This is a genomic window from Pseudomonas sp. UMAB-40 (assembly GCF_900095275.1).
Classification (GTDB): Bacteria; Pseudomonadota; Gammaproteobacteria; order Pseudomonadales; family Pseudomonadaceae; genus Aquipseudomonas; species Aquipseudomonas mandelii_B.
The window spans coordinates 248,017-303,215 of sequence record NZ_LT607555.1 but is presented as its reverse complement, the minus strand read 5'-3'; the positions used below and the strand labels follow the sequence as shown (position 1 = coordinate 303,215).

General features: G+C 61.0%; 56 protein-coding genes and 2 pseudogenes (1 of these 58 running past the window's edge). 26 read left to right on the top strand and 32 right to left on the bottom strand.

Annotated features, from left to right (window positions below; genetic code table 11):
• The 3 genes in view from K0F88_RS09710 to K0F88_RS09700 are tightly spaced (at most 2 nt apart) and all read right to left on the bottom strand, a layout consistent with a single transcriptional unit that may run on beyond the window.
• Positions 1-1,144, bottom strand: the 5' portion of a protein-coding gene (locus K0F88_RS09710) for a glutamine synthetase family protein (protein ID WP_094471774.1). The gene continues 188 nt to the left of window position 1, outside the view; only the first 1,144 of its 1,332 coding nucleotides appear in the window; the start codon lies at positions 1,142-1,144; its stop codon lies beyond the left edge, outside the window.
• Complete coding sequence (locus K0F88_RS09705) at positions 1,141-1,785, bottom strand: isochorismatase family cysteine hydrolase (RefSeq protein WP_094471775.1); 645 nt, start codon at positions 1,783-1,785, stop codon at positions 1,141-1,143. Before K0F88_RS09705 ends, K0F88_RS09710 begins: the two co-directional genes overlap by 4 nt.
• Before the next feature lie 2 nt (positions 1,786-1,787).
• Positions 1,788-2,642 (bottom strand): MurR/RpiR family transcriptional regulator, encoded by an 855-nt coding sequence (locus tag K0F88_RS09700; RefSeq protein WP_094471776.1) that lies wholly within the window; start codon positions 2,640-2,642, stop codon positions 1,788-1,790.
• A gap of 340 nt (positions 2,643-2,982) precedes the next feature.
• Between K0F88_RS09700 and K0F88_RS09695 the strand changes: the two genes are divergently transcribed.
• A complete protein-coding gene (locus tag K0F88_RS09695) occupies positions 2,983-3,543 on the top strand; it encodes a histidine phosphatase family protein (protein ID WP_094471777.1) in 561 nt (186 codons plus the stop codon).
• Complete coding sequence (gene cobF, locus K0F88_RS09690) at positions 3,543-4,298, top strand: precorrin-6A synthase (deacetylating) (RefSeq protein ID WP_219094914.1); 756 nt, start codon at positions 3,543-3,545, stop codon at positions 4,296-4,298. The genes K0F88_RS09695 and cobF overlap by 1 nt, the downstream gene beginning before the upstream one ends.
• Before the next feature lie 38 nt (positions 4,299-4,336).
• Here cobF and ftrA read toward each other — a convergent pair whose 3' ends face one another.
• Positions 4,337-5,311, bottom strand: coding sequence for a transcriptional regulator FtrA (ftrA, locus tag K0F88_RS09685; RefSeq protein ID WP_094471779.1), 975 nt, complete (start codon positions 5,309-5,311; stop codon positions 4,337-4,339).
• Between the two features lie 101 nt (positions 5,312-5,412).
• Between ftrA and K0F88_RS09680 the strand changes: the two genes are divergently transcribed.
• A complete protein-coding gene (locus K0F88_RS09680; protein WP_094471780.1) occupies positions 5,413-5,847 on the top strand; it encodes a rhodanese-like domain-containing protein in 435 nt (144 codons plus the stop codon).
• Between the two features lie 172 nt (positions 5,848-6,019).
• Here K0F88_RS09680 and K0F88_RS09675 read toward each other — a convergent pair whose 3' ends face one another.
• Complete coding sequence (locus K0F88_RS09675) at positions 6,020-6,664, bottom strand: type 1 glutamine amidotransferase (protein WP_094471782.1); 645 nt, start codon at positions 6,662-6,664, stop codon at positions 6,020-6,022.
• Between the two features lie 245 nt (positions 6,665-6,909).
• Between K0F88_RS09675 and K0F88_RS09670 the strand changes: the two genes are divergently transcribed.
• From K0F88_RS09670 to K0F88_RS09660, 3 genes are all read left to right on the top strand, one after another.
• Entirely contained in the window at positions 6,910-7,689 is a 780-nt protein-coding gene (locus K0F88_RS09670) for an ABC transporter substrate-binding protein (RefSeq protein ID WP_077749081.1), read from the top strand.
• Between the two features lie 200 nt (positions 7,690-7,889).
• On the top strand, positions 7,890-9,002 hold the full coding sequence (locus K0F88_RS09665) for a succinylglutamate desuccinylase/aspartoacylase family protein (RefSeq protein ID WP_219094913.1): 1,113 nt from the start codon (positions 7,890-7,892) through the stop codon (positions 9,000-9,002).
• Positions 9,003-9,185: 183 nt separating this feature from the next.
• On the top strand, positions 9,186-9,902 hold the full coding sequence (locus K0F88_RS09660) for an alpha/beta hydrolase (RefSeq protein WP_094471784.1): 717 nt from the start codon (positions 9,186-9,188) through the stop codon (positions 9,900-9,902).
• 3 nt (positions 9,903-9,905) lie between these two features.
• On the opposite strand, the gene K0F88_RS09655 is transcribed toward K0F88_RS09660, so the two are convergent.
• The 4 genes from K0F88_RS09655 to K0F88_RS09640 all read right to left on the bottom strand — a co-directional run bounded on the left by K0F88_RS09655 (position 9,906) and on the right by K0F88_RS09640 (position 13,254).
• Positions 9,906-10,493, bottom strand: a complete 588-nt coding sequence (locus tag K0F88_RS09655; RefSeq protein ID WP_094471785.1) for a hypothetical protein — start codon at positions 10,491-10,493, stop codon at positions 9,906-9,908.
• 234 nt (positions 10,494-10,727) lie between these two features.
• Complete coding sequence (locus K0F88_RS09650; protein WP_219094912.1) at positions 10,728-11,399, bottom strand: glutathione S-transferase family protein; 672 nt, start codon at positions 11,397-11,399, stop codon at positions 10,728-10,730.
• Between the two features lie 80 nt (positions 11,400-11,479).
• Positions 11,480-12,403, bottom strand: coding sequence for a DMT family transporter (locus K0F88_RS09645; protein ID WP_094471786.1), 924 nt, complete (start codon positions 12,401-12,403; stop codon positions 11,480-11,482).
• A 56-nt stretch (positions 12,404-12,459) separates the two neighbouring features.
• Positions 12,460-13,254: a hypothetical protein gene (locus tag K0F88_RS09640; protein ID WP_094471787.1), complete on the bottom strand. Its 795-nt coding sequence runs from the start codon at positions 13,252-13,254 to the stop codon at positions 12,460-12,462.
• 164 nt (positions 13,255-13,418) lie between these two features.
• Between K0F88_RS09640 and K0F88_RS09635 the strand changes: the two genes are divergently transcribed.
• From K0F88_RS09635 to K0F88_RS09625, 3 genes and pseudogenes are all read left to right on the top strand, one after another.
• A complete protein-coding gene (locus tag K0F88_RS09635) occupies positions 13,419-13,952 on the top strand; it encodes a chalcone isomerase family protein (RefSeq protein ID WP_094471788.1) in 534 nt (177 codons plus the stop codon).
• A gap of 11 nt (positions 13,953-13,963) precedes the next feature.
• A complete protein-coding gene (locus K0F88_RS09630; RefSeq protein WP_094471789.1) occupies positions 13,964-14,488 on the top strand; it encodes a DUF3833 domain-containing protein in 525 nt (174 codons plus the stop codon).
• A gap of 176 nt (positions 14,489-14,664) precedes the next feature.
• Positions 14,665-15,886: pseudogene (locus K0F88_RS09625) on the top strand (Nramp family divalent metal transporter).
• A 93-nt stretch (positions 15,887-15,979) separates the two neighbouring features.
• On the opposite strand, the gene K0F88_RS09620 reads toward K0F88_RS09625, so the two are convergent.
• Positions 15,980-16,882 carry a LysR family transcriptional regulator gene (locus K0F88_RS09620; RefSeq protein WP_219094911.1) on the bottom strand — a complete coding sequence of 301 codons (903 nt, stop codon included), beginning with the start codon at positions 16,880-16,882 and terminating at the stop codon, positions 15,980-15,982.
• A gap of 113 nt (positions 16,883-16,995) precedes the next feature.
• Between K0F88_RS09620 and K0F88_RS09615 the strand changes: the two genes are divergently transcribed.
• Positions 16,996-17,598 (top strand): NADPH-dependent F420 reductase, encoded by a 603-nt coding sequence (locus K0F88_RS09615; RefSeq protein ID WP_219094910.1) that lies wholly within the window; start codon positions 16,996-16,998, stop codon positions 17,596-17,598.
• A gap of 143 nt (positions 17,599-17,741) precedes the next feature.
• Here K0F88_RS09615 and K0F88_RS09610 read toward each other — a convergent pair whose 3' ends face one another.
• Genes K0F88_RS09610 through K0F88_RS09600 form a run of 3 tightly spaced genes read right to left on the bottom strand, consistent with a single transcriptional unit; the run spans position 17,742 to position 20,332 of the window.
• The gene (locus tag K0F88_RS09610) at positions 17,742-18,923 is read right to left on the bottom strand and encodes an acetyl-CoA C-acetyltransferase (protein ID WP_219094909.1); all 1,182 of its coding nucleotides are present in this window, start codon (positions 18,921-18,923) and stop codon (positions 17,742-17,744) included.
• Positions 18,924-18,934: 11 nt separating this feature from the next.
• Positions 18,935-19,600, bottom strand: a complete 666-nt coding sequence (locus tag K0F88_RS09605; RefSeq protein ID WP_219094908.1) for a CoA transferase subunit B — start codon at positions 19,598-19,600, stop codon at positions 18,935-18,937.
• A gap of 33 nt (positions 19,601-19,633) precedes the next feature.
• On the bottom strand, positions 19,634-20,332 hold the full coding sequence (locus K0F88_RS09600) for a CoA transferase subunit A (protein ID WP_219094907.1): 699 nt from the start codon (positions 20,330-20,332) through the stop codon (positions 19,634-19,636).
• 151 nt (positions 20,333-20,483) lie between these two features.
• On the opposite strand from K0F88_RS09600, the gene K0F88_RS09595 reads away from it, so the two are divergent.
• A complete protein-coding gene (locus K0F88_RS09595) occupies positions 20,484-21,386 on the top strand; it encodes a LysR family transcriptional regulator (protein WP_219094906.1) in 903 nt (300 codons plus the stop codon).
• Between the two features lie 28 nt (positions 21,387-21,414).
• On the opposite strand, the gene K0F88_RS09590 is transcribed toward K0F88_RS09595, so the two are convergent.
• Both K0F88_RS09590 and K0F88_RS09585 read right to left on the bottom strand, forming a co-directional pair.
• Entirely contained in the window at positions 21,415-22,257 is an 843-nt protein-coding gene (locus tag K0F88_RS09590) for an NAD-dependent protein deacetylase (RefSeq protein WP_094471795.1), read from the bottom strand.
• Positions 22,258-22,346: 89 nt separating this feature from the next.
• Positions 22,347-23,393, bottom strand: coding sequence for a class I SAM-dependent methyltransferase (locus tag K0F88_RS09585; RefSeq protein ID WP_094471796.1), 1,047 nt, complete (start codon positions 23,391-23,393; stop codon positions 22,347-22,349).
• A gap of 390 nt (positions 23,394-23,783) precedes the next feature.
• Between K0F88_RS09585 and K0F88_RS09580 the strand changes: the two genes are divergently transcribed.
• The 3 genes from K0F88_RS09580 (at position 23,784) to K0F88_RS09570 (ending at position 26,853) form a co-directional block, all read left to right on the top strand.
• Positions 23,784-25,118, top strand: a complete 1,335-nt coding sequence (locus tag K0F88_RS09580; RefSeq protein ID WP_094471797.1) for an acetamidase/formamidase family protein — start codon at positions 23,784-23,786, stop codon at positions 25,116-25,118.
• A 144-nt stretch (positions 25,119-25,262) separates the two neighbouring features.
• Positions 25,263-26,102 carry a DUF692 domain-containing protein gene (locus K0F88_RS09575; protein ID WP_094471798.1) on the top strand — a complete coding sequence of 280 codons (840 nt, stop codon included), beginning with the start codon at positions 25,263-25,265 and terminating at the stop codon, positions 26,100-26,102.
• Positions 26,095-26,853: a DUF2063 domain-containing protein gene (locus K0F88_RS09570; RefSeq protein WP_219094905.1), complete on the top strand. Its 759-nt coding sequence runs from the start codon at positions 26,095-26,097 to the stop codon at positions 26,851-26,853. Before K0F88_RS09575 ends, K0F88_RS09570 begins: the two co-directional genes overlap by 8 nt.
• Positions 26,854-26,989: 136 nt before the next feature.
• Here the strand turns inward: K0F88_RS09570 and K0F88_RS09565 are convergent, their stop codons facing one another.
• The 5 genes from K0F88_RS09565 to K0F88_RS09545 all read right to left on the bottom strand — a co-directional run bounded on the left by K0F88_RS09565 (position 26,990) and on the right by K0F88_RS09545 (position 31,304).
• The gene (locus K0F88_RS09565) at positions 26,990-27,937 is read right to left on the bottom strand and encodes a phosphatidate cytidylyltransferase (protein WP_094471799.1); all 948 of its coding nucleotides are present in this window, start codon (positions 27,935-27,937) and stop codon (positions 26,990-26,992) included.
• Positions 27,934-28,533 (bottom strand): 1-acyl-sn-glycerol-3-phosphate acyltransferase, encoded by a 600-nt coding sequence (locus tag K0F88_RS09560; RefSeq protein WP_094471800.1) that lies wholly within the window; start codon positions 28,531-28,533, stop codon positions 27,934-27,936. Before K0F88_RS09560 ends, K0F88_RS09565 begins: the two co-directional genes overlap by 4 nt.
• A complete protein-coding gene (locus K0F88_RS09555) occupies positions 28,520-29,152 on the bottom strand; it encodes a CDP-alcohol phosphatidyltransferase family protein (RefSeq protein ID WP_094471801.1) in 633 nt (210 codons plus the stop codon). Before K0F88_RS09555 ends, K0F88_RS09560 begins: the two co-directional genes overlap by 14 nt.
• A 104-nt stretch (positions 29,153-29,256) precedes the next feature.
• Positions 29,257-30,567, bottom strand: a complete 1,311-nt coding sequence (locus tag K0F88_RS09550; RefSeq protein ID WP_219094904.1) for a HAMP domain-containing sensor histidine kinase — start codon at positions 30,565-30,567, stop codon at positions 29,257-29,259.
• Entirely contained in the window at positions 30,564-31,304 is a 741-nt protein-coding gene (locus K0F88_RS09545; RefSeq protein ID WP_094471803.1) for a response regulator, read from the bottom strand. Before K0F88_RS09545 ends, K0F88_RS09550 begins: the two co-directional genes overlap by 4 nt.
• Before the next feature lie 306 nt (positions 31,305-31,610).
• Here K0F88_RS09545 and K0F88_RS09540 point away from each other — a divergent pair, with 306 nt between their 5' ends.
• The 3 genes from K0F88_RS09540 (at position 31,611) to K0F88_RS09530 (ending at position 33,520) form a co-directional block, all read left to right on the top strand.
• Positions 31,611-31,877: a DUF2790 domain-containing protein gene (locus tag K0F88_RS09540; RefSeq protein WP_094471805.1), complete on the top strand. Its 267-nt coding sequence runs from the start codon at positions 31,611-31,613 to the stop codon at positions 31,875-31,877.
• A 49-nt stretch (positions 31,878-31,926) separates the two neighbouring features.
• Entirely contained in the window at positions 31,927-32,139 is a 213-nt protein-coding gene (locus K0F88_RS09535; RefSeq protein ID WP_094471806.1) for a hypothetical protein, read from the top strand.
• Positions 32,140-32,311: 172 nt separating this feature from the next.
• A complete protein-coding gene (locus K0F88_RS09530; protein WP_094471807.1) occupies positions 32,312-33,520 on the top strand; it encodes a cytochrome c biogenesis protein DipZ in 1,209 nt (402 codons plus the stop codon).
• Between the two features lie 9 nt (positions 33,521-33,529).
• Here K0F88_RS09530 and K0F88_RS09525 read toward each other — a convergent pair.
• Positions 33,530-34,522: pseudogene (locus tag K0F88_RS09525) on the bottom strand (AraC family transcriptional regulator).
• 183 nt (positions 34,523-34,705) lie between these two features.
• Here K0F88_RS09525 and K0F88_RS09520 point away from each other — a divergent pair.
• Together K0F88_RS09520 and K0F88_RS09515 are read left to right on the top strand one after the other, a co-directional pair.
• Positions 34,706-34,975 carry a DUF4242 domain-containing protein gene (locus tag K0F88_RS09520; RefSeq protein ID WP_094471809.1) on the top strand — a complete coding sequence of 90 codons (270 nt, stop codon included), beginning with the start codon at positions 34,706-34,708 and terminating at the stop codon, positions 34,973-34,975.
• Positions 34,976-35,012: 37 nt separating this feature from the next.
• A complete protein-coding gene (locus K0F88_RS09515; protein ID WP_094471810.1) occupies positions 35,013-35,825 on the top strand; it encodes a class I SAM-dependent methyltransferase in 813 nt (270 codons plus the stop codon).
• A 132-nt stretch (positions 35,826-35,957) separates the two neighbouring features.
• On the opposite strand, the gene K0F88_RS09510 is transcribed toward K0F88_RS09515, so the two are convergent.
• The 4 genes from K0F88_RS09510 to pcsA all read right to left on the bottom strand — a co-directional run bounded on the left by K0F88_RS09510 (position 35,958) and on the right by pcsA (position 38,680).
• Positions 35,958-36,884, bottom strand: coding sequence for a universal stress protein (locus tag K0F88_RS09510; protein ID WP_094471811.1), 927 nt, complete (start codon positions 36,882-36,884; stop codon positions 35,958-35,960).
• A gap of 91 nt (positions 36,885-36,975) precedes the next feature.
• Positions 36,976-37,434 carry a GNAT family N-acetyltransferase gene (locus K0F88_RS09505; protein ID WP_094471812.1) on the bottom strand — a complete coding sequence of 153 codons (459 nt, stop codon included), beginning with the start codon at positions 37,432-37,434 and terminating at the stop codon, positions 36,976-36,978.
• A 130-nt stretch (positions 37,435-37,564) separates the two neighbouring features.
• Entirely contained in the window at positions 37,565-37,951 is a 387-nt protein-coding gene (locus K0F88_RS09500; protein ID WP_094471813.1) for a DUF488 domain-containing protein, read from the bottom strand.
• A gap of 6 nt (positions 37,952-37,957) precedes the next feature.
• Positions 37,958-38,680 (bottom strand): phosphatidylcholine synthase, encoded by a 723-nt coding sequence (gene pcsA / locus K0F88_RS09495; protein ID WP_094471814.1) that lies wholly within the window; start codon positions 38,678-38,680, stop codon positions 37,958-37,960.
• 397 nt (positions 38,681-39,077) lie between these two features.
• On the opposite strand from pcsA, the gene K0F88_RS09490 reads away from it, so the two are divergent.
• Complete coding sequence (locus tag K0F88_RS09490; protein WP_094471815.1) at positions 39,078-39,800, top strand: tellurite resistance TerB family protein; 723 nt, start codon at positions 39,078-39,080, stop codon at positions 39,798-39,800.
• 127 nt (positions 39,801-39,927) lie between these two features.
• Here the strand turns inward: K0F88_RS09490 and K0F88_RS09485 are convergent, their stop codons facing one another.
• On the bottom strand, positions 39,928-40,368 hold the full coding sequence (locus tag K0F88_RS09485) for a cupin domain-containing protein (RefSeq protein ID WP_094471816.1): 441 nt from the start codon (positions 40,366-40,368) through the stop codon (positions 39,928-39,930).
• A 192-nt stretch (positions 40,369-40,560) separates the two neighbouring features.
• On the opposite strand from K0F88_RS09485, the gene K0F88_RS09480 reads away from it, so the two are divergent.
• The 3 genes from K0F88_RS09480 to ligD are packed head-to-tail and all read left to right on the top strand — an operon-like array spanning position 40,561 to position 45,545.
• Positions 40,561-41,946, top strand: a complete 1,386-nt coding sequence (locus K0F88_RS09480) for an iron-containing redox enzyme family protein (protein WP_094471817.1) — start codon at positions 40,561-40,563, stop codon at positions 41,944-41,946.
• Between the two features lie 9 nt (positions 41,947-41,955).
• Entirely contained in the window at positions 41,956-42,948 is a 993-nt protein-coding gene (locus tag K0F88_RS09475) for a class I SAM-dependent methyltransferase (protein ID WP_094471818.1), read from the top strand.
• Positions 42,945-45,545 carry a DNA ligase D gene (ligD, locus tag K0F88_RS09470; RefSeq protein WP_094471819.1) on the top strand — a complete coding sequence of 867 codons (2,601 nt, stop codon included), beginning with the start codon at positions 42,945-42,947 and terminating at the stop codon, positions 45,543-45,545. The genes K0F88_RS09475 and ligD overlap by 4 nt, the downstream gene beginning before the upstream one ends.
• A 60-nt stretch (positions 45,546-45,605) precedes the next feature.
• Here ligD and K0F88_RS09465 read toward each other — a convergent pair whose 3' ends face one another.
• From K0F88_RS09465 to K0F88_RS09455, 3 genes are all read right to left on the bottom strand, one after another.
• Entirely contained in the window at positions 45,606-46,280 is a 675-nt protein-coding gene (locus K0F88_RS09465) for a DUF3313 domain-containing protein (RefSeq protein ID WP_094471820.1), read from the bottom strand.
• 49 nt (positions 46,281-46,329) lie between these two features.
• The gene (locus K0F88_RS09460; RefSeq protein ID WP_094471821.1) at positions 46,330-47,598 is read right to left on the bottom strand and encodes an OmpP1/FadL family transporter; all 1,269 of its coding nucleotides are present in this window, start codon (positions 47,596-47,598) and stop codon (positions 46,330-46,332) included.
• Positions 47,599-47,666: 68 nt separating this feature from the next.
• Positions 47,667-49,283, bottom strand: coding sequence for an arylsulfatase (locus tag K0F88_RS09455; protein ID WP_094471822.1), 1,617 nt, complete (start codon positions 49,281-49,283; stop codon positions 47,667-47,669).
• A 315-nt stretch (positions 49,284-49,598) separates the two neighbouring features.
• Between K0F88_RS09455 and K0F88_RS09450 the strand changes: the two genes are divergently transcribed.
• The 3 genes from K0F88_RS09450 to K0F88_RS09440 all read left to right on the top strand — a co-directional run bounded on the left by K0F88_RS09450 (position 49,599) and on the right by K0F88_RS09440 (position 52,034).
• A complete protein-coding gene (locus K0F88_RS09450) occupies positions 49,599-50,417 on the top strand; it encodes a DUF2092 domain-containing protein (protein WP_219094903.1) in 819 nt (272 codons plus the stop codon).
• Positions 50,418-50,433: 16 nt separating this feature from the next.
• Entirely contained in the window at positions 50,434-51,201 is a 768-nt protein-coding gene (locus tag K0F88_RS09445) for a hypothetical protein (protein WP_219094902.1), read from the top strand.
• Positions 51,202-51,263: 62 nt separating this feature from the next.
• On the top strand, positions 51,264-52,034 hold the full coding sequence (locus tag K0F88_RS09440) for a transporter (protein ID WP_219094926.1): 771 nt from the start codon (positions 51,264-51,266) through the stop codon (positions 52,032-52,034).
• A 52-nt stretch (positions 52,035-52,086) separates the two neighbouring features.
• On the opposite strand, the gene K0F88_RS09435 is transcribed toward K0F88_RS09440, so the two are convergent.
• From K0F88_RS09435 to K0F88_RS32310, 3 genes are all read right to left on the bottom strand, one after another.
• Complete coding sequence (locus K0F88_RS09435; protein ID WP_219094901.1) at positions 52,087-53,673, bottom strand: class I adenylate-forming enzyme family protein; 1,587 nt, start codon at positions 53,671-53,673, stop codon at positions 52,087-52,089.
• Positions 53,674-53,715: 42 nt separating this feature from the next.
• Positions 53,716-54,492: an SDR family NAD(P)-dependent oxidoreductase gene (locus K0F88_RS09430; RefSeq protein WP_219094900.1), complete on the bottom strand. Its 777-nt coding sequence runs from the start codon at positions 54,490-54,492 to the stop codon at positions 53,716-53,718.
• 73 nt (positions 54,493-54,565) lie between these two features.
• Positions 54,566-55,199: acyl-CoA dehydrogenase family protein (locus K0F88_RS32310; protein ID WP_257605214.1), on the bottom strand; the 634-nt coding region annotated here is incomplete at its 5' end.

Sequence of the window (55,199 nt, the reverse complement as noted above, 5' to 3'; positions counted from 1 at the left end):
GGGCCTGGCGTTGTTCTTCGTTCAGGGAATCGGGGATTTCATCGGTGATCGCGTTCAAGGCCAGGCGTTGCTCGATGCCCAGGCGACCGGCGATCAGCAGCGCGGCCATGGCCAGGTGCGGCGACGCCGTGGCGTCCATGGCGCGAAATTCCAGGTTGTATTGCGCCGCCACTGATTTACCGCCCAGGCTCACGGTCGGGCAGATCCGCAGCGCTGCTTCGCGGTTGCGCTGGCCGAGGCAGGCGTAGGAGGCGCTCCAGTGATGCGGCTGCAAGCGCTCGTAGGACACCGGTGTCGGTGCGGTAAATGCGCACAGCGCCGGCAAGTAATGCAGGATGCCGGCGGCCCAATGCTGGCCGAGGGTCGACAGGCCATTGATCGTGCCGGCGTCGTACATCAGCGGTTGGCCGTCCAGATCCAGCAGACTGACATGCAGATGGACGCCGTTGCACACGGCATGCTCGGACGTCTTTGGCGCAAAGCTCACGTCCAGGCCCATCTGCCGGGCGATCTCGCGGGTGATCTCACGCACGTTCACCGCACGGTCCGCTGCGGCCGCACCGAGGGCGGGGCGGCAGGTGATTTCGTATTGATGCTTGCCGTATTCGGGCAGGAACATTTCCGGTTCGACGCCACCGGCGCGCAGGGCGCTCAGCAGCCAGCCACCGAACTCGGCGCCCTGACGCTGGGCTTCGAGGGAGAACGCCAGCTGATCGGCCTTGCCGCTGCTCAAGTTGAATTCATGTTCGAACGCGGCGTTGACCTGCAAGCCCAACTCGGCGCGATACCGCTCCACTTCATTGCGCAATAACGTGCGTGGGCAGGCGCCCCACGGGCGGCCATCGGTTTCACGAATGTCGCCGTGGATGAAGTCCAGCGCCGGGGCCGCGGCATCCGGGCCATTGTTGACCGTCACCCGGCTGCTCAGGTCGGGAATCAGCCGCAGATCGCCATACGCGCCCCACGGGTTGGTGGAGGCGATGATGTCTTGCGGGGTCAGGGCGCTGTTGGCCGGCACCCAGCCGCAGCCTGTCGTCAGGTAGTGTTCAAGTTCGTCCGTCGGGAACGAGCGACCACGGGTCACGCCGATCAGGTCGGTGGTGACGATGGTCGTCATGGGCAGCGGCGACAGGCGTTCGCTCATGCTTGCATCTCCTGCAACCGGCCGAGCACGGTCTGGGTGTCGGTGATCCAGCAGTAACCCTTGATTGCGTTCAGGCAGGCTTGATGACGCTGGGGCGTGTAGGTCGCACAGGCATCCTCCACCAGCGTCACCAGGTAGCCACGGTCGGCGGCATCACGCACGGCCATGTCCACGCACTGGTCGGTGACGATGCCGGCGATGATCAGGTGCCGCGTTTCAAGGTTGCGCAGCACGTAATCAATGTTGGTGGAGTTGAAGACCCCGGAAGAGGTCTTGGGCAGGACGATTTCGTTTTCTGTCGGCGTCAGGTCGTCGATGATCCGCGCCGGGGGGCTGCCCTTGGGCAAGTGCATGTCCGAGAGCTTGTGGTCCAGCGAGCGGTCGCGGCCATCGGCGGTCAGGCTTTCGATGATCGTGTGCAGCACGTTTTGCCGCGCGCTGCGAAAGGCACTGAGCAATCGGCGTTGATTGGGCACCACCTGCATGTGGGTGCGGGTCAGGAAGTACTCGCCGTCCGGTCCGTTGAGGTGCGGGTCGAACTGTGGTTCGAGCCAGGCACGCTGCATGTCCACCAGCAACAACGCGGTGTGATCGGCAGTGAACGGCAAGTCCCGGGGCGAGTGGTGGGGGAGCGTGAACATCCTTATTTATCCTCCAGCAGGTGGGTGTCGAAGTCGGTCCGCAGGGCATCGATGCCTTCCAGGCGATCGGCCAGTTCCGGGCTGCGCAGGGTCAGGCAGGCAATCAGCGCCTCGACCTGGGCCAGCGCCGGGACCATGGTGTCGAAGGCCGACACCGATTCCACCGGCGCACTGATAATCAGATCGGCCATTTCCCGCAGCGGTGAAGCATAGATGTCCGTGAACAACACCACGCGGGCGTATCGGCTTTTTGCTGCATTGGCCACGCGCAGGGCCTGTGACTGGTAGCGGCGATAGTCGAACACCAGCACCACGTCCTGGCGCTGCACGTCGAACAGCCGGTCCGGCAGTTGCGCGTTGTCTTCCAGGGCGAAACAGCCCGGGCGCAGCAGGCGCAAATGGTTGAGCAAATAGTTGGCGAGGAAACTGCTGAAGCGCCCGCCAAAGCAGTGAACCTGATGGCGGGTGTCGAGCAGCCACTCCACCAGAATCCGCACATCTTCGGGTTGGGTCAGCGCATGGGTATCCACCAGCGCCCGATGGGTGTTCGCCAGGTAATGACTCCAGGCGTCGCCTTTCTGAACATGAGAACGAAGCTGCAACAGGGCGCTGGGGGATCGGAGGCGGTGGTCCATGTCGCTGAGCAAGGCATCCTGGAAATCAGCGTAACCGCTGAAACCCAGTTTTTTCACCAGCCGCACAATGGTGGGGTCGCTGACACCGGCATGTTCGGCCAAACGTGACATCGGCCCCAGCCCGTTACGCGGGTACTGGTCCAGTAAGGCACGGATGACTTTGCGTTCCGCCGGCGTAAGGTCCAGGCCGGGATCGGTGATCAGGTCTCTGAGAGAGGGCATCCGGGCTCCTGCTGGATGGGTATGTCGGTTTTGTTTCATAAATCGCTAAAACAGTATTTATGTAGCGCATGCTACATGTCTAGTGAATTTTTCGTGGTTTTTTCAGGACCCAAAATGGGGCGAAAAGCCCGTGCGCTGAGGGCTACACGGAAGTCGACTGGCGTTGTAGTCCATCGCCCACAAGGGTGTCAGCAATTGCCGAAATTCAAGGCTCGAATGAGCCCGCATCCTGTCGGTGCTGATGCAAACGAAACGCCCTGGATCAAGCGTCTTGCGGCACAATTGCGTCATTATCGGCGGCATCGAGCCTTTTTCCATTTCATCGACAGGGTGATAAACCGTGCAGGCAACCCGTTTGACCCTGATGTGCCACGCTCGAACCGTCGCACAAAAAATGTCGCGTTTTCCTACAAACGAGCCGTTGGAATTTTATGGCCAATTGGCGAAGGGTTCGCGCAGCGGCCAGTTCGATGGGGCACCACGGGTGCTCTGTGGGCCGGAGCTGCGCACGCAGCAGACGGCCGAGTTGTTTGGCAATGACGTTGAAATCGTCTCGGCTCTGAGGGATTACGACTTCGGACGGTGGAGCGGGGTGCGGATCAATGACTTGCAAAAGTCCGACCCCGAGGCACTGCAAACCTGGCTCGATGACCCGAACTCGGCGCCCCATGGTGGTGAGTCGGTCGCGCAACTCGCTGAGCGCGTGGCGCAGTGGCTCCAGTCCCTTGAGGCAACACCGGGGCATTTCCTTGCCATCACCCATCCCTTTGTCATTCGTGCGGCACTGACGCAGGTGTTGCAGGCCAAGGCATTCAACCTGATCGACGTCGAACCGTTGTCGGCCGTCGAGTTGCGGTTCACCGGCCGCTGGCGCCTGCGTTTGCTTGAAGGAGAAATCTGATGAAAAAGCTGCTGGTCATCGGCATCGGCGCCGGCAACCCCGACTACATCACGATGCAGGCCGTGAAGGCGCTGAACCTCGTCGACGTGTTTTTCCTGATGGACAAGGGCCAGAGCAAAGACAAACTGATCGACCTGCGCCGTGAGATCTGCGAGCGCTACATCACCGATCACGACTACCGCTTCGTCGAAGCCCACAGCCCGGAGCGCGAGTGCGGGGAGGTGGACTACAAGACCAGTGTCGAAGCGCTGAACCTCGCCAAGCAGCAGACCTTCGAGCGTCTGATCAATGAGGAACTGTCCGACGGCGAGTGCGGCGGTTTTCTGGTGTGGGGCGATCCGGCGTTGTACGACAGCACCCTGCGGATCTTGCAGGCGATCCTGGCCTCGGGCCGCTTTGCGTTCGAGTATGAGGTGATCCCCGGTATCACCAGCGTTCAAGCGCTGGCAGCGCAGCACAAGGTGGCGCTGAATCGCATTGGCCGCTCGATTGAAATCACCACCGGCCGACGGCTGGCGGCGGGGCAGGTGAGCGATGCCGACAGCCTCGTGGTGATGCTCGATGCCGAGGATTCCTACCATCAAGTGGCGGATCAGGAGACGGAGATTTACTGGGGGGCCTATCTGGGGACGCCGGATGAAATCCTGATCAGCGGCAAGCTCAAGGACGTGGCGCCGAAGATTGAGCGGGTGCGCAAGGCGGCGCGGGTGGCGAATGGGTGGATTATGGATACTTACCTGTTGCGCAAGCCTTGAGGTAAACCGGTGCCCGGGAGGAGGCCCTCAAGCGCACCTCAAATAATGGCTTTGACCTCCCGCCCAAACCGCTCCCGATACACCGACGGCGGCACGCCCACCACCCCACGAAACGCCACCCGAAAGCTCTCCACCGTGCGATACCCACACTGCGCGGCAATCTGGTCGGTGTTTTGCCCGGTGCTTTCCAGCAACTCCCTCGCCCGCGCCAGCCGCTCATGCTGTAACCACGCCTTGGGCGGCATGCCGGTGGCTTCAGTAAACCGACGCAGGAACGTGCGTTCACTCATGGCCGCCTCACTGGCCAGTTCGCGAACCTCCAGCGGTTCGTGCAAGCGTTCCCGCGCCCACTGCATGACACGGGACAAATCGCTGCGCGGCGTCGGGCTGACGGGCGTAGGAATAAACTGCGCCTGCCCGCCCGTGCGTTGCGGCGACATCACCAGGCGCCGCGCCACCGAATTGGCCACCTGCGTGCCGAAATCCCGCGCCACCAGGTGCAGGCAGGCATCGATCCCCGCCGCACTGCCGGCCGAGGTGATCAGTTGACCGGAATCGACATAAAGCACATCCGGGTCCACCAGAATGTTCGGGAAACGTTCGGCCAGCTCAGCGGCGTAGCGCCAATGCGTGGTGGCACCGTGACCGTCCAGCAGACCGGTCGCCGCCAGCACAAACACGCCGGAGCAGATCGACAGCAACCGTGCACCCCGCGCATGGGCCTGGCGCAGGGCGGCGAGTAAGTGTTCCGGCACCGGCGCGTTGCGGTCGCGCCAACCGGGAATGATGATCGTGCGGGCCTCTTCGAGCAATTCCATGCCGCCATCGGCCAGTACCTGAATGCCACCCATGGCGCGCATCGGGCCCTGATCCACGGCGACGATACGATGCTCATACCAGGGGAAATCGAACTCCGGCCGCGCCAGGCCGAAGATCTCCACGGCGATGCCGAATTCGAAAGTACAGAGGCCGTCGTAGGCCAGAATCGCGACCAATCCAGGGTTCGGTTGCATTTGGCGGAAAGTTCCCGGTGAGTGTCTTGTGCGCCACTGTAGCCGCAAGTGGCGGGCGGATAAAGTCTTCTCACACCCACTCAAGACTTGGAGTACAGCCCATGACCAGCCTGGTCCGCGCCATTCCCGCAGCCCCTTCGGCCATTGCCCTGATGCACTTCAGCAACCGACTGACCTATGAAACCGACTGTTCCGACGTGTACGGCAGCCAACAGGCCGGTGATGTGGATTTTGTCTTGGTGGACGTGCGCGGACCGTTGGCGTTCGAGCGCGGGCATGTGCCGGGCGCGATCAACATTCCGGGACGCCTGCTCACCGCCGAGGGCCTGGCGGGTTACCCGACTTCCACGCTGTTTGTGGTCTATTGCGCCGGGCCGCACTGTAACGGTGTACACAAGGCGGCGGTGAAACTGGCGGCGCTGGGTTACCCGGTCAAGGAGATGATCGGCGGCGTGACCGGGTGGCTGGATGAGGGGTTGGAACTGAGTGTTGCGGTGCAGCGGCCTGCCACCACCGCCATCGGCTGCGAATGCTGATATTCAGACACCGCTGAACCATCGTGGCGAGGGAGCTTGCTCCCGCTGGGTTGCGCAGCAGCCCCCCAATCTTGGCAATTGTCGAAGATTTTGGGAGCGCTTCGCACTCCAGCGGGAGCAAGCCCTCTCGCCACAGAGCCCCATCGCCACAGAAGCCCATCAATCCTTAAGTTCAGCGACTGCTTGAGCATGCTGCCCACCACTCATCCAGCGTCGCCTGCAACCACTCGAACACGGCTGCATGGGCGGCGCTGTCCTGTTCCCCCCGGGGCAATGGCGACGCCTTTCCAAAGTGCGCATTGAGCAACGCCACCGACTCCGCATTCCACTCCGGATGAAACTGCAAGCCCACCCGCGTCGGCCCCACGCGGTACATCTGCTGTTCACATTGATCACTGCTGGCCAGCACCTGCGCATCAGGCGGCAAGTCGATTGCGTCTTCGTGCCACTCCAGCACTTTCAGCGTCCGGCCATCGACGAACGTCACGGTGGTCCAGCCGGTTTCGGTTCGATCCATCCGCCGCACGTTCCCACCCAGACTCAGCGCCAGCAACTGCGCCCCCAGACAAATCGCAAACACCGCCGCGCCCTGAGCCAGACTTGCCGCCAGCCACTGCCGTTCTGCTTCCAGCCACGCCGGCCCGGCGTTGGATTCATAAGGCCCGCCCAACACCATCACGGGCGCCGCGCTCACCGGCGGCAAGTGGCCGAGGTCGGCGCGAAAGACGTCCAGCGTCAAGCCTCGGGACCTGGCCCAATCGGCAATGGCGCCAGGACCTTCGGCGGGGTGGTGCTGGATCAGATTCAATGTGGGCATCGGTACTCTCTGTAGTTTTTGCGCGTAGGTTTTGTCTGAAAAAAGGGCTTGTCCTACAGTCCTTGCACCGCCTTGGCGCACGCTTCAAGGGCTTTGAATTGTTCGGCCACTTTTCTATAAGTATTTGTCGCTTAAACACAATTTGCCCGTTTGAAGCCGCTCTAGACTGCCGGCCACTTCGATCGTCACCGACCGAAAGTCATTCGAAAGCTGCCAATAAAAGCCTCCGCACACAGGAGTTATAAATGAAGAAGCTAGTGATGTTTGGTGCCCTGGCACTGTCGATGTTGTCCCTGACCGCCGTGGCCGATGACGCCAAGCCGATCCGCATCGGTATCGAAGCCGGTTACCCGCCATTCTCGATGAAAACCCCTGACGGCAAACTCACCGGTTTCGACGTCGATATCGGCGACGCGCTGTGCGAGCAGATGAAAGTGAAGTGCACCTGGGTCGAGCAAGAATTCGATGGCCTGATCCCGGCACTGAAAGTGAAGAAAATCGACGCGATCCTGTCGTCCATGACCATCACTGACGATCGCAAGAAGAACGTCGATTTCACCATCAAGTACTACCACACCCCGGCCCGTTTCGTGATGAAGGCAGGTACCGACATCAAGGACCCGCTGACCGAACTCAAGGGCAAGAAAGTCGGTGTGCTGCGTGCCAGTACCCACGACCGCTTCGCCACCGAAGTGCTGGTGCCGGCCGGTATCAACCTGGTTCGCTACGGCTCCCAGCAGGAAGCCAACCTGGACATGGTGTCCGGTCGCGTAGACGCGCTGCTGGCCGACTCGGTCAACCTGGACGACGGTTTCCTGAAAACCGACGCCGGTAAAGGCTTCGCTTTCGTCGGCCCGACCTACGAAGACGCCAAGTACTTCGGCGGCGGCGCCGGTATTGCTGTGCGCAAGGGCGATACTGCGCTGGCCGACAAATTCAACACCGCCATCACCGAAATCCGCGCCAACGGCAAGTACAAGCAAGTGCAAGACAAGTACTTCGACTTTGACGTTTACGGCCAGTAATCACGCCGTGCAAAAAAGTGGCAACCGTTGACGCGGTTGCCACTTTTTTTATGCGCATTTTTATTGAGACGAATAACCTGTGGGATCGAGCTTGCTCGCGATAGCAGTGTGTCAGGTGAAGAGTTTTCGACCAGGACATCGTCATCGCGAGCAAGCTCGCTCCCACATTTGATCTCATCGTTTGAACATTGGGAGTTCCCATGCAACGCATCGACCATCTTCTGCCCTGGAGCCACCTGGGCACCGAACGCACCCTCAGCGTGTTTCGTTACGGCGCGGGCCCTCGCAAGGTTTATATCCAGGCCAGTCTGCACGCTGACGAGTTACCCGGCATGCGCACGGCCTGGGAGCTGAAGAAACGCTTGGCCGAACTCGAAACCCAGGGCCAGTTGCAGGGCGTGATCGAGCTGGTGCCGGTGGCCAATCCGATCGGTCTTGACCAGCACCTGCAAGGCAGCCACATGGGCCGCTTCGAGCTGGGCAGCGGCAAGAACTTCAACCGCGCCTTCGTTGAACTCAGCGCCCCGGTGGCCGCGTTGATTGGTGATCGATTGGGCAGCGACGCGGCAGCTAATATTGCGTTAATTCGCCAAACCATGGGTCAAGTCCTCGACAACTTGCCGGCACCGGCCTCGCAACTGGAAGCCATGCACCGCCTGCTGCTGCGCCACGCGTGCGAGGCCGACATCACGCTGGACCTGCATTGCGATTTCGATGCGGCGATTCATCTGTATGCCTTGCCGCAACACTGGCCGCAGTGGCAATCCCTGGCCGCGCGTTTGAAGGCCGGGGTGGCGTTGCTCTGTGAAGACACCGGCGGCAGTTCATTTGACGAGTCCTGTTCGTCGCCGTGGTTGCGCCTGGCGCGGGCCTTCCCCGAGGCGGCGATTCCGCCGGCCAACCTGGCGACGACGCTGGAATTGGGCAGCATGGGCGATACGCGAGTCGATCAGGCCCAGGCCAATTGCGAGGCGATTCTCGGGTTCCTCGCCGAGCAAGGTTTCATCACCGGTACCTGGCCTGCGGCACCGAACGAGTGCTGTGAAGGCATGCCGTTCGAGGGCACCGAGTACCTGTTCGCGCCGCATCACGGAGTGGTGAGTTTTCTGCGTGATTCGGGGGAGTGGGTGGAGAAGGGCGATGCGTTGTTTGAGGTGGTTGATCCACTGAACGACCGCGTGACCACCGTGCGCGCCGGGACCAGCGGCGTGTTGTTTGCGATTGATCGCGGGCGGTATACGCAGCCGGGCACGTGGCAGGCGAAAGTGGCGGGGCGTGAGGTGATTCGGGTTGGGAAACTGGTTAACGACTGAGGAATGTCGCTGTTCTTTCGGGTCTCATCGCGGGCAAGCCCGCTCCCACAGTATTTGCGGTGTTCACAAAACCTGTGGGAGCGGGCTTGCCTGCGATGGCTGCATCAGCAGCACCGAATGTCCCCGGCAAGCTTCACAGTGTTAGGCTCTCCCCCGAATCCTGCGCTCTGTGAAGGAAGGCTTATGTTGAAGTTTCTCGCTCTGCTGACGCTGCTGGCCAGCGCCACTGTCCACGCTGAAACCCCGCTGCACACTGATCTGCCGCTCAAATATCTTGAGCAGGCCAACCCCGAATCCCGCCACCAGCCCCTGGTGATTTTTCTCCACGGTTACGGCAGTAACGAGCAGGACCTTTTCGATATCAAGGATGAATTGCCGGCGCAATACACCTTCCTGTCAGTGCGGGCACCGATGGTGATGGAGGAGGGCAGTTACAAGTGGTTTCGCGAGAAGGGCAACGCTGCCTACAACGGTGAGACCGATGATCTGAAGGCCAGCGGCCAGGTGTTGCTGGACTTCATCGCACAGGCAGCGAAAAAATATCACACCGAACCCGACAAGGTGTTCCTGGTGGGTTTCAGCCAGGGCGCGATCATGTCCTACGAGGTGGCGCTGCGTCATCCCGAAGCCGTCGGCGGGATTGCGGCGTTGAGCGGGCGGATTCTGCCGGTGCTGAAATCCGAACTCAAACCGGATGAAAAACGCCAGAAGCTGGCGATCTTCATCGGTCATGGCACGACAGACAAACGCTTGCCGTACATCGACGGCACCGAGGCCAACAGCCTGTTGCAGAGCCTGTCACTCAAGCCTGAGTTTCATGCCTACCCCGGCGTCGGTCACAGCATCAGTGCCACCGAAATGCAGGACTTGAGCGCCTGGTTGCAGCGCCTCAACCCTTGAATCTTATTTACCGCTGACGATCTGTTTGACCAGCGTCTCGTGGCCGCCATTGTCGCTGAGGCGCGAAATCACCTGAACGATCGCCATACGCGTGTTGGACGCGGCCATCACGGTGGTGTCGAGGGTTTTGCCGCCGCCCTGGGTGGCGGTGCTGTCGATCTGCCGCAAGCCGAGGCCGGTGCCTTTCTGGGTCAGGCTTTTTTCGCTGAGTTTGGTGAAGTCAGGCAGCGCCTTGGCTTGTTCGGTGGCGAAGTCGGCCGCCGCGGAGTCGAGGAACGGACCGTCGTTATCCTTGACATTGGCGCCACCGGGAATGGTGTTTTCAGCGGCGATTACGACGGTTTTGGTGGTCTGGTTGGTGTACATGGTGCCCGTTGCCCCGGCAGTTCCGGTGGCTGCGTCGCCGGCCGGCAGCGGGTTGGCGATGAAGCCCTTGGGCAGGGTGAACTTGAACTTGCCGCCGAGCATCGAGACTTCCTGTGCAGGCGCTTTATCGCTGGCAGTGGCCTTGGCGGCATAGGCATTCAACGCCCCCAGGCTGGCGGCCGCCGTCAGTAACAGGACAACGGCTTTTTTACTCAACAATGACATTCGGAAACTCCAGGGATGATGGCGCATTCGCCGCAATCATCCCATGGAGGCTGTAATGCATTCCAGCGCGCAATAACGGTTGGAGGCTCCCCGGTGGCGAGGGCGCTTGCTCCCGCTGGGCTGCGAAGCGGCCCCTGCGCTTATTCAGATAAACCGCACTGGCAGGAATGGCGACTGCTTCGCAGCTGGACGGGAGCAAGCTCCCTCGCCACAAATATTCACCTCCAAACATTCTTACGCCTGATTCTGCGGAAACAGGTTACGACGGGTTTCTTCGTCGAACTCGGCCTTGAGCACCAGCTTCTCTTTCAACCCTTGCGCACGCTGGGCGGCGGGGCGAGCGCTGATTTCATCGAACAGACGCTTGACGTTCGGGTAAGCCGCCAGACCGTTCTCACCGAGGATGTAATGCGCGTAGCTGGCCCAGCCCCACAGTGCCATGTCGGCGATGCTGTAAGTGTCGCCGGCCAGGTATTGATGATCGGCCAGACGCTGGTCGAGCACGCGGTAGTGGCGTTCGACTTCCTTGAAGTAGCGGTTTTTCGCGTAGGGCAGGTCGTCCGGCGCGTGGTGCAGGAAATGCACGGCTTGACCCGAGAACGGCGACAGGCCGGTGGCGATGAACATCAGCCAGGACAGCAGCTCCGCTTGGCCGGCGACGGTGGTCGGCAGGAAGCGCTGATGCTTTTGCGCCAAATGCAGCAGGATGGCCTGGGAGTCAAACACGGTGGCATCACCGTCGATCAGGGCTGGAACCTTGGCGTTCGGGTTGATCGCCAGAAAGGCTGGCAAGTGTTGCTCGCCCTTGAACGTATCAACGCCAATCAATTCATAGGGCGTTTGCAGTTCTTCAAGCAGCAGGGCAACTTTCATCGGGTTCGGCGAAGGGTGGAAAAAGAACTTCATGGTGTTGGCCTCAGTCAGTGGGTAGGAACTGAGGCTGATGGTGGGGCAAACCTGTTCGATTGACGTACAAGGTTCTTGCGCTACTCGTTCGGAACAATCGAACGTGTTGCGGGCGCTCTATCGCTTGCTCTTGACGTGGCGATCACCGCCCCCGCGATGATCAACACGGCAGGGACGATCAGAATCGGGCCGGCATGGCTGCGTCCCACGGCGAGCAGCAATAATGTCGAAATCAACGGCGCCAGGTAGGAAAGTGCCCCCAGCGTCGCCAGACTGCCGTGTTTGGTGGCGTGGTCCCAGGCAAGAAATGCCAACCCGACTGGCCCGAGGCCGAGCACCACAATCGCGGTCCATTGCCCGGGATCAGGCAGCACCGTGGTTTCGAAGGTCAGGTGGCAGATCAGACCGGACACGGCCGACATACCGCAGATCCCGCCGATGATGCTGCTGGGCACGTTGTTGAACCGGCGGTTGATCACCGAGTAACCGGCCCAGATCAACGCACAGCCGAAGGCCGCGAGATAGCCGGCGATGGGCATCGATGCGCCAGCCTCCGGGCCGTGTTGTTGCATGATGAACGCGGTGCCGGCCAGCCCCAACAGCGCGCCGAGCATTTGCCGTTTGTGCAGCTTTTCCCCGGCCGAGAACGCCGACAGCAGCACCAGCAACAGCGGCCACAGGTAGTTGATCAGACTGGCTTCGGCCGCCGGGGCGACTTTGAGCGCGAAAAAATACAGCGCGTGATAAACGAAAATGCCCACGAACCCGGTCACCCATACTGCCCAGGGCTGTCGCCAGCTACTGAAGCCAGCGAGCCCGCGTCGACCGAGAATCACCAGGCTCGCCACAAATGCTATGCCGAAGCTCAGCGTCAGCAGTTCAAAGGGGGGAATGCCTTCGGTGAGGGTGGTCAATAGCGCGAGGCAGGACCAGAGAACGATCGCGATCACGCCGACGGCGGTGGCTGAGTGGGGGGTACGGACGAGGGACGATGCGAGACTCATGTCTGTTCCTTCAGCACGTAGCGGGCGACATCCTGGCCCTCTGGATGTGAAGGAGCTTAGCGTTTGATCGCTGATCGTCCAGTCTCGGTCGTCGGGTTGACCGGCCGCGCCAGCAAGCGCCTGGTAATGCCCAACATTCCCACGGACACCGCAACACCGAGGGCAAAGGCGTTCATGCCCATGTCGGGCAACGCCAGCGCCAACACCAGGCAAAACGCCGCGAACGAATACATGCCGGTCGCCGTCGCCCGCAGCAATGCAGCCGTAAACGCCGGGCCGCGGGTTTGCTGGGAAAACACCGCCATCACGCTGCCGAGCACCGGGAACACCGCGAGTAAACCGCTCCAGCCTTCGCCGACGGTGCTGGCGAGTAATGTCACGGCGAGGGTGAGCAGGGCGCCGGCGATCATGCGCAGCAGCAGTCTGTCGGACTTCGGCGCCGGGCCTGTAATGATGGGTTGCACGCTGGGAAACAGGTACGGCGCCGCCAGCAGCGCGGTGGCGGCCGCGATCACCGAGAACACCCGCGAGGGTGGAATCAGCGAGAGCATCACGGCCACGACACCCCAGACCAGCAGTGAAATCGTCAACGCCCATGGCCATCCCGCCCGTTGAGCGACCTGGGCGTAGGTTACGCAGAAGGCAATCATCGCGAACATCGCCGACAACGCCGCCGTCGCCGATTGAGCGGCAAACACCTGGCCTTGTTCGATGGCAAGGAAGAACAGAATCGGCCCGACCACCACCGGCAATCCCGACAGCCAACCGGCCACGCTGGGACCCCAGCGTTTGCCCGCCAGGGAAATCAACAAGAGAAAGCCTGGAATCACCAGCAGTTTGAGCATCAACACGCACACGTCTCCGACCTGAGTGAGGCGCCAACGTTAGCACTGCGGAAGCAGGATTGCTCTAGGAATGAGGGGGTTTTGTATACAAAGCTTGCGACTCAAATAATTGTACAAATTGAAGCTTTGCGTATAAGTTTTTAACAGATGCCCATGGTGAAAAAAACGCGATGAACAGACTCCGGTTGCGCTTGTATCACGGTGTGTTGTTGCTGGGATTGTCAGGCACCCAGGCCTTGGCCAATTGGCAGGAGGCATTGCCCGGCGCGCAGATCATTGGCACCGGTGAGTTTCGGGTGTTCGGGTTCGATGTGTACAACGCTCGGCTCTGGAGTGCGGCTCGACCCTTGGCGCCGGACCAGCCGTTTGCCCTGGAACTGATCTATCAGCGCAGCATTTCCCGCGATGATCTGGTGCAGGCCAGTGTCGATGAAATTAAGCGGTTGTCCGGTGCCTCGGTCAGCACCGAGCAACTCGAGCGCTGGAAGGCGCAGATGCAACAGTCGTTCGTCGATGTAAAAGCCGGCACGCGCATTACCGGCGTTTATTTGCCGGGGCAGGGCGCGCGGTTCTTTGTCGGCCAGCAGCCGCAACACGAAGTGAAAGACCCGCAATTTGCCAAGGCCTTTTTCGATATCTGGCTCGACCCACGTACACGTAATCCCGAGTTGCGCCAGCAGTTGCTGGGCAACGCCAAGCCTTGAGGTGCAGGACAATGCTGAAGAATCTGCTGCTGGTGTTGTGCGTCTGCCTGGCCGGTTGCAGCATCGATGTGCAGCACTACAGCGAGCAAAACCCCAAGCTGGATTTACCCGGGTTCTTCGTCGGGCGAGTGGATGGCTGGGGAATGTTCCAGAAGCGCTCGGGCGAGGTGATCAAGCGCTTTCATGTGCTGATCAACAGCCGAATGGACGGCCAGAACCTGATCATGCATGAAGCCTTTACCTACAGCGATGGCACGAAGCAGACCCGCGTCTGGACGTTGTACCCGGACGGCCCTGGCCGTTGGCGCGGAACGGCCGGCGATGTGGTCGGCGAGTCCCGCGGTGAGGTCGCCGGCAACGCGCTGCACTGGCGCTATGAACTCAGCCTGCCGGTGGACGACAAGGTCTACCAGGTGCATTTCGACGACTGGATGTACTTGCTGGACGAAAACACCATGGCCAATCGCTCAGCCATGACCAAGTTCGGTGTCGAGCTGGGCCAGGTGACCTTGTTCTTCCGCCGCCACGGCGCCTGATACCCGGGCATCTGCCCCTTGGGCGCACGGGCTGAAACGTCTAAGCTGCGCTTTTCCACCTGTCGACGGATGTTTGCGTGAAATTCAGTTTGCCCAAAGTTGCCACTGCGCCGTTTTGCCCGCCGGAAGTGGCGGGCAGCGTAGTCGTTGACCCCCGTGCTTCATTCTTCAAGCGCATGCTGCGCTTTGCCGGGCCTGGCTTGTTGGTGTCGATCGGCTACATGGACCCGGGCAACTGGGCGACCGCCATCGAGGCCGGTTCGCGTTTTGGTTACAGCCTGTTGTTCGTGGTGCTGCTGGCGAGTCTGGCGGGGATGGTGGGTGCAGTGTTTGTGCTCGCGCCTGGGCATCGCCACTGGCCGCGATCTGGCGCAGCTGTCCCGGGAGCGCTACAGCACCCGGACCGCGCGGACCCAATGGGTGCTGGCGGAAATCTCGATCATCGCCACCGATCTGGCGGAAGTGCTGGGCTGTGCGCTGGCCTTCCACTTGCTGCTGGGCTGTTCGCTGACTGTCGGCATCGCACTGACCGCGTTTGACACGCTGCTGGTGCTGGCCCTGCAAAACCGTGGTTTCCGCCGCCTGGAAGCGATCATGCTGGTGCTGGTAAGCACCATCGGCGTGTGTTTCATCGTCGAGTTGCTGCTGATCAAGCCGTACTGGCCGGACGTCGCCCGTGGTTTCACGCCGTCCCTGTCAGCCATTGGCGATGCCGCGCCGCTGTACCTGGCCATCGGCATTCTCGGGGCCACGGTGATGCCGCATAACTTGTACCTGCACACCTCGATCGTACAGACCCGAATGATCGGCAAGGACCTGGCCAGCAAGCAGGACGCGGTCAAACTGGCGCGGATCGATACCATTGGCTCCCTGGCGTTGGCGCTGCTGGTCAATGCGGCGATCCTGATCCTCGCCGCGGCGGCGTTTCACCAGAGCGGGCATACCGATGTGGTGGACATCCAGGACGCCTATCACTTGCTCGACCCGCTGGTGGGCGGCGCCTTGGCCAGTGTGTTGTTCGGGGTGGCCTTGCTGGCGTCGGGGCAGAGTTCGACGTTTACCGGGACCATCGCGGGGCAGGTGATCATGGAAGGTTATCTGAACCTGCGGATTCCCTGCTGGCAACGACGGCTGATTACCCGGGGGCTGGCATTGATCCCGGCGTTCATCGGCGTCTGGCTGATGGGTGACAATGCGATCGGCAAGTTGCTGGTGTTGAGTCAGGTGGTGTTGAGTCTGCAGTTGCCGTTTGCGTTGTACCCGCTGATTCGCATGACCAACGATCACAAACTCATGGGGCCGTTTGTGAATCGCTGGCCGACGCGGGTGTTGGCGTGGGGGTTGTTTGGGGTGATCAGTGGGGCTAACAGTTGGTTAATCTTGCAATTTTTGGGGTGACTGGGCTGGCCTCATCGCGAGCAGGCTCGCTCCCACAGTGGATCTGCGGTGAACACAAAACCCTGTGGGAGCGAGCCTGCTCGCGATGAGCGATTACTCGGTCTTCTTTTGGAATGCCTCCACCACAAAATCAATAAACACCCGAGTCTTGGCCGGCATCAACGTCCGGCTCGGGTAGTACAACGAAATCGGCCCCGCATCGGCATGCCAATCGGGCAACAGGCGCACCAGTTCGCCGCGCTGGATATTCGCGGCCACGTCCGGCAATACCAGCAGCGACACGCCCAGCCCAAGGATCGCCGCTTCACGCATGGCCGCCGGGTCGTTGAGCACGATATTCTCTGTCAAAATCGCCTGCGCCTCATTGCCCGCACCATCCTGCATGACCCACTGCCGGATTCGTCCTGTGCGGCTGCCGCGCATCACGATGCCGTTCAATCGGGCCAGGTCGGTCGGGTTGGCGGGCAGGCTGTGTTGCGCGAGGTAACCGGGTGAGGCCACCGCCACGATGTGCGCCGCCGCCAATGTTCGGGAGATGACCCCGGGCGTCAGTTCGAAAGCACCGCCGATGGCCGCGTCGTACCCCTCAGCAATCAGGTCCACCTGACGGTTTTCGAAATGCCATTCCGGTTTGATCCGCGGGTATCGCTTGAGGAATGCCGGCAGCAGCGGCAGCACATGATCGATGCCAAACGTCGGTGCAAGGCTGACCTTGAGCACACCGGCCGGTTCGCCCTGATCACTGCTCACCGCGCTGATCGCCGATTGCAACGCCTCCAGGTTGCCCCCGATGCTCGCCAGAAAACGCTCGCCAGCCTCGGTCAGCGACAGTTTGCGGGTCGAGCGCTGGAACAGCCGCACACCGATGTTTCGTTCGAGGATCGCTACATTGCGACTGACCGCCGCGGGTGTCAGCGCGAGTAAACGTGCCGCCGCAGAAAAGCTGCCGGTCTCGGCGCTGCGGACAAACGACTCAAGGTTGGCAAGGGTTTCCATGGCTGACACCTGATAGCAATGCTTGAAGATGATTCAAGGCATTACCGTCTAATCAAGTCCTAATGGCAAGCGCAGTATTCACGCCAACGACAACCCCCTCGGAGTGAACCATCATGATCAAAATTGGAATCATCGGCGCCGGCGCCATTGGCTCAGCCTTTGCCCGGGCGCTTTCACGCAAAGGCATTGAGATCGTTATCGCCAACAGCCGTGGGCCAGAAACCTTGGCTTCATTGGTGGACGAGCTCGGACCAACGGCTCGTGCCGGCACCCGTGAAGAAGCGGCTGCACAAGCCATTGTGCTGGTGGCGGTCAACTGGTCGAAATTGCCGACGGCGCTGGCGGGCCTGCCGAATTTTGATGGACGGATCGTCATCGACGCCAACAACTCGATCGAGGCGCCGTCCTTCAAAGCCGTGGATTTGCAGGGGCGTATGTCCAGTGAGGTTTTTGCCGAATGGGTGCCCGGTGCACGGGTGGTGAAGGCGTTCAACCATTTGGCGGCGCGGTTGCTGGAAAGCGATCCGGCAGCGGAGGGCGGGCAGCGGGTGTTGTTTGTTTCGGGGGATGACGCCGAGGCGAAAGCTCAGGTGATCGGGTTGACCGAGCGATTGGGCTTCTTCGGGATTGATCTTGGGGAACTGAGTGTCGGTGCGCGGCTGGCGCAGTTTCCGGGTGGACCGTTGCCCACGCTGAACCTGGTTAAATTTGCCTGATACAACGCAACAACAATCCCTGTAATCACACAGCTCCTACAGGGAGCTGCTTTGTTTGGGACCCGGTGCGAGGTGAGTCGCACCGGGTGTGTTGCCAGACTGCAGCGGTTCTTCGTGGGTCCCCGCGCAGTCTGTTGAACGCTTTACGCCCGCTCGATCGCCAGCGCGACGCCCTGACCACCACCGATGCACAGGGTGGCGAGGCCTTTCTTGGCGTCACGCTTGATCATTTCGTGCAGCAAGGTCACCAGCACCCGGCAGCCCGACGCACCGATCGGGTGACCGAGGGCGATAGCGCCGCCGTTGACGTTGACCTTGTTCAAGTCCCATTCCAGGTCCTTGGCCACCGCCAGGGATTGCGCGGCGAAGGCTTCGTTGGCTTCGATCAGGTCCAGTTGGTCGATGGACCAGCCAGCCTTGTCCAGGCAGCGACGAGTGGCCGAGACCGGGCCGATGCCCATGATTGCCGGGTCGACACCCGCGTTGGCGTAAGCGGCGATTGTCGCCAGCACTGGAAGACCCAGGGCCTTGGCTTTGTCGGCGCTCATCAGGATCACGGCGGCGGCACCGTCGTTCAAGGACGAAGCGTTGCCGGCGGTCACCGAACCGTCCTTCTTGAAGGCCGGTTTCAGTTTGCCCAGCGCTTCAGCGGTGGTGCCGGCACGCGGTTGCTCGTCAGTGGCGAAGGACAGCGGATCGCCCTTGCGCTGCGGAATCAGGATCGGCGTGATCTCATCGGCAAAACGCCCGGCTTCGATGGCGGCCGTGGCTTTCTGCTGCGAGGCTGCGGCGAAGGCGTCCTGTTGCTCGCGGGTCAGGTTGTACTTGTCCGCCAGGTTCTCGGCGGTGATGCCCATGTGGTAATCGTTGAACGCATCCCACAGGCCGTCGCTGATCATGGTGTCGACGATTTGCGCGTGACCCATGCGCAGGCCGGTGCGGGCACCGGGCATGACGTAGTTGGACAGGCTCATGTTTTCCTGGCCGCCGGCAATGATCACGTCGGCGTCGCCGCAGCGAATCGCCTGAGTGGCCAGGTGCAGCGCTTTCAGGCCCGAGCCGCAGACCTTGTTCAGGGTCATCGCCGGCACGGTAAACGGCAGACCGGCTTTGATCGCGGACTGGCGCGCAGGGTTTTGCCCGGCACCGGCGGTCAACACCTGCCCCATGATGACTTCATCGACTTCAGCAACGTCCAGGCCGGTTTGCGCCAGCAGCTGACGGATCACCGCGGCGCCGAGGTCAACGGCAGACACATTGGCCAGCGAGCCCTGGAAACTGCCGATGGCGGTACGGGTGGCGGCAACAATTACGACGTCTTGCATGGAATGATTCCTCACTGGGCAGCGAACTGCATTTCCGGAACGTTATCCGGCACGATCAGTTTACCGGCGGTCTTGGCGACAATCTCTTCGACGCTGACGCCCGGCGCACGTTCTTTGAGAATGAACGCGCCGTTTTCGATTTCAAGGTAAGCCAGGTCGGTCAGCACACGCTTGATGCACCCGGCGCCGGTCAGCGGCAGGCTGCATTTGGACAGGAGTTTGGACTCACCGTCCTTGGACGCGTGGGTCATGATGACGATGATGTTGTCTGCGCCGGCCACCAGGTCCATCGCGCCGCCCATGCCCTTGACCAGTTTGCCGGGGATCATCCACGAAGCGATGTTGCCTTCAACGTCGACTTCGAAGGCGCCCAGCACGGTCAGGTCGACATGACCACCGCGAATCATCGCGAAGGACTCGGCCGAGGAAAAGATCGAAGCGCCGATACGCGCGGTCACCGTTTGTTTGCCGGCGTTGATCATGTCGGCATCGATGGTTTCTTCAGTAGGGAAGGGGCCCATGCCGAGCAGGCCGTTTTCCGACTGCAGCATGACTTCCATGCCTTCAGGAATGTAGTTGGCAACCAGGGTCGGAATGCCGATGCCCAGGTTCACGTAAAAGCCGTCCTGCATTTCGCGGGCGACGCGTTGAGCCATTTGTTCGCGGGAAAGTGCCATTGTTATTTTTCCTTCAGGTCCGGGGGCTGGGGATCACTTACGCACGGTGCGCTGTTCGATGCGCTTCTCGAACGTGCCGCAAATGACCCGGTCGACGTAGATGCCAGGGGTGTGGATCTGCGACGGGTCCAGCTCGCCGGGTTCGACGATTTCTTCGACTTCGACCACGGTGATCTTGCCGGCAGTGGCGGCCAGCGGGTTGAAGTTCTGGGCGGTGTGGCGATAGATCACGTTGCCGAAGTGGTCGGCTTTCCAGCCTTTGACGATGGCGAAGTCACCGGTGATGGATTCTTCCATCAGGTACTTGCGGCCATGGAATTCGCGCACTTCCTTGCCGTCGGCAACGGGCGTGCCGACGCCGGTCGCGGTGAAGAACGCGGGGATGCCGGCACCGCCAGCGCGCATTTTTTCGGCGAGGGTGCCTTGGGGGGTCAGGACGACTTCGATTTCGCCTTTGAGCAGTTGGTCTTCGAACAGTTTGTTCTCACCGACGTAGGAGGCCACCACTTTGCGAATCTGCCGGTCTTCCAGCAGCACACCGAGGCCGAAACCGTCGACGCCGCAGTTGTTGGAAACCACGGTGAGGTCACGGGTGCCTTTGCGCTTGATCTCGGCGATCAGGTTTTCCGGGATCCCGCACAGGCCGAAGCCGCCGGCGATCACGGTCATGCCGTCTTCAAGACCTGCCAGAGCTTCCTCATAGGAACTCACGCGCTTGTCGAAACCTGCCATATGCACCTCTTTTATTCTTTGTGGGCGGCTGGCTAGCCGTATGGGGTAGGAGTGTCTCGCTGGAGGATTTATTTGTTAAGTTGATTTTTAAGGTTGATTGATAGATAAAACTCACTAATCACTTATCTGTAATACGTTGGAGCCAGCGCCCATGACAGTCAAGCAGATCCGTGCATTCCTGGCCGTGGCCCAGAGCCTGAGTTTCGCCGTGGCGTGCGAGCGGCTGCACCTGTCGCAATCGGCCTTGAGCCTGACTATCAAGGCCCTGGAGGAGGGGCTGGGCGGCCGGCTATTCACCCGCAACACGCGCAATGTGGCGTTGACGGCGGAAGGCGAATCGCTGGTGCCCCTTGCTCGCCGGCTGATTGCGGATTGGGACAACGCCGAGGATGAACTGCGCCAGCGTTTCACCCTCCAGCGCGGACGCGTGACCCTGGCGGCGATGCCGTCGTTTGCCGGCAATCTGCTGCCGCCGATTCTCAAGACCTTTCGCGCCCGTTATCCCAAGGTCAACGTCACGGTGAACGACGTGATCAACGAGCAAGTGCTGGAAATGGTGCGCGACCGGCAGGTGGAGCTGGGCGTGGCGTTTGAACCCACACAGAGTTCATCGCTGGAATTCACACCGTTGTATATGGACCGTTTCGTTGCCGTGGTGCCGAACGATTCTCCCTTGGCGCAACAGCACGACATTGATTGGCAGACCTTGCTCAAGGAACCGTTCATTACCTTGCAGCGTCCGTCGACGGTGCGGGTGATGCTCGAGGAACACTTGCAGGCCCGGGGCATGAAGTTGCCGGTGGAGTTTGAAAGCCATCAATTGGCGACAGTCGGACGAATGGTCGCCAGCGGATTGGGTGTCAGCGCCGTGCCGGCGTTGTGCGCCGGGCAAATGCGCGAGTTGGGCGCACGGTGCATTACCTTGCGCGACCCGGTGGTGGAACGGGCGATCGGGGTGCTGACCAAGCCTGGGGTTGAACTGTCGGCGGCAGCGCAGGCGTTGTTCGATATCCTCAAAACCGAAAACCTGGGCGAGCGATTGTCCTCAGGATGAACACAAGACCCTGTGGGAGCGGCGGTGATCAGGGGGAGAGACGCTGGGCTAGCAAAGGCAAAAGCTGTTCGCACGACGCCTCAATCTTCATCTCCAGGAGGTCATCCGCCCGGGTCTTGCCCAAATTGATCGCAATCAACGGTTTGCCCTGATCCGCCACCACCCGGCACAGGCGAAACGCCGAATACGCCATCAACGAAGAGCCCACCACCAACAATCCCGCCGCCTGTTCCACCGCCGCCATGGCTTTGGCGGCCGTCACCTGCGCGACGTTCTCGCCAAAAAACACCACGTCCGGTTTCATCCGCTCACCCGCGCAATGCGGGCAGTGCGGCACCTGGAACCGCGCCTCGAACGCCGGATCCAGCAGCGTGTCGCCATCCGGCGCCTGCACCGCATCGACCCCGGCCAGATAGGGGTTCTGCGCTTCCATCAGTTGCTGGATCGAATCCCGCTCGCTGCGCTGCCCGCAGTCCAGGCACAGCACCCGGTGGAGGCTGCCGTGGAGTTCGATCACATCATGGCTGCCGGCCTGATCGTGCAAGGTGTCGACGTTCTGGGTGATCAGCCCGCTGATCTGCCGGCTGCTTTGCAGACTGGCCAGGGCTTCGTGGGCCACGTTCGGCTGAGCCTGGCGCACGCGCGGCCAGCCGAGCATCGCCCGCGCCCAATAGCGGCGCCGTGATTCCGGGGCCGACAGGAACTCCTGATACATCATCGGTTGCCGGCCACGCCGCACGCCCTGGTTGTCTCGGTAGTCCGGAATGCCCGACGGGGTACTGATGCCGGCGCCGGTCAGGACCATGAACGGCTGCTCGGCCATTAATCGCTGGAGTCGGTCGAGTTGTTCGTGGGTGGGACGGTCAAGCATCTTCAACACTCCAGAGGGCCTTGAGTGTTTGCAGGGTAGCACTTGCCGATCACCCGGGCAGACGGTCTGTCCGGGTGCTGATCCGACACTTATTTGCGCGCCTCCAGAATCAGGTTGAACGGCGTTTCCGTGGCCCGCCGGAAAGTCTTGAATCCCGCCTCGGTAAACACCTTGCGCAGCCGCGCCTCACCCGCCTGGGCGCCGAGCCCCAGACCGACTTCCTGGGACAGCGAGTTCGGTGTGCAAATGAAAGTCGACGCAGCGTAGAACAACCGCCCAACCGGAGTGACGTTATCGTCGAGCGAGTCGTTGGCGAACGGTTCCACCAGAAGCACCGTGCCGTCCGGTTTCAATGCGTCATACGCGTGTTTTGCCGCGCCCACCGGGTCACCCATGTCGTGCAGGCAGTCGAAATAGCAGACCAGGTCATAGTCGTCGCCGGGGAAACTTTTCGCGGTGCCCTGAAAGAACCGCGCGCGCCCGGAAACGCCGCCTTCTTCAGCGCGTTGGGTCGCGACGGTGACGGATGGTGCGTGGTAGTCGAAGCCGACGAACCGCGAGTCCGGGAACGCCTGGGCCATGATCACCGTGGAGGCACCGTGGCCACAGCCGATGTCCGCGACTTTGGCGCCCGCCTGCAGTTTGGCGACCACGCCGTCCAGGGCCGGCAGCCACTCGGCGATCAGGTGCGCTTTGTATCCGGGCCGGAAGAACCGCTCCGTGCCGCTGAACATGCACGGATGGTGATCGCCCCAGGCCAGGGCGCCGTTGCCGCGCATGGCGTTGACCAGTTTGTCCTTGTCATGGAAAAACGACGCGACCACCCCGATACCGCCGGCGATATAGACCGGCGAGTCTTCGATCGCCAGCGCCAGGGCTTGCTCTTCCGGCAGGCGAAACTGACCGCCCTCGTGTTCCATGTAACCGGAAGCGGCGTGGGCGCTGAGCCATTCGCGCAGCAGGCGGGGGTTGCAGCCGGTCTTGTCGGCGAGTGCTTCAGGGGTGATCGGCTGACTGTCGGCCATGGCCCGGTACAGGCCGAGCTCTTCGCCGAGGATGACGTTGGCGAGCATCGCCGCGCCACCCATGTCGTTCACCAGTTTGCCCATGAAATCATTGAGTCGGGCCTCGTCCATCACGTGTGCTCCTTCAGCAGGATCACGGTCCAGAGGCCTTGTTTATCGAGGCGTACACCTCTGGGCGGTGGTCGTGGGAATGAACAGGACGATAAGCCCGTCCTGCGTGCAATAAGTTTAGTCCTAGCCCCGTGCGCCGCGGCCTGGAGCGACGAAAGCCCACATAGCCAGCTTCCACAGGGGGATTGGCGGTGTGTATCGCACTGTATCCAACCGCCGTCCCGATACATTCCACTTCATTCGCGGCGCCCTCCGAACACAGACCAGATACAAACCTGCGATGAACTGTAAAGGCTACCCAGCGCCCGAAACCCGGGGCTGTCGAGGCACTTTTCAGGGTCGTCGCAACAGGCGGCCGTCTTTGCTCGTGACTCCGTGAAGGGAACAATAATGACCACGCTCCTGCCTGAAACCGACCTGAAATCCGCTCCCGTCAACCACCTGCGCGTCGATCAGTACACCAACGGCCTCATTGGCCCCAGCCAGCCGATGCTCGGCCCTCTGGCCGACGGCGGCACCCTGATCACCGGCACACCGCCGGGTTGCTGGGGCCCGATGATCACGCCCGCCTTCGAGGGCGGCCACGAAGTGACGCAACCGGTGTCCATTGCCGGGGCGGAAGTCGGCGATGCGGTGGCAATCAAGATCAAGAGCATGCGCGTCACCTCGCTGGCGACATCGTCCGGGGTCATGAGCTTCGTTGAGGGGCGCTACAACGGCGACCCGTTCGTCGCCAAATTCTGCTCCAAGTGCGGCACCGACCACCCGGCCAGCCATGTCGAAGGCATTGGCGAGGAGTCGATTCGCTGTAACAACTGCGGCGCCGAGGTCAGCGCGTTTCGCTTCAGCCATGGCTACGTGATCGTGTTCGATGCGCAGAACCAAGTCAGCCTGACCGTCAATCAGGACGTCGCCAACCGACTGGCCGGCAATGCCTCTGAAATGTCGGCGCTGCCGGAATTCGCCGCCCAGCATTCGATCCTGTCCCTGGCCCGTGCCGACATCCCCGGCGTTGCCGCGCACATGCGCCCGTTCCTCGGCAACATCGGCACCACGCCGTCCCGTGACTTGCCCGACTCGCACAACTGCGCCGACTTCGGCCAATACCTGATCAATGCACCGCACCGTTTCGGCATGACCCGCGAAGAGCTGCACGCGGCCAAGACTGACGGCCACATGGACACCAACTCGATCCGCGAAGGCTGCGTATTGATCTGCCCGGTGAAAGTGCCGGGGGCCGGTGTGTACATGGGCGACATGCATGCCCAGCAGGGCAACGGCGAGATCGCCGGGCACGCCACCGATTGCTCCGGGGAAACCGAAGTGGTGGTGCAAGTGGTGAAAAACCTGACGCTGGACGGGCCGATCCTCCTGCAAAACCTCGACGATCTGCCGCCGATGGCCCGGCCCATGAATGCCGAACAACGGCAAAAAGTCCGCGAACTGGGCGAGCGCTGGGGCCAGCACGAAATCGAACAGAGTGGCCCGATCACTTTTATCGGCAGCGGTGAGAATCTCAACGTCGCCGTCGAGAACGGCTTGAAACGCGCCGCTTCGGTCACCGGCCTGCCGTATGACGAAGTGCTCAACCGCGCGACCATCACCGGCTCGATCGACATCAGCCGTTTGCCGGGCACCGTTCGCGTGACCTTCCTGTGCCCGATGAACGTGCTCGATCGCATCGGCATCGGCCACCTGGTGCGCGAGAAATACGACCTGGCGTAACAACTGCCGAAGGGTCTGTACCAAAGTGTGTACAGACCCGCCGGCGATACAACCGCTGCGAATTACTGCCGGACCGGAACACAACCCCGATACAGCGCTTGGGTTAACTGTGATTCCGTACTGGCAACCCTTGAGACCGATATCATGCAGACCCCCATCACCTCAGCCAAAGCGACCGTCGGGCTTGGCCTGCGTCGCGGTTTAATGAAGGACCTCCTGGCCGCCCGTACCGGCGATTTCGACTTTCTGGAAGTCGCGCCGGAGAACTGGATCGGCATCGGCGGCGCCCATGGTCATGCGTTACGAACCCTGGCCGAGCGCTTTCCGTTGTCCTGCCACGGCTTGTCCCTGTCATTGGGCGGGCCGGCGCCGCTGGACGTCGGGTTTCTCCAGGAAGTCCGTGTGTTTCTCGATCAATACAGCGTGCCGCTGTACAGCGAGCACCTGAGTTATTGCAGCGATGACGGTCACCTGTACGACCTGTTGCCGCTGCCGTTTACCGAAGAAGCGGTGCATCACGTGGCTGCGCGAATTCGCCAGGCCCAGGACATTCTCGGTCGGCGTCTGGCGGTGGAAAACGTGTCCTACTACGCCGCGCCCCAGCAGGACATGGACGAAGTGACCTTCACCAACGCGGTCCTGCGTGAAGCCGATTGCGACCTGCTGCTGGACGTCAACAATGTCTACGTCAACTCGATCAATCACGGGTTCGATCCGCAGACCTTTCTGGCGGGCATCGATTCGGGGCGGGTGGTGGCGATGCACGTGGCCGGGCATTTCGATGAGTCCGATACGTTGAAAATCGACACCCATGGCGCGTCGGTGAAACCGGTGGTCTGGTCGTTGCTGGCCCAGGCCTACGCCCGGTTTGGCGCACAACCGACATTGCTAGAGCGGGATTTCAACTTCCCGGCGTTCTCTGAACTGGTGGCGGAATTGCAGACCATTCGCCGCTTGCAGGCTGAGGGGGTGAACCGTGGATAAGCCCTCGCTGCATCAACAGCAATCCACACTGGGCCTGTACCTGCGAGATCCCGATCATTGCGCGCCTCCGGCCGGGATGGATGTGGCCCGGGCACAGGTTTACCGCGACCTGATTTTTTCCAACCTGTCGTTGTTGCTCAGCGGGACCTTTCCGGTGCTGATCAAGATTCTCGGTGATGAGCGCTGGCGTTCGCTGGTACGGATTTTCCTGCGGGACTACCGCGCGCGTACCCCGAAGTTCGGCGAAATCGCCCAGGAGTTTGTCGAGTTCCTGGCCTCCGGACCGCAGGCGTTGAGTGAGCGTGAGTGGCCGCCGTTCATGGTGGAGCTGGCGCATTACGAATGGGTCGAGATGGCGTTGCAGCAGTCCGAGGCCGAGCCGTTGGCGCCGAGTGATGTGGCGTTGATCCTGGAGCGACCGTTGCAGGTGTCGCCGCTGGCCTGGCCGTTGGCCTATGCCTGGCCGGTGCAGTTAGTAGGACCGGATCATCAGCCGGACATTGCACCGCCTCAACCCACATTATTGTTGGTGCGCCGGGCCGAGGACTGGAGTGTGAAATTTTCCGAGCTGAGCCCGTTGGCGTGGCGGTTGTTGCAGCGGATCGAGGAATTTCCCGAGCTGGATGGGCAGGCGCAGCTGGGAGGGCTGGCGGTGGAAGCGGGGGCCGCTGGATCGCCCGAATTCATGACAAGTGGCACCGCGTTGTTGCAGCAAATGCACGGGGAAAGGGTGGTTGGCCTAAAAGCCTGACCCACCCCAATCTCCCAACCACCACTTGACCCTGTGGGAGCGAGCTTGCTCGCGATGAGGCCGGCACATCCAACATTGATGTTGGCTGACACTCAGTCATCGCGAGCAAGCTCGCTCCCACAGGGCTTATCAGTGTTTATGGCGCGGAGAAGAAATACCGGGTCAGGTGAAAGAAGATCGGTGCCGCGAAACAGATCGAATCCATCCGATCCAGCATGCCGCCATGACCTTTGATCATGGTTCCCCAATCCTTCGCGCTCAGGCTGCGTTTGATCGCTGACATGACCAGCCCACCCAGAAAACCCATCACCACGATCACCAGCGACATCAGCAGCGACTGCCAGAAACTGAACGGGGTCATCCAGAACATGCACCCGCCAATCAGCGTGGCCGACAGGCCGCCACCGACCAGTCCTTCCACGGTTTTCGACGGACTCACCAACGGCGCAACCTTGTGCTTGCCGAAGAGTTTGCCGAACACGTACTGCAACACGTCACTCAACTGCACGACAAACACCAGGTAGAACAGCAACAGCGCGTTCTGCCCCTGGAAACCTTCCAGGTCCAGCAGCAACAAGGCCGGCGCGTGGCTGATGCAGTAGACGCAAATCATCACCCCCCACTGGATCTTGGCCGCCCGCTCCAGAAACGCGTCCGTGTCCTGACTCAGCACCGCAATCGCCGGCAACAGCAGGAAGGCGTACACCGGAATCAACAGTGTGAACAACGAATACCAATGCGTGCCAATCAGTACGTATTGCAGCGGGATCAGAATGAAGAACGCCGAAAACAGCGCGTTATGGTCGCCCGGCCGGGTCGGCGTCAGGGTGATGAACTCCCTGAGGGCGAACAGTGAAATGAAGCCGAACAGAATGACCGTCGCGTTGCCGCCCAGCAGGTAGGACACGAAGAAGATGATGACCATGCCCCACCAGGCATTCACCCGCTGGTTGAGGTTTTCGATGGTCGAGATCGAGCCTTCCGTTGTCGCACGCCTGGCCAGTATCCGGCCGATGATCGAAGCTACGGCCAACAGGCCGGCGATGGCGCCGAAGAACCACAAAAACTTTTCATCAAGATTCATTCCGACAACCTCACAATCGCTTCACGCGCCCGATCCAGAAACACCTGTTTTTCCTCGCCACTGATCCGTTGCAGCGGGTCGCCGATACGGATCGTGCAGATGATGGGCAGCGGGACGTGTTTGCCTTTTGGCATCGAGCGATGCAGGTTTTCCAGGTAGATCGGCACCAGGTCAACCTCGGGAAATGCCTCGGCCAAGCGGTACAGCCCCGATTTGAACGGACCGGGCAACGCCTGGCTGCCGCGGGTGCCTTCCGGAAAGATGATGATCGAATGGCCGGCCCGCACCACGTCGAAAATCGGCTCCAGCACGTTGACGCCGGGCGCCGGGTTACGCTCGATCAGCACCGCATTCAGGCCTTTCTGCGAGATGTACGACAGAAACCGGTTTTTGCCCCAGTAGTCAGCGGCCGCGACCGGTTTCACGTTCACTCGGGCTTCCGGTGGCAGGGCGGCGATGATTGCCAGGGTGTCCATGTGGCTGGAGTGATTGGCGAAATAGATGCGCTGGCGCGTCAGGTCCGGCGGGCTTTCCCATCGGGCCGTGACGCCGATGAGGAATCGAAGAACAGAAATCAGCGCGTTACTGATCCACATGGTGATTCCCCTTGAGCTGGCGCGAGATGGCCAGGGTTCGCGTGACGCAGGTCGCGGCGGATCCGGCCGCGATGATGACCAGCGCGATCAAAAGAATGTAGTGAGTGCCGTAAACGGTGGCCTCGACGGCATTCAACAGAAGTCCTGCGGTCATTACGGCCATTCGATGCTGCTTGGCCATGGGGCCCATGAAGCTTTGCTTCAGGCCAATCGAGCCACCAAACACCCTGACATACGCCGTCAGTGCCGCGGCCAGCGCCGCAAACCAGCCAAGATCGGCATACCCGATGGCACACCCCAGCGCGACGATCAGCAGGCTGTCGGCAATGCGGTCGGGGAATTCATTGTAGAGGCTGCCGATGTCGGATTTCTTGCCGCCCTCGATCGCCACCATCCCGTCGAAGAGGTTGCACAGCAGGCGCAGCTGAATGCCGACGGCGCAGAGGAGCGAGCCGACAAGGCCGTTATCAACATTCAGTGCTACCGCCCCGGCGAGCGCGAAGGCGATGCTGGCGACGGAGATCTGATTGGGGGAGATGTCTCGTTTTACCAGAAGGTCGGTGATGTATTTCGCCCAGCCCGCAGAGCGCGTCTTGATGGGCCTTCGGTTGTCATCCATTTGCCAATATCCATATAAGTGTCGGTTGCTATCGGGTGCGCCGCAGCGCGCGTTGCGCGACGGTGCCCGACAATATAAAGGCTTTCCTGCGCCTTTGTGTCTGTTTACTGACTGGCAGGTCGAACCGGCAACTTCAACTCCGCACACAACCCGCCGCCTTCACGATTACTCAACGTCAACGATCCCCCGATCGCCAACGCCAATTGCTGCGCTATCGCCAAGCCCAGACCGGTTCCGCCGGTGCTGCGGTTGCGCGAATTCTCTACCCGATAAAACGGTTCCATCACGTGGGCCAGTTCCTCTTCGGCAATGCCCGGTCCGCGATCCATGACCTTCACCGAGAGCAGGCCGTTTTTCGCTTCCACACACAATTCAGCGGCCCCGGCGAACTTCAGAGCGTTATCCGTCAGGTTCACCAGCACCCGCCGCAGGGCATGCGGCCGGGTGTCAATCACCGCAGCACTTTTGCCACCCAGTTGCACGTCCTTGCCCACGTCCTGATAGTCAAACACCAGGCTGTCGAGGAATGAATCAAGGTCGGTGCGGCGGCTCTCTTCCGTGGCGCCGTGAACGCTGCGGGCATAGGCCACGCCTTCGCGCACCAGGTGTTCCATCTCACTGAGGTCGCTCCACAGTTTGTCTTTCTCGCTGCAGTCGTCCATGAATTCGGCGCGCAGTTTCATGCGGGTGATCGGGGTTTGCAGGTCATGGGAAATCGCCGCCAGCAGTTGCATGCGCTCCTTCAAGTACGCGGCGATGCGTGCCTGCATCGAATTGAAGGCGATGGCGGCATGGGCGACTTCTGTCGGGCCTTTTTCGTCCAGGAGCACCGCGTGGGTGTTGGGGTCAAGGTTGTCCACCGCCTCGGCAAGGCGGGTGAGGGGGCGGATGGCGATTCGCACGGCCAGCCAGGTGCAGAGAATCATCAGCGCCAACTGGCCCAGCAGGACGATGGGCAACCACGGCGACAACGGCACCATCGATGGCCTGACGTCGATGGTCACGGGGCTGCCGTCCGCCAGTTTCAGGTGCACCTGAAAATGCTTCTGCTCGCCGGGAATGTCCGTCACGGTCATCGGGTAATCCTTGCCGATGGCGTCCTTGATCGAAGTCACCGCGATGGGTGTATCGCGCATGGCCACGCCCGGTGAACCTTCGTCGAGCAAATAACGGTAGTTGCGGCGGTTCAGTTGTTGCAGCCAGCTCATGCGTTCTTCGGCCGGCAAGCGGTCGAGGATGGCGATGGAGGTCGAGACGTCGGTTTCCAGGTTACCGAGCATGGTGTTTTTTGCGCTTTCGTACCGCTCGTAATACTGCGCGCCGAAGGACAGCGCCTGAGCGAGGATCAGGCCGATCAGAAAGATCAGCGAGAGTCGCGAGGCCAGGGTACGGGGCCAACGAAGGGTGAGGTTCATGACGGCGCACCGAGTACTTCAACTGCCAGGGAAAACACATAGCCCTCACTGCGCACGGTTTTGATGTAGGCCGGTTCGCGGGCATCGTCCAGCAAGCGCTGGCGCAAGCGGCTGACCAGCAAGTCGATGGAGCGGTCAAACAGGTCGGCGTCGCGGCCCTGGGTCAGATTGAGCAGTTGGTCGCGATTGAGCACCCGCTGCGGGTGATCGAGGAACACCCGCAGCAATCGGTATTCCGCGCCGCTGAGCGCGACCATGGTGCCGTCTTCATCCAGCAAGTGCCGGGCGGAGGTGTCCAGGCGCCAACGCCCGAACGCCAGCAGGCGACCGCTTTCGGTGACCACCAGGTTGGGCGGCAGCATCCGCGTGCGGCGCAGCACGGCGTTGATTCGCGCGAGCAGTTCACGGGCGGCGAACGGCTTGACCAGGTAATCGTCGGCGCCCATTTCCAGGCCGATGATGCGGTCGGTTTCGTCGTTGCGGGCGGTGAGCATCAGCACCGGCGTGGCCTTGTGTTTGCCGGCGCGCAACTCGCGGCAGAGCATCAGGCCGTCGTCGCCCGGCATCATGATGTCGAGCACGATCAGGTCCACCGGCGTGGACTCAAGGAAGCTGCGCATCTGGCGTCCATCGGCGACGACCGTGGTGCGCAGGCCGTTCTTCTTCAGGTAGTTACCTACCAGTTCCCGGATCTCGCGGTCATCGTCCACGATGAGAATGTGATCGACGTGTTCCATGGGGCCAAGCCTCTATCAATGGGGGATGTTGCGCAGTCTATCGAGCCTTGGCCCGCTCGCCCGCAGCCCTTTGTATTGCAGTGTATCTGGCGTAGCGGCGGATACACGCGAACGCAAAAATACGATTTTCCAGGGGTTTTGTATCGCTCTGTATCAGGGGCCGGCTTTGATACGTACCGATTTACACGCGGCTGTTTTCGACACAGACGAGATACCTCGCGAGCATCTAATGGGTTCCATCGAGGCAACCCAAACCGCCTCGGCTCAATTGAACGACCTACCCATTGAAGCCTTGAGGAAACCGTCATGAACACCAAAGCCATCTACGCCGCTTGCCTGTTTGCCGCCCTGAACATCTGCACCTTGTCGGCCCGTGCCGAAGCCGCCGATGTCAGCGCTAAAACCTACACCTACGGCACCCACCTGGACATCAAGAAAGTGGTGTCGTTGAAAGAGGACGCCACGCCTTCCTGCGGGGTTGTGAATGCCCAGCTGACCTACCTGGACTCCCAGCACAAAACCCAGGTGCTGGATTACCGCAAATTTGCCGACGGCTGCAATTCGGACAACTGAGTCCTTCGCTGACCGATTGCCAACCCCCCTTTGAAACAGGAAGAACACCATGAACAACGTCACCCGCTTTTTGACCGCTGTTGCTTTCTCCGTAGCTGGCGCGGCTGCCCATGCCAACGCCGCTGTTGAACAGAAAAGCTGTGGCACCGCGACCTGCTTCCAGCTGACGCCAGTGGCAGAGCAGGGCGGTCATGCCTTCCTCGCACAGGACGGCTCGAGCCGCACGCCGCAGGGGCAGCAGCTGGATAACCAGACGGCTTGAAGCCTGGCTAACTTCCCCACAAGCACCACCGTCCCCCTGTGGGAGCGGGCTTGCCCGCGATGACGCCAGCACATCCAACATCAATGTGACTGACAGACTGCCATCGCGGGCAAGCCCGCTCCCACAGGGAATTGGTGTGAATCGCCACCCCCTCACATGTTTAGGTGATCCCATGTTTCTCATCGCTTTCCTGGGCGGCATATTGACCGTCCTCAGCCCCTGCATCCTCCCGGTCGTGCCGTTCCTGTTCGCCGGTGTCAAACGCACCCGTTCATCCATCCTGCTCACCCTCGGCGGCATGGTCCTGACCTTTGCCCTGATCTCCAGCCTGGCCGTGGTCAGCAGCGAATGGGTGGTGCAAGCCAACAACACCGGTCGCCACGTCGCCCTGATCGTGATGGGGCTGTTCGCCCTGTCGCTGATTTCCGCCCGTGTCGGTGACTGGATGGCGCGTCCCTTCGTGGCGCTGGGCAATCGCCTTGATCCCGACACCCGCAAAATGTCCGGCCCGCTGGGTTCGGTCATGATCGGCGTCGCCACCGGTCTGCTCTGGGCACCGTGTGCCGGGCCGATCCTTGGGGTGATTCTCACCGGCGCCATGCTCCAGGGTGCAAACGCACAGACCAGCCTGTTGCTGCTGGCCTACGGCTTGGGCAGCGCGCTGTCCCTGGGCACCTTGATCTTTGCCGGTCGCGGCCTGGTCAATCGCTTGAAAGCGTCGATCCCGGTCACCGGTTGGCTGCGTCGTGGTGCCGGTGTTGCCGTGCTGGCCACCGTGGCGGTGATTTCCACCGGTGCCGACCGGACACTGCTGGCCGGCACCTCGTCCGAAGGCGTCAGCAGCCTCGAGAAAGGTGTGCTGGAAAGCGTGCCGAAAGTCGTCGACTACTTCGTCAGCAAGGTCAAGGCCGACTCCATGGACAACGCCCAAGGCGCCATGCCGTCGCTGTCCGGTGCCGTCCAATGGCTGAACTCGCCAGCGCTGAGCAATGATTCGCTCAAAGGCAAAGTGGTGCTGGTGGACTTCTGGACCTACGACTGCATCAACTGCCAGCACACCCTGCCGTATGTGAAGGACTGGGCGAAGAAATACGAGAAGGATGGCTTGGTGGTCGTCGGCGTCCACACCCCTGAGTACGGTTACGAGCGCATCATCGATAACGTTAAGGACCAGGTGAAAAAGCTCGGCATCACCTACCCGGTGGCCATCGACAACAACTACGCGATCTGGCGCGCCTTCGACAACCAGTACTGGCCCGCTCACTACTTGATCGACGCCAAGGGCCAGGTGCGTTACACCCACTTTGGTGAAGGCGCCTACGAAACTCAGGAAAAGATGATTCAGCAACTGCTGGAAGAGGCCAAGGCACCTTCCGCGTAACCCTCGACATCAATGGCTCACAGGCTGCGCGCCGTGGGCCATTGGCTTTTTCTCCTGATTGCGCCGCCACGCCGCCGGTGGCGCGCCGTACTCTCGACGAAAGGCCCGGCTGAAGGCCGTGTCGGTCTGGTAACCCACCTCTTCGGCAATCCACATCAACGAACGGTTACTGCTGCGTAACAGGTTCGCCGCCAGCAGCATCCGCCACTGCGTCAGGTACTGCATCGGCGAACTCCCCACCAACTGCGCAAAGCGTTCTGCCAACACCGACCTTGAGGTGCCGGCCGTCCGCGCCAGTTCATCCAGGGTCCAGGCGTGACAGGGTTTTTTGTGCAGCGCATTCAGGGCAGCACCGACAATCCGGTCGCCCACGCCGGCCAGCCAACCGGTCCGGCCTTCAGCGTGCTCGTTCATGTACAGGCGCAGTACTTCGATGAACAACACCTCGGCCAGTTTCGCCAACACACCTTCGCCGCCGGGCCTGGGCGAGCGTGCTTCGGCCAGCGCGTAACGGACTGAAGATTCCAGCCAGATTCCGGCATTCGAGCCGCGCACATTGACCCGGACCACCGCCGGCAACCCCGTCAGCAACATGCCCGCCAACCGCGTATCGCAGGCCAGATAACCGCACACCAGACGTGTGACCGCGCCGCCACCGCCGTAACTCAGTTGCCGGGGACGGCGCGCCAGCACTACGTCCAGTCGCTTGCCCGTGACCGGCGTCAGCCCCGGTTGCGAGCTCATGCGATGGGCGTCGCCCTGAGGGAATACCACCACATCGCCGGCGGTCAGGCGCAGCGGCTAGTCGTTTCCCATCTCGACATAGCACTCGCCTTCGGTAATCAGGTGAAAGATCACCACCCGCTCGGCACCGGGCTCCAGAAAGGGGGCGGCCGTGTCGGCGCTGGGCGACTGATAGCACCAGGGCGCCGTGAACCTGGCATTGATGAAGATCGCACCGACCAGGCGGACGACGCGCAGGGTTTGGGACAGGGCGTCCATGGTGGCTTCCCGTGCGGCTGAGGGCTTTCTGATTGTGAGCGCGTTGCCGCGTAACGTGAATTCTCCGGACGATAGGGCAGTGTTGCCCGACGATCGGGCAGGACGCCGGCCCGCGCCGGAGCGATAGTTTGCCTACAGGGCCACTGCCGACCCTGTCATCAATAACAAGAATGAGAGGTTGCCATGCCAAAGTTCGTCATAGAACGCGAGATCCCAGGTGCTGGAACACTGTCAGAAAGGGATTTGAAAGCGGCTTCGCAAAAGTCCTGCCGGGCGCTGCGCGATTTGCCGGAGGTGCAGTGGCTGCAGAGTTATGTCACGGGCGACAAGCTGTACTGCGTGTACATCTCGCCGAGCGAAGCGCTGATTCAGGAGCACGCCAGGCAGAGCGGTTTCCCGGCCAACCGCATTTCCCAGGTCACGAACATCATTGATCCGACCACGGCGGAGTAAGCCGGGCCTGCGTTCCAATCCTTACGGAGCAGATTTAATGAGTACCCCCCTTGATCTCACTGCCCTGAAAAACCGTCAGATGGCTTCTTGGGCCAGCGGCGACTACGCCGTGATCGGCACCACCCTGCAGATCGTCGGCGAGCAACTGGCCGAAGCCTGTGACTTGCTCTGCGACGAGCTTGTGCTGGACGTGGCCGCCGGCAACGGCAATGCGACGCTCGCCGCCGCACGCCGTGGCTGTAATGTCACATCGACCGACTACGTGGCCGCACTGCTTGAACGTGGCGAAGACCGGGCCCGGGCCGAGCGTCTGGAGGTGACCTTCCAGGTCGCCGACGCCGAGGCACTGCCGTTCGAGGACGCCAGCTTCGATGCCGTGCTCTCGACCTTCGGTGTGATGTTCACGCCGGACCAGGCCAAAGCGGCTTCAGAACTGGCCAGAGTGTGCCGCCCCGGCGGTCGCATCGGCCTGGCCAACTGGACGCCTGAAGGTTTTGTCGGCCAGATGTTCAAGACCCTGGGCAAGCACCTGCCGCCACCGGCTGGCGCAGAACCGCCTTCAAACTGGGGAACCGAAGCCTGGTTGCACACGCACTTCGATGAGCGCGATTTCCAGGTGCAGGTGACGCGGCGGACCTTCAACTTCCGCTATCGCTCGGCGGCCCATTTCATCGATATTTTCCGCAACTGGTACGGCCCGCTTCACAAGGCCTTCGCAGCGCTGCCTCCCGACGGCGCGAAGGCTTTTGAAAGCGACCTGACTGAGCTGATCAACCGGATGAACAGGGCGGGAGAGAAATCGGTGGTGGTGCCGAGTGAATACCTGGAGGTTGTCATCACCCGGCGCTGACCAGACACCACAAAACCCTGTGGGAGCGGGCTTGCCCGCGATGGCTGGCTACCTGCCGATCCAAATGTCGACTGATAGTCCGCTATCGCGGGCAAGCCCGCTCCCACAGGAATTGTGGTGTATTTGAGACGGTTACTCATCCACCCGCTCGGTGTACACCACCCACACACTGCAGGGCATTTTGTACAGCAGGTGCTCCACCGTGCTACCGATCAACCGGCCCAGACCGCGATGGCCGACCCGGCCCATGACAATCACGTCGACGTCGTAGGCGTCGGCATAGCGGGTCAGGACCTTGGCCGGGTTGCCCATGATCATGTGCCGCTGCTCGGGCGCGATGCCGTTGCGCTCGGCCAATTCGTTGAAGGCGTCTTCCTGGCAGTCGAACAGGGTCTTGGCCTTGCCGGAACTGAAAAACGCCGAGCCGTTGTCAAAGCCGAACTCGTCTGCGCTGATGGAGGAAAGGTCGTAGGCGTACACCACGTCCAGCTCAGCATTACAGGCACTCGCCAGTTTCGACGCTTCGTGCAGGATCCGGTCATTGAAGGTTTTGTAGTGATCATCGCGATGGAAAGGATCGACCGCCGCGACGACCTTGCGTGGCAGGGCGTGAACCGCATGGCTGACAAAATGCAGCGGCACCGGGCATTCACGCAGCAAATGCACGTCGAGCGGGGTAAACATCAGTCGCGACAGCAGCGATTCGTGCTCCAGTGCCTTGATCAGCACGTCCATCGGCTGCTCTTTGAGGTGAATCAGGATTTCTTCCAGCGGGCGTTCGACCCACGCCACCTCGGTGGTGACGTGCACACCGATCTTGCGCAGCGGACGGGCCTGTTCTTCGAGCCACTGACGGTGTCGGTCGACGTAGCCCAGTCGCATCTGTTCGAGGGCCTTTTCGTTGACCAGACTGGCGGTGGCCAGGCCTTCCAGGTAATCGAACGCCACGATGTGCAACGCCGCGTCTTCGGCCTTGGCCAGCGCCGCCGCCCTGTCGAAGGCGGGGCTGTGTTCCATCAGTGGCGAGGCGACCAGCATGAAGCGTGACTGACCAGACATGTCGAACCTCCCGCGTCATTCAATCCCCTAAGTATTGACCATGATCGACCTCCCGTCCGTCAGTCCGGCGAAGGTTGGGTGGGCGTGGCAGTCAGAGGGAGGTCAGTGGCCGTTCCATGATGATCGTGCGCTCGGCACCGTGGAATTCGTCGCGGACTTTTCGAAAGCCCAGCTTGAAGTAGAAGGCTTCTGCGGTGATGGAGGAGGGGACGCGCAATATTTCGATTTTCGCTTCGGTGGCGATGGACTCGATCGTGGCCATCAATTGCCTCCCGAGGCCGCGCCCTTGTTGAGCGGGTTCGACAAACACGCTGCGCACCACATCGCGATCAAGGCTGGCCGTGGCGACTATGCGGTGATCAATCGTCGCGACGAAGACCTGGCGTTGGGTCAGCAACGTGCGAATGGACTCGGTGGAAAAGCTCTTTGCCACCTGCGCGATGATGTCGGGGGAGTAATCCAGGGCGTTGGACTGGCGCAGCGACTGGATGATGACCTGGCTGATGGCGGACGCGTCAGCTGCGGTGGCGGGCCGTACTTGCGGTTTCATAGTGCTACCTCAGTCCTTTGAACATCCAATCCCCCTGTGGGAGCGAGCCGGCTCGCGATGGCTGAGTGTCAGTCGACATCTACATCGGCTGGAAAGCAGTCATCGCTAGCAGGTTAGCTCCCACAGGGATCTAGGCGATCTGTGCGCCGCGTGCTGCCAGCAGCTCCCGCAATACCGAACGATGGCAATGCGCTTCATCCTCGCAATAACAGCCAACCGCCAGCGCGGTTTGATGGGAGAGGGCGGCCAGCAGATCCAGCAACTGATTGGGCGCCGGATGGTTCATTTCAGCCTTGAACTTGCGCCTGAACGCCTCCCAGGCTTTTTCATCCTCGGCCGCCTTGGCTTCGGCCACCAATTCCGCACTCGGCGACAGCAGCGGCTGCCACACATCATAAAAGTCCCGACGGGCGAACTCGGCCTTCGGTACACCGCGAGGGGGGCGGCGTACCGTGCCGATCCGCAGCCCTTCATCAGGCAGGCGCGGCGAGCCGAGTCGAACGATATGGATGGCCATGCCGCGTTACTTGTGGCGCGATCCGTCGAACCACTCCATGGCGGTGCGCCAGATGCAGATCCCCAGGAAGTAAGCCGACATCAGCAACCAAAGCCCCATGACCATCGGGTTGATGACCGGATGGTTGACCACCAGCGACAAGCTGCACAGCAGCCAGATGGCGGTCACGGCAATGTTGATCGGCATGAACTTGCGCACACGGAACGGGTGCAGGAACTTCATTCGGGTCACGGTCAGCAAGGCCAGGCCAATGACGGTCAGGAAGGTAATCCACGGCGACGGGGCGATGATGTACAGGCACAGGGCCACGACGTTCCAGGCGGCGGGAAAACCCTGGAAGTAATTGTCTTTGCTTTTCATGTTGACGTTGCAGAAGCAAAACAGCGACGAAACCAGAATCAGCGACACGGTCAGCAGCAGCGTGTAGTCCGGCAAGGGGATGTAGCGATAGATGAACAGCGCGGGGATGAACACATACGTCAGGTAGTCGATCACCAGATCGAGAATCGATCCATCGAAACTCGGCAGCACCGACTGCACATTAACCTTGCGTGCCAAGGCACCGTCCAGCCCATCGACGATCAGGGCCACGCCCAGCCACAGCAGGCAGTTGGTGGCCTGGTTTTCCAGCAAGGCGAGGGTGGCGAGGAAGGCAGTGACCACGCCGGTGGCGGTAAAACCATGGGCGCCCCATGCTTTGAGCCTGGCGATGTGTAGGGTGGATATCACGGGGGCGTTCTCCAGAAAGATGAAGCAAGCCAGTCATCACCCTCGTTATCAAGGGCGGCGGCAAACCGGTTCGGTTGCAGGTATCGACCGGAAATCCGGGAATAAGGTTCACCGTCAGTAAATCTTAGCTGGGCCGCCGAGAAATACTTCGGATTAATCCGCAATGCTGTTCACTTAAATACTGTGCATCAGGCACTCCGCTTTTGTGGCGAGGGAGCTTGCTCCCGCTGGGCTGCGTAGCAGCCCCAAAAATGTGCCTACCATGCCGATTTTTGTGAGTGCTACGCACTCAGACGGGAGCAAGCGCCCTCGCCACAGGCTAAACGGTAATGGCACATTTGCTAGCGAGGACTATTGTTGCCTGACTGGATCACTTCCCTTTAGTGAGGACGTCGTCATGAACACCAGCGATTTGCTCGAACAACTCCTGCGGGCCGGCCAGGGCTCCGGGGCGCAACAGGGTGGCGCATCCGCCCAAGGCGGCATTGGCGGCGGTCTGGGCGGGTTGCTTGGCGGCCTGTTGGGCGGTGGCGGCGGTTCAGCCATGGGCGGCGGCGGATTGGGTGGCTTGCTCGGTGGCCTGCTCGGCGGCGGCTCACCCATGGGCGGCGCGACCCGGACCCGTTCGGGTGGCGGCACCAACTATGCGGCCCTGGCGTCACTGGGGATGATGGCATTCCAGGCGTATCAGGCGTGGCAACGCAGTCAGGCAGCTGCGCCGCAACAGGCACCGCGCACGGTCGACTTGTTATCGGGCCCGGAAGTGGAGGACCACAGTCATGCGATCCTGCGCGCGTTGATTGCGGCGGCCAAGGCCGATGGCCGGATCGACGAGTCGGAGAAGCAGATGATCAGCACCGAAATCGGCCGCCACACCGATGACCCGCAATTGCAGCAATGGCTGGATGACGAAGTTGCCCGGCCACTGGATGCTGCGGATGTGGCGCAATCGGCATCGGATCCCGGCATGGCGGCGGAAATGTACCTGGCCAGCGTGATGCTGGTGGACGATCAGCAGGATGCCGAGCGCACCTATCTGGATGAGCTGGCGGCGGCTCTGAAGATTGATCCTGAACTGCAAGTGCATCTGGAGCAGCAGGCCAAGGGTGGCGCGGCGTAAGGTGTGCCCGCAAACATCGCGTTGTCTTTCAGGCCGCCTTCGCTAGCAGGCTAGTTCCCACAGTGGATCTGCGGTGCGCGCCAAACCTCTGTCGGAGCTAGCCTGCTAGCGAAGAACGATAACGCGGTCAACATGGTGGTTTGGGCACCAGGAAAATAACCCCGTGCGCTTCGGCAATCTCCAGTATCCGTGGTAAATCCTCCGGCACCCGTAGCCGATCCACCGCCGCAAAAAACTGCCCGCCCCGCGGGTCGGACACCACGCCAATCATCTTCGCGGTAGGGCTGATGTTCTTGTAGGCATGGATCGAACCCCCGGGGATATGCACATACCCCCCGGCCGAGACGGTGGTGGACTTGCCCGCCACGGTCACTTCGACCTGGCCGTCGACCACATAAAACGCCTCGTCCCACGGATGAAAGTGCAGCGGCGGCCCACCGCCTTGCACACCTTCCTGAATATGCATTTCAAAGGGCTTACTGAGGTCGCCGCCCGCGAGGATGGTGATCGCCTCGCCCACGACGTTCACCGGCGCCGGCGAGTGCTCGATGACGTGCACCGTTCGCATGATTGCTCTCCGAAGATGACCCCGCACCCGCTGATTATAGGCCTCGTGCATCCGCCGGGCCGCGCACCGCAGGCCCGTCCGTCAGGGCGATTTCAACGCCGATTGAATTTTTTTCCAGGCAAATCGCTCTGCTGATGTAGAGACGTGTTGATTCAGCGTCCTGCCACTGGCCTCAGACCGAGAGATGCGCCCATGACTGCCCTGACACGACTTGAATCGCGGCCCGCCCACGAACACCCGATCCCGGCCGCCGGTAGCCTGAAACAAACCTATGAACACCTGCTGCTGGGCGACGACCCCGAGCAACGGCGCGCACTCGCCCGAAGCTTTCTCGAGGCGCAGCTCGAACACGCCACCCCCTTGCCTCAAGAAATGCCAACGGACCTGTCGGCGCTGCAATCGTTCGTCGAACAACACAGCGTCGACGTCGCCCGCCAATACGCCGATTACCTGCAACAACGCAAGGAAGGCGGGCCGCGACAGTTCTTTAGCAACAAGGCCCACGCGCTGTTTTTCCTGCAAGCGGTGGCCCCGACCAAACTGGTCGACGGCGCCTGGTTGTATGGCCTGTTGCGTCAGTGGCGCGACCCGCGTTTCGAAGGGCTGATCTGCACCTATCTGGAAGAGCTCGGCGACGGCAACCCGGCGCAGAACCATGTGGTGATTTACCGCAAGCTGCTCGCCGAACATGGCCTGCAAGACCCCGGGGTGATCGCCGACGAGCATTACCTGCAAGGCGCGATACAACTGGCGCTGGGCGAATCCGCCGACGAGTTTTTGCCGGAGGTGATCGGCTACAACCTCGGCTACGAACAGCTGCCCTTACACCTGCTGATCAGCGCCTATGAACTCAGCGAATTGGGCATCGATCCGTACTACTTCACCCTGCACGTGACCATCGACAACGCCAGCACCGGCCACGCGCAAAAAGCCGTGCAGTCGGTGTTGCAACTGCTGCCGGTGGAAGGCGATCGTGAGGACTTTCTGCGCCGGGTCGCGCTGGGTTATCGGCTCAACGACCTGGGGCAGGGCAGTCGCGCGATCATCGAGTCGTTCGACCTCGACGCCGAGCTGCTCAACATGCTTGAGCGCAAGCGTCCGTTCGGCCAGCACATGCATTCCGACTACTGCCGTTTTGAAGGCAAGACCGTCAACCAATGGCTGTCGGCGCCGGAGCAGTTGCCAGGGTTCCTCGCCGCCATGGAAAACAAGGGCTGGATCAAACGCCAGCAGGACCCGCAAGCCAGCCGTTTCTGGCAGTTGATCGAGGGTGACGGCGCCGCCATGTTCGGCGTGTTCAGCCCTTATGAAAAACAGCTGCTGCATGACTGGATTGCCGGCGACTGGGCGCCTGAGCGCTCAGCCACAGCGGTTCGCCGGGCCACGAGTGTCGCGACTGAACCGGCAGTGCCCGACAACGACCCGGATATCCAGAGCCTGCAAACCTCGCTGGAGGGGCTTGCCGCGCACGAGCAGATGCCGGTGCTGATCCCGTGGCTGTCGGCCCATCGGCATTTCCATCCGGCCGGCCTGATGGCCACGCGACGGTTCATCGAACTCAAATCCAGTCTGCGATAGGAGCACGGCATGAATCAGGAAGAGCAACTGGGCGCTGCCGATCTGGCGCTGGTGCAGCTGGGCCGCCGTTTGCAGGCTGATGGTTACCGGTTTATCACCCCGACCCCGCTCACCCACCAGCGGGTCAACGACCGTGCCTTTGGGCAAAACGCCCGGACCTTGCGCGACGTGTTCGGCTGGTCGCGCTCGTTCGAACCGGGCCTGCTATCGACCGATGAACAGCGGCAGTTGCAGGAGGCGGGCGTGCTGCAAGAAAGCAACGGCCGACTGAAAAGCCGCGTGCGCTGGTCCAGCCTCGATGATTTGCTGTTCGTGCACTCGGGCTTCCCCACCGACGCGGCTGACGCGGTGTTTTTCGGACCGGACAGCTACCGGTTCGCGCAGCTGATCCATGCCCATCTTCAACAAACCTTCGCGCCGATCCGGCGTGCCGTCGACATTGGTTGCGGCGCGGGTGTCGGGGCGATTGTGATTGCCCGCGCACGCCGTGAAGCCGAAGTGCTGGCTGTCGATATCAATCCTGCGGCGCTGCGTTTGACGGCGGTCAACGCGGCACTTGCCGAGGTCGCAAACGTCACGGTTGAGGCCAGCGATGTGCTGCAGGATGTCGACGGCCAGTTCGACCTGATCGTTGCCAATCCGCCCTACATGGCCGACCCCACCGAACGCGCTTACCGGCATGGCGGCGGCGCGCTGGGTGCGCAGTTATCGTTGCGCATTGTCGAGCAGGCGTTGCTTCGACTGGCGCCCGGTGGCTCTTTGGTGCTCTACACCGGGGTGGCAATGATCGATGGCCAGGACCCGTTTCTCGAGGCACTGACCCCGCGCCTCGAGTCGCCGATGTTCGGCTGGACCTATCGCGAACTCGACCCGGATGTGTTCGGTGAAGAGTTGCTGACACCGGGCTATCAACGGGTGGAGCGGATTGCGGTCGTGGCCTTGATCGTCACGCGCATCGGCCCCGGAATTGGGGGGCGCGTTGAGCCAGCAGGTGCGCCATGAACAAGAATCTGGACGATTACAACCGCATGCGCGATTTCTCGGCGACCTCTGAACCCGCTGCGAAACGATCTGCCAAAAAAACCGCGAAAGACCATGCCTTGCAGTTCTGTATCCAGAAGCACGATGCCTCGCGGTTGCACTATGACTTTCGCCTGGAACTCGATGGCGCACTGAAAAGCTGGGCAGTGCCGAAAGGTCCTTCGCTGGACCCCAAGGTCAAGCGCCTGGCCGTCCACGTTGAAGACCATCCGATCGATTACGCGACGTTTGAGGGCAGCATTCCCGAAGGGCATTACGGCGCCGGTGACGTGATTGTCTGGGACCGGGGCGTGTGGATACCCCAGGAAGATCCGGCCAAGGCCTATGCCAAGGGCAAGCTCAAGTTCGAGCTGCAAGGCGAGAAACTCGGCGGCTTGTGGAACCTGGTGCGCACGCACATGCCGGGCAAGCAGGAGCAGTGGTTTCTGATCAAGCATCAGGACGGCGCGGCGAAATCCGAAAGTGATTACGACGTGGTCGCCGCCGAGCCCGGCAGCGTGCTCAGTGACCGCACCATACTCCCCAAAAAGGCCAAGACCGCCGCCAAGCCCAAACCGGTGAAGAAGCCGGCGCGCAAGGTCGCGGCTAAAGAGCAATCGGCGCAACTCACCGGCGCTCACAAGGCCAAGCTGCCCGACCAGCTCAAACCGGAGTTGGCGACGCTGGTGGAAAAAGCCCCGCAGGGCGAGTGGAGCTATGAGATCAAGTTCGACGGCTACCGGATCATGGCGCGTATCGACCACGACGAGGTGAAACTCTTCACCCGCAACGGCCACGACTGGACCCACAAACTGCCGAAGCAGGTCGAGGCCCTGGCCGCTCTGGGCCTCGAATCGGCCTGGCTCGACGGTGAGATGGTGGTGGCTAACGAGCAGGGCGTACCGGACTTTCAGGCGCTGCAAAATGCCTTTGAATCGAACCGCAGCGGCAACATCCTTTACTACCTGTTCGACATGCCTTACCTCAATGGCGTGGACCTGCGTGAGGTGCCAGTCGAAGAGCGGCGGGTCGCGCTGGCGACGGTGCTCAAACCCAATAAAGACCCGCTGCTGCGCTTCTCCGATGCGTTCGGCGAAGAACCGGAAGCGTTGCTCAACAGTGCCTGCCAGATGCAGATGGAAGGGCTGATCGGCAAGCGGCTGGGGTCGCCTTACGTGTCCCGGCGCAGCAGTGACTGGATCAAGCTCAAGTGCAAGCATCGGCAGGAATTCGTCGTGGTCGGTTTCACCGATCCCAAAGGCGCGCGCAATGCCTTCGGCGCGTTGTTGTTGGGCCTGCATGACCGTGACAGCGGCGAGTTGCGCTATGCCGGCAAGGTCGGCACCGGTTTCAACGAGACCACGCTCAAGCACATTTACGAACAGCTCAAACCCTTGCAGGTGAAAAAGCCGGCGGTGGTCAATCCGCCGACCGGTTTCGACGCCAAGGGTGTGCATTGGCTCAAACCGGTTTTGCTCGCCGAAGTCGCGTTCGCCGAGATGACCAAGGACGGGTCGGTGCGCCATGCCGTGTTCCATGGCTTGCGCGATGACAAGCCCGCCGAAGGCATCACCGAGGAGCGTCCGAAAGCCGTGAAAGCCCAGACCAGCAAGAAAGCCGCCGCTGACAAACCGGCCACCGCGACGAAAAAGAAACCCACCAAGGCAGCGCCCGCGCCCTCGCAAATCGGCCTCGGCGACGGCAAGGTGCGTATCACCCATCCGGACCGGGTGATCGATGCGAGCAGTGGCACCACCAAAGTGCAGCTGGCGGAATATTACGCCAGCGTCGCCGAATGGATTCTGCCCGAGCTCAAGGATCGGCCCGTGGCGCTGGTGCGCGCCCCGGACGGTATCGCCGGCGAGCTGTTCTTCCAGAAAAATGCCGAACGCCTGGCCATTCCGGGCATTACCACACTGGACAAGGACGTCACCGGCCAACCGGTGATGATCATCAACAACGCCGAAGCGCTGATTGGCGCCGTGCAGATGAGCACCGTGGAACTGCACACCTGGAACGCCACCACGGAGAATCTCGACAAGCCTGACCGCTTCGTTCTCGACCTCGACCCGGACCCGGCGCTGCCGTGGAAAAGCATGGTGGAGGCGACCCAGCTGACGCTGTCGGTGCTGGATGAACTGGGACTCAAGGCCTTCCTCAAGACCAGCGGCGGCAAGGGGATTCACCTGGTGGTACCGCTGACCCGCAAGCTCGGTTGGGACGAGGTGAAGGACTTCAGCCACGCAATCGTCAGCCACATGGCGAAGTTGCTGCCGGAGCGCTTTTCGGCGGTTTCAGGGCCGAAGAATCGCGTCGGGCGGATCTTCATCGATTACCTGCGCAATGGACTGGGCGCCACCACCATTTGCGCCTACGCCGCCCGCACTCGCGAAGGGCTGCCGGTGTCAGTGCCGATTTTTCGTGAAGAGGTGGCCGAATTGAAGGGCGGCAATCAGTGGAACATCCACAACATGCAGGAACGACTGGCCGAAGTCGGTGATGAACCTTGGGCGAACCTGAAGAAAACCCGGCAAACCATCACCGCCGACATGCGTCGGCGGGTCGGAATGAAAAAATAGGCCCCGACACAGCCTTGTAGCAGCAGCCTCGCGCTGCTCGGCAGCTGCTACAGGATGCCGCTACCGGACAAACGCCTGCAAATCGCTGGTCAGTTTATCGATCGCCACTTTGAAGTCTTTGGCGGTGATCTTCTGACTGGCATTCGACAGTGTGCTGCCGAAGACTTTGCGCACGACTTTGGCCACGGTCTGGTTGTTGCTGGCGTCAATAAACTCGGCCTCGATGAACAGCGTGGTGTCCTGATCCCGATGCCCGCTGGCAGCGGCAACACCACCGACGACGGCCGCGACAGGCACCACTTCATACCATTTCATGCCTTCGTTTTCGGCATTCACCCCGGTGATCGCCGCGCGCATGATCAGTTTTTTTGAACCGGCCGGCGCTGATTGTTCGCTCGATACCACGCGGTATTTCTGCCCCAGCACACCTTTGGCCTTGCTGGTCATGTAGTTCTGCAGTTCATCCAGGGTTTGCTGATTGACCCGCTCGTTCGGCTTGGGCGCCGGATAGAGCTCCAGTTTGTTGAAGACCACGGTGTCGTAGGCGTTTGGATTCCAGGACGGGCTCACCCAGCGCATCGCAGTTTCGCCGCTGGTGGTGGTGACTTGCTGCAAGTTGTTGTAGTTGGACAGGAAGCCTGAGTACTGGTCTTTTTCGGTGACTTTCGAGGTGCAGCCTCCGAGTAGCAGGCTGGTCAATGCGACGCCGATGAATAATTTCCGGGACAGATTCATTGTGGTGTGTGCTCCATGGATTTAGCCGTTTTTTTTTCGATTGCAGGCATCAAAAACGCCAGGTCATATTTCCGGTCACCGCTTGAATCCAGGCATTGTCGAACTGACCGGAAGTTCGAGTGCCCGACGTGGACTTGGTCTGGTCCACCGGCATGTCGCCAAGCCAGACCATGGCCCAGCTGACGTTAATGTCGGTGACCTTGTTCACAGCATAGGTGGCTCCGGTCGCAATGCGCCAGGATTCGCCCATGGGCACGGTAAACGTGCGGTTACCGTCGGAAACGGCGCTGCTGTCGTAAGCTACGCCGAAATTCCACAACAGGTGCGGGGTGGCCTGGTATTGCGCGCCCAGGGCCAGTTGCCAGGTGTCTTTGAAATGAGCGTCGACCGTGGTCGATTGGGAACCGACTGCGGTGGTGTCGACTTGCACCGCGATATCGCCGAACTCGGACCAGTCCTGCCAGTTGACGGAGGCGAGCAAGGCCCATCGCGGGTCGAGTTGCTGGAACAGGCTCAGGGTCGCCGTTTGCGGCACGGTCATGTCGAGTTGGGTATTGGTGTTGTTGACGCGCTCCAGCAGACGGCCGTCGCCTTTCACATCCAGCCGGTCTTCGAAGTCCAGGTCGACCTTGCTGGTGTAGGCCAGGCCAACGCGGGTGCCGGGTTGCGGGGCATAAATCACCCCCACATTCGCACCAAAACCCCAATCGTTGTCTTTGTACTTGAACTGCCCGTCGCCGCGGTCGGTGAAGCCAAAGGGTGAACGGTCGATAGCGGTTTGCGCTTGCAGCATGCCGTACATGGCTTTTACGCCGACACCCACCGACCATTGCTCATTGAAGCGATACGCCACGCTGGGCACAAAAGACAAACCGGCGAGGCTGGCGTTCTGCGCGAAGTAGCGCCCGGACCAGTCGTTGTCGTAGTTGGCGGCCAAGCCGAAGTCGCCGTAATTGCCGAATCCGACGCTCCAGTGGTCATCCAGTTGATGGCTGATAAAAAAACTGCCGCCGGGAATCGGGTCGAGGGCGTTGCCACTGCCGCTGCCCGTGCCGTTGGTGTTTGAGTCGCGATCAAAGCTCAGGTTGCCGTAGAGCACCTGCAATCCGCCGGTAATTTGCGTACCTGGCAGATAGCTCATGCCCGCCGGGTTGCTGGCGATGGTGGAAGGCCCCTGCGCCCGGGCGGCGGCACCGGCGTTGGCCAGGCCGGCGTTATCTGTGCCGATTTCATAGAGCATGATGCCGCCGGCCTGGGCCTGCTGGCAGCACAGCGCAAACAGGGTGAGGGCGGGCAGGGTGGCTGTTTTTAGCTGCATGGCGCTACCTCGGAAAATGTCCTTCACGAACGCGGGTGGCCGCTGTTGGCCACCCGTCTATCGACGGCCTACTTGGCCATTTCCGCCCGAGCCGCGGCGATCTTGGCTTTGACAGAGTCGAGGTTGAAGCTCGCGCCTTTTTGCATCGGTGGGTATTCAATCGCTGTTTCAGCCAGTTTGGCGACCTGTTGCTGAACGAACACGAAGCGCCAGAACTGAAACTTGAACCAGTCGAAGTACTGCTGGGAACCTTGAGCCGCCTGGTTTTCCGGCCAGCCCATACGTTCGAACGGATCAAGGCGAAGATTGGTCAGGATCGGTACGTCGACCGCCACTTTGGCGCCCATCCACCCGCCTGGCTGGTCGATAAAGCGATACTTGTAGTCGCCGATTCGCACCGCGCCCAGCGCACTCTCACCAAAGTAGAAGATTTCGTTTCGAGTCGACGGACCTTTGCCGGTGATCATCGGCGTCTGGTCATAGCCGTCCAGGTGCACTTTGTAGGTGCGGTCGCCCAGTTGTTTTCCCTTGAGCAGTTCCTGGGTAATGTTTGGGTTACCGGCCGCCGCGATGAGGGTCGGGAACCAGTCCATCCCGGACATGATGCCGTTGGCCACGGTGTTGGCCGGTACATTGCCAGGCCAGCGAACGATCGCCGGCACCCGGAAACCACCTTCCATTACGGTGCCTTTGCCCATGGCAAACGGTGTGGTGCCGCCATCCGGCCAAGTGAAGTTTTCCGCGCCGTTGTCGGTGGTGAAAATCACGATGGTGTTGTCATCCATGCCGTCTTTTTTCAGCTTGGCCATGACGTCGCCGACGATGTCATCGAGCTGCGCCATGCCGGCTTCCTGCTCCGACCAGCCATTCTGCGAATTGCGCATCGCTTCGTACTTGTCGGACAGGTGCGTGACGATGTGCATGCGGGTCGGGTTCAGCCACAGGAAGAACGGTTTGTTATCGGTCTTGGCCTTGTCGATGAAGGTGAAAGCCTTGTCGCGGATTTCGTCGTCGACGGTTTTCATCCGCTCGGGATAGAGCGTGCCGGCGTCTTCGATTTTCTGTTTGCCGACCTTGCCCCAGCGCGGCATCACCGTCGTATCGTCGGTGGCGGTCGCCCAGCTGTGGACCATGTTGCGCGGGCCGACGGTGGCCAGAAGTTCTTGCGGATAATTGGGGTGCGCCGGGTCTTCCATGGCGTCGAGGTGATAGAGGTAACCAAAGAACTCGTCGAACCCGTGCACGGTGGGCAGAAATTCGTTCAAGTCGCCGAGGTGGTTTTTGCCGAACTGGCCGGTGGAATAACCCATGGCCTTGAGCGCGGTGGCAATGGTGACTGCTTCGGCGGGAATACCGACAGGAGAACCTGCCTGGCCGACCGTTGTCATGCCGGTGCGGATCGGCAGTTCACCGGTAATGAAATTGGCACGCCCGGCGGTGCAACTGGCCTCGGCGTAGTAGTCGGTAAAACGCATGCCTTCAGCGGCGAGTTGGTCGAGGTTGGGGGTCCGGCCGGCCATCATGCCCTGGTTGTAGACGCCGATATTGGACCAGCCGATATCGTCGCCCATGATGACCACGATGTTGGGGGCGGGTTTGTCGGCCGCTTGGGTGATGCCGGGTAGAACCATTGCAGACAACACCATTGAAGCAGCTAACAAACGGGAGAATTTTGTCTGGTTCATGTGACGCTCCTGCCTACTGACGTAAGTAACGAAGACCGACCCCCCCGACCTTTCTAAAATGCGTATCCCCCGCAAGAGCGTAGGTATGAACTGGTAAATTTCCAGTAAAAAATTGCCGCCGTATGCACTTGTCTCATGGGCTTTACAGCGTGCTCGGCTATTCGAATGGCAGGTGACATCTAATTCATGAAAGTGCCCGCGTCATCACACCGGGTTTCAACTCGGATGCCCGCAAGGAACGGAAAATAATCGGTTGCAGTGCAAACACCGTTGCTACGCTTAAATACCTGACACGACCTCTATGGGGAGCAAGCGATGTCACACCACCTGCATCTTTTTCGGTTGTTCTCCTTTGGCCTGGTCATGAGCGTGTTCGTCCCCCCCTTTTACTCAGGCCAAGCCCTGGCCGCCGATTCCCCGGAGGGTCAACTGGAGCCCAAAGCGCTGGAGGTCTTGAAGTCCATGAGTGCAAGGCTTGCGGGCACCCGAGGCTTAAGCTTCAAAGCCGTCACCACTTACGAGAAACCCAGCCGTCTGGGGCCTCCCCTGGCCTACAACACCGTGGCACTCGTTAATGTGCAACGCCCCGATCACCTGCGCGTGTTGACCTCGGGTGATGGTCCTGCGACTGAGTTCTATTACGACGGCAAGCAAGCCTATGCCTTTGAGCCGAAAGAAAAATTGTTGGCACAAGCGCAGGCGCCTGCCACGATCGATGCAACCCTTGAGGCCGCCTACCAGCGCGCAGCTATCTATTTTCCTTTTACCGATGTCATCGTTGCCGATCCCTACAAGGACTTGAAAAGGGACATGCGCCTGGCGTTTTACATCGGTCAGTCCACAGTGGTAGGCGATACCACGACGGATGTCATTGCTTACGCCAACGACGTGGTGTTCGTCCAGGCCTGGATTGGCGCGCAGGACAAGCTGCCGCGCATGCTGCGTGCGGTGTTTCGTGATGATCCCACTCAGTCCCGGCATCAGGTCGCGTTCAGCGACTGGAAACTTGAATCGTCGCTGCCTGCGGATTTCTTCAAACCCGAGCATATCGAGGATGCACACCGGATTCAGTTTGCTCCACCGCCCGACCTGCGTGCGCCGCAAGGGGTCAAACCACCGGTTGCAAAACCCTGAGTGAGGAGACTGAACCATGCACAGATCGACCTTTAAGTTTGCCGGCTTTTTGGTTGCGGCACTCACGTGCAATCAAGCGGCGGCCTGGTCGCACGCGTCCAGCTTCGGTCATTCCTCCGGGGGCGGTGGCAGTTGGAGTGGAGAGACCAATCGAGGCGGTTCGGCGTCCGGTGGTAACGGTAGTTGGAGTGGCTCAGGCTATCGCGGCGGCTCGGCTTCGGGCGGTGGCGGTAGCTGGAACGCCCACGACGAGAATGGTGGAAACGCTTCTGGTGGCGAGGGATCGTGGCACGGCACCGGCGCCGAAGGAGGCACGGCTTCCGGCGGTGAGGGTGCATGGCATGCCCAAGGTGAATATGGCGCCAGTGCCAGTGGCTATCACGCGAATGGGTATGGCACGACGGCCTACCATCCGGCGACCTACGGCACCAGCTACTACCACCCGCCGACCGCTGTCTATGCCAGCAGTGGCTGCTACAACTGCGGGTACAACCAAGGTGTGAACCCCGCTGCCGCAGCTGCGGCAGGGGTGGTGGCCGGCGCCGCCGTCGCCACTGCGGCCAATGAGAATGCAAACAGCAACGCCTACGGTGCTGGCTATAACGCCGGAATGACGGCCTCCGCGCCGCCGACCATGCCCATGGGAACCACATTCGTCAGCCTTCCTTCCGGGTGTGGGCTGAGGACGGTCTCAGGCGGGACTTTTTATCAGTGCGGTAATTCGTGGGTGCGGCCTGCCTACGGTGCCAATGGCGTGTTCTACACCGTGGTACCGATGCCGTAGTCCGGAGTTGAAACATGTTGATCAAGCAACCGAGGTACTTGCTGTGCTGTTGCAGTGTTTGCATGGCATCTTTGGGGCTGGCACAGGCGGAAGATTCTGCCGAACTTGCCAAAAAGGCCCTGAACCCGATTGCGGCGATGTACAGCCTGCCGATCCAGTACACCTGGGACCAGAAGATGGGTGCAACGGGCGAGGGCATGCACAGCGTGACCAACATTCAGCCAGTGTTGCCCTTCGAGTTGAACAGCGAATGGAACCTGATCTCACGCACGATTCTGCCGGTGATTGATCAGCATGGCCTGGCCCCGAATGGCGCTGCGGACAAGTCGGGTATCGGCGACGTGACTCAGAGCTTTTTCTTCTCTCCCAAGGCGCCGACGCACAGTGGCTGGATCCTCGGGGTCGGGCCGGCAATTCTGATTCCCAGCGGCAGCGACAGTCTGTTAAGCAGTCGCCAATGGGGGCTTGGCCCCACGGGGGTCGCGCTGAAGCAATCGAACGGATGGACCCGAGGCATTCTGGCCAATCACATCTGGAGCCTGAACGGTGAAGGATCGAATGGTGCACAGAAGGTCAACCAGACGTTCCTGCAGCCGTTCCTGTCATACACCACTGCCACCTACACCACCTTCGGGGTCAACACCGAGTCGATTTATAACTGGCAAACCAAGGAGTGGGCTGTCCCGGTGAATGCGACGGTCACCCAACTGCTGAAAGTGGCGGGGCAACCGTTAACGATTCAGGTCGGGCCACGCTACTGGGCCGACAGCCCGGAAGACGGGGCCCGGGGATGGGGCGTAAGGGCGGCGGTCACGTTTTTGTTCCCCAAGTGAATGCTGCGCGCGGTGCAGCGCCTGCTCCAGAGAACCAGCGCTGCACCGAACCTCAACTGATCTTGCGCAACGAACCCTGCCAGTATTTTTCCCTGACCTGCCGCCGCAAAACCTTGCCGACCACCGAGGTTGGAAGTTCATCGACGAAAACCAGCGATTTCGGTGCCTTGTAGCCACCCAGCCGGGTACGGGTTTGTGCGATCAATTGTTCTGCAGTGACCGATTCACCCTCACGCAGGATCACTTCGGCATGCACCGCTTCACCCCATTCAGGGTGCGGAATGCCGACGACTGCGGCCATCAGCACCGACGGGTGCGCTGCCAGCGCGGCCTCGACTTCCACTGCATACACATTAAAACCACCGCTGATGATCATGTCCTTGAGCCGGTCAACGATGTACAGGAAGCCGTTGCTGTCGAGGTAGCCCAGGTCACCGGACTTCCACGCGCCATCGTCGAACTCCGCCGCCGTGGCTTCCGGGTTTTCGTAGTAACCCTTGATGATGGCTTTGCAACGGATACGGATTTCTCCGGTTTCGCCAACGGGTAACGGATGACCGTCCGGGTCGGCGATAAACACTTCAACCCCAGGCGTCGGTTGGCCTGCCGATGACAGATGGCGCAGGGCGGTAGCATCACCCGGTTGATGCGCGGCCTTGTCCAGCGCCGCAATGATCATCGGTGACTCGGTGGCGGCGTAACCCTGCACGAAAATCTGCCCGAAACACTCCACCAGTTCGCCCAGCTTGTCCGGACTCATCGGTGCGGCGCCATAGATCAGCGTTGTCAGCGACGAGAAGTCTTTCGGCTCGGCCCGTTGCAGCTCCAGCAAGCGATACAGCACGGTCGGCACCAGGAAGGAATGGGTGACGCGCTCGCTTTCTACAATCTGCCGCCAGCTTTCCATGTCCAGCTGATTTAGGGTGATGTTGGTGCCACCGCCATAAACCGTAGGGAAGAACAGCATCAAAGTACCGTGTGACAACGGCGAGACGTGCAGCAGTCGTGTCGCGCTGGACAAGCCCAGATCGGTATTGATGAACGCCGCGTCGCGGCAGGCCATCCAGTTGTCGATGGAGTACATCGCGCACTTGCCTTTGCCGGTGGTGCCACCGGTGAAGCGCAACATGCAGATGTGCTGGTCGGTATCCAGGGTGACGTCGGTGTCCAGATCGGAGGCCGCTTCCACCATCGACCAGAAGTTGTGAACGCCGGGGAGGGCGGCTTGCTCGGCAGAGGGCGGGTCCATCACGACGATGTCGCAACCCCGGCTGCGCAGCATGCCGTAGTAGCTGTCGAGCAAGCGGGTTTCGAGAAATACCACTCGCGGTTTGAGCAGATCAACCTGTCGCGCATGCTCGTCGAGCGGATCGCGCAGGTTGGTCATGACCACTGTGCCCTCCTGCTTGAACGTGGCGGGAAACATCATCAGGCTGAGGTTGTCGTTTTCCAGGATCAGCATGAAGCGTTCGCCCGTGCGAACCTGCAGCACATTGCGCAGCACATCGCCGATGCGGTTGGTCAGCAGGTGGTATTGCTCATAGGTGAAACGCCGATTGCGCTCTACGTTGACGATCGCCTCTTGGTCGCGATAACGCAGCGCGAGCAGGCGCATGATTCGGCTGAAATTCATTTTCATGGCGTGTTGGCCCTGTATGACTGGCGCAATAAATCGAGGCGTTTACCGGGCACGCATGCGCGACGCGGCATCGAGGCGAATGGTTTCGCCGTTGATGTAGGCGTTCTCGATCAGGAAGGCGCAGCAGTGGGCGAACTCGCGCATGTCACCCAGGCGCTTGGGCGCTTCCATCTGGGCCTTCAGGGCGTCGAGGATTTTTTCGTCGAGACCGGCCACCATGGTGGTCAGGAACAGGCCCGGGGCGATGGCGTTGACGCGCACCCCGATCTCACCCAATTCGCGCGCGGCAGGCATGTTCATGCCGATCACGCCGGCCTTGGTCGCGGCATAGGCGCATTGGCCGACCTGACCTTCATACGCCGCGCCCGACGACACGTTGATCACCACGCCGCGCTCTTCGCCGGCTTCCGCCTCGTTGTTGGCCATGTGCTCGGCGCACTTGGACATGACGTTGAACACGCCGTTGAGGTTGATCGCGGTGGCCAGGGCGAAGCGCGACAGGGGCGCTGCCTTGCCTTCCTTGCCCAGCACTTTGAAACCGTTCGGTACGGCGGCGCCGTTGATGCACACGTGAATGGCACCGAAGCGGGCGATGACCGCATTGACCGCATTCTGTACCGAGGCTTCATCGCTGACGTCGGTCTGCACGAACATCGCCCGATCCGCGCCAATGTCGGCCACGGCTTTTTCCCCGGCCTCGATGTTCAGGTCGAAAATCGCCACGCAAGCGGCTTTTTCTGTCACGAGGTAATGAGCAGTCGCCAGGCCCAAGCCCGATGCACCACCGGTAATGACCACGATTTTGTCTTGAATACGCATGAGAGTGTCCTTGTTCGTTGCCCGGCACCATGGGTGCCGGGTTGTTATTGTTGGGTGTCGAACAAACGGTTGATCAGAACGCGTTGACCCCGGTCAGGGCGCGGCCAATGATCAATTGCTGGATTTGCGTGGTGCCTTCCGGGATCGGCACGATGATGGCTTCACGGGCGAGTTTCTCGACCAGGAAGTCGGTGGTGACACCGGCGCCACCGTGAATCTGCACAGCCTGGCGAGCGATGGTCACCGCCGCCTCGCAGGCGAAATACTTGGCCATGGCCGCTTCCATTTCTGCCGGGATGCCGGCACCGATCATCTCGGCGGCGCGGTAGGTCAACAGGCGAGCGGCATCCACGTGGGTGGCCATTTCCGCGAGCATGGCGCTGATCAATTGGTGACCGGCGATCACCTTGCCGTGCTGCTTGCGCTCCTTGGCGTAACGCACGGCTTCTTCCAGTGCGCGACGGCCGATGCCCAGGCCCTGAGCCGCCACAAATACCCGAGAACGCTCGAAGAACGACAAGGTGTTTTTCAGTGCCTGGCCTTCGCCGCCGATGATGTTGCTGGCCGGAACGCGGACGTCGTTGAGGAAGATCTGCGCGGTGGACTGGCTGTTCCAGGCCATCTTGTGGATGTTCTGTACTTCGTATGGATGCTCTTTGCGGTCCAGCAGGAAGTGTGTCAGGCCCTTGCGCGGGTCTTCGCCGGTA

What these genes read in the sequence shown, in the direction of transcription:
- K0F88_RS09515 (WP_094471810.1), top strand. Translation starts at nt 35,013, where the DNA reads ATGAGTACCCCCCTTGATCTCACTGCCCTGAAAAACCGTCAGATGGCT.
- K0F88_RS09535 (WP_094471806.1), top strand. Translation starts at nt 31,927, where the DNA reads ATGAACAACGTCACCCGCTTTTTGACCGCTGTTGCTTTCTCCGTAGCT.
- K0F88_RS09460 (WP_094471821.1), bottom strand. Translation starts at nt 47,598, where the DNA reads ATGCAGCTAAAAACAGCCACCCTGCCCGCCCTCACCCTGTTTGCGCTG.
- K0F88_RS09455 (WP_094471822.1), bottom strand. Translation starts at nt 49,283, where the DNA reads ATGAACCAGACAAAATTCTCCCGTTTGTTAGCTGCTTCAATGGTGTTG.
- K0F88_RS09575 (WP_094471798.1), top strand. Translation starts at nt 25,263, where the DNA reads ATGCAGACCCCCATCACCTCAGCCAAAGCGACCGTCGGGCTTGGCCTG.
- K0F88_RS09705 (WP_094471775.1), bottom strand. Translation starts at nt 1,785, where the DNA reads ATGTTCACGCTCCCCCACCACTCGCCCCGGGACTTGCCGTTCACTGCC.
- K0F88_RS09540 (WP_094471805.1), top strand. Translation starts at nt 31,611, where the DNA reads ATGAACACCAAAGCCATCTACGCCGCTTGCCTGTTTGCCGCCCTGAAC.
- K0F88_RS09475 (WP_094471818.1), top strand. Translation starts at nt 41,956, where the DNA reads ATGAATCAGGAAGAGCAACTGGGCGCTGCCGATCTGGCGCTGGTGCAG.
- K0F88_RS09645 (WP_094471786.1), bottom strand. Translation starts at nt 12,403, where the DNA reads ATGAGTCTCGCATCGTCCCTCGTCCGTACCCCCCACTCAGCCACCGCC.
- K0F88_RS09565 (WP_094471799.1), bottom strand. Translation starts at nt 27,937, where the DNA reads ATGAATCTTGATGAAAAGTTTTTGTGGTTCTTCGGCGCCATCGCCGGC.
- K0F88_RS09500 (WP_094471813.1), bottom strand. Translation starts at nt 37,951, where the DNA reads ATGGCCATCCATATCGTTCGACTCGGCTCGCCGCGCCTGCCTGATGAA.
- K0F88_RS09580 (WP_094471797.1), top strand. Translation starts at nt 23,784, where the DNA reads ATGACCACGCTCCTGCCTGAAACCGACCTGAAATCCGCTCCCGTCAAC.
- K0F88_RS09490 (WP_094471815.1), top strand. Translation starts at nt 39,078, where the DNA reads ATGAACACCAGCGATTTGCTCGAACAACTCCTGCGGGCCGGCCAGGGC.
- K0F88_RS09610 (WP_219094909.1), bottom strand. Translation starts at nt 18,923, where the DNA reads ATGCAAGACGTCGTAATTGTTGCCGCCACCCGTACCGCCATCGGCAGT.
- K0F88_RS09445 (WP_219094902.1), top strand. Translation starts at nt 50,434, where the DNA reads ATGCACAGATCGACCTTTAAGTTTGCCGGCTTTTTGGTTGCGGCACTC.
- K0F88_RS09560 (WP_094471800.1), bottom strand. Translation starts at nt 28,533, where the DNA reads ATGTGGATCAGTAACGCGCTGATTTCTGTTCTTCGATTCCTCATCGGC.
- K0F88_RS09590 (WP_094471795.1), bottom strand. Translation starts at nt 22,257, where the DNA reads ATGCTTGACCGTCCCACCCACGAACAACTCGACCGACTCCAGCGATTA.
- K0F88_RS09665 (WP_219094913.1), top strand. Translation starts at nt 7,890, where the DNA reads ATGCAACGCATCGACCATCTTCTGCCCTGGAGCCACCTGGGCACCGAA.
- K0F88_RS09670 (WP_077749081.1), top strand. Translation starts at nt 6,910, where the DNA reads ATGAAGAAGCTAGTGATGTTTGGTGCCCTGGCACTGTCGATGTTGTCC.
- K0F88_RS09660 (WP_094471784.1), top strand. Translation starts at nt 9,186, where the DNA reads ATGTTGAAGTTTCTCGCTCTGCTGACGCTGCTGGCCAGCGCCACTGTC.
- K0F88_RS09530 (WP_094471807.1), top strand. Translation starts at nt 32,312, where the DNA reads ATGTTTCTCATCGCTTTCCTGGGCGGCATATTGACCGTCCTCAGCCCC.
- K0F88_RS09550 (WP_219094904.1), bottom strand. Translation starts at nt 30,567, where the DNA reads ATGAACCTCACCCTTCGTTGGCCCCGTACCCTGGCCTCGCGACTCTCG.
- K0F88_RS09555 (WP_094471801.1), bottom strand. Translation starts at nt 29,152, where the DNA reads ATGGATGACAACCGAAGGCCCATCAAGACGCGCTCTGCGGGCTGGGCG.
- K0F88_RS09450 (WP_219094903.1), top strand. Translation starts at nt 49,599, where the DNA reads ATGTCACACCACCTGCATCTTTTTCGGTTGTTCTCCTTTGGCCTGGTC.
- K0F88_RS09485 (WP_094471816.1), bottom strand. Translation starts at nt 40,368, where the DNA reads ATGCGAACGGTGCACGTCATCGAGCACTCGCCGGCGCCGGTGAACGTC.
- K0F88_RS09635 (WP_094471788.1), top strand. Translation starts at nt 13,419, where the DNA reads ATGAACAGACTCCGGTTGCGCTTGTATCACGGTGTGTTGTTGCTGGGA.
- K0F88_RS09630 (WP_094471789.1), top strand. Translation starts at nt 13,964, where the DNA reads ATGCTGAAGAATCTGCTGCTGGTGTTGTGCGTCTGCCTGGCCGGTTGC.
- K0F88_RS09675 (WP_094471782.1), bottom strand. Translation starts at nt 6,664, where the DNA reads ATGCCCACATTGAATCTGATCCAGCACCACCCCGCCGAAGGTCCTGGC.
- K0F88_RS09510 (WP_094471811.1), bottom strand. Translation starts at nt 36,884, where the DNA reads ATGTCTGGTCAGTCACGCTTCATGCTGGTCGCCTCGCCACTGATGGAA.
- K0F88_RS09650 (WP_219094912.1), bottom strand. Translation starts at nt 11,399, where the DNA reads ATGAAGTTCTTTTTCCACCCTTCGCCGAACCCGATGAAAGTTGCCCTG.
- K0F88_RS09430 (WP_219094900.1), bottom strand. Translation starts at nt 54,492, where the DNA reads ATGCGTATTCAAGACAAAATCGTGGTCATTACCGGTGGTGCATCGGGC.
- K0F88_RS09465 (WP_094471820.1), bottom strand. Translation starts at nt 46,280, where the DNA reads ATGAATCTGTCCCGGAAATTATTCATCGGCGTCGCATTGACCAGCCTG.
- K0F88_RS09680 (WP_094471780.1), top strand. Translation starts at nt 5,413, where the DNA reads ATGACCAGCCTGGTCCGCGCCATTCCCGCAGCCCCTTCGGCCATTGCC.
- ligD (WP_094471819.1), top strand. Translation starts at nt 42,945, where the DNA reads ATGAACAAGAATCTGGACGATTACAACCGCATGCGCGATTTCTCGGCG.
- K0F88_RS09615 (WP_219094910.1), top strand. Translation starts at nt 16,996, where the DNA reads ATGATCAAAATTGGAATCATCGGCGCCGGCGCCATTGGCTCAGCCTTT.
- K0F88_RS09440 (WP_219094926.1), top strand. Translation starts at nt 51,264, where the DNA reads ATGGCATCTTTGGGGCTGGCACAGGCGGAAGATTCTGCCGAACTTGCC.
- K0F88_RS09505 (WP_094471812.1), bottom strand. Translation starts at nt 37,434, where the DNA reads ATGAAACCGCAAGTACGGCCCGCCACCGCAGCTGACGCGTCCGCCATC.
- K0F88_RS09520 (WP_094471809.1), top strand. Translation starts at nt 34,706, where the DNA reads ATGCCAAAGTTCGTCATAGAACGCGAGATCCCAGGTGCTGGAACACTG.
- K0F88_RS09545 (WP_094471803.1), bottom strand. Translation starts at nt 31,304, where the DNA reads ATGGAACACGTCGATCACATTCTCATCGTGGACGATGACCGCGAGATC.
- K0F88_RS09620 (WP_219094911.1), bottom strand. Translation starts at nt 16,882, where the DNA reads ATGGAAACCCTTGCCAACCTTGAGTCGTTTGTCCGCAGCGCCGAGACC.
- K0F88_RS09605 (WP_219094908.1), bottom strand. Translation starts at nt 19,600, where the DNA reads ATGGCACTTTCCCGCGAACAAATGGCTCAACGCGTCGCCCGCGAAATG.
- ftrA (WP_094471779.1), bottom strand. Translation starts at nt 5,311, where the DNA reads ATGCAACCGAACCCTGGATTGGTCGCGATTCTGGCCTACGACGGCCTC.
- K0F88_RS09595 (WP_219094906.1), top strand. Translation starts at nt 20,484, where the DNA reads ATGACAGTCAAGCAGATCCGTGCATTCCTGGCCGTGGCCCAGAGCCTG.
- K0F88_RS09435 (WP_219094901.1), bottom strand. Translation starts at nt 53,673, where the DNA reads ATGAAAATGAATTTCAGCCGAATCATGCGCCTGCTCGCGCTGCGTTAT.
- K0F88_RS09585 (WP_094471796.1), bottom strand. Translation starts at nt 23,393, where the DNA reads ATGGACGAGGCCCGACTCAATGATTTCATGGGCAAACTGGTGAACGAC.
- K0F88_RS09655 (WP_094471785.1), bottom strand. Translation starts at nt 10,493, where the DNA reads ATGTCATTGTTGAGTAAAAAAGCCGTTGTCCTGTTACTGACGGCGGCC.
- K0F88_RS09600 (WP_219094907.1), bottom strand. Translation starts at nt 20,332, where the DNA reads ATGGCAGGTTTCGACAAGCGCGTGAGTTCCTATGAGGAAGCTCTGGCA.
- cobF (WP_219094914.1), top strand. Translation starts at nt 3,543, where the DNA reads ATGAAAAAGCTGCTGGTCATCGGCATCGGCGCCGGCAACCCCGACTAC.
- K0F88_RS09700 (WP_094471776.1), bottom strand. Translation starts at nt 2,642, where the DNA reads ATGCCCTCTCTCAGAGACCTGATCACCGATCCCGGCCTGGACCTTACG.
- K0F88_RS09480 (WP_094471817.1), top strand. Translation starts at nt 40,561, where the DNA reads ATGACTGCCCTGACACGACTTGAATCGCGGCCCGCCCACGAACACCCG.